This window comes from Janthinobacterium sp. GW458P (genome assembly GCF_002127585.1).
Lineage (GTDB): Bacteria > Pseudomonadota > Gammaproteobacteria > Burkholderiales > Burkholderiaceae_D > Janthinobacterium.
On sequence record NZ_NEGZ01000030.1, the window covers coordinates 1 to 57,671 of the forward strand.

The 57,671-nt window shown below is 59.9% G+C and carries 44 protein-coding genes and 1 tRNA gene (1 of these 45 running past the window's edge); 1 reads left to right on the top strand and 44 read right to left on the bottom strand.

Features of this window, described 5'->3' with window-relative positions:
- The 3 genes from CBW50_RS16980 to CBW50_RS16990 form a co-directional block, all read right to left on the bottom strand.
- A partial coding sequence (locus CBW50_RS16980; RefSeq protein WP_139842554.1) for a response regulator occupies positions 1-394 on the bottom strand: 394 nt, incomplete at its 3' end.
- 182 nt (positions 395-576) lie between these two features.
- Positions 577-1,215, bottom strand: coding sequence for an NF038129 family PEP-CTERM protein (locus tag CBW50_RS16985; protein ID WP_086146656.1), 639 nt, complete (start codon positions 1,213-1,215; stop codon positions 577-579).
- Between the two features lie 10 nt (positions 1,216-1,225).
- Positions 1,226-4,219 carry an ExeM/NucH family extracellular endonuclease gene (locus CBW50_RS16990; RefSeq protein ID WP_086146657.1) on the bottom strand — a complete coding sequence of 998 codons (2,994 nt, stop codon included), beginning with the start codon at positions 4,217-4,219 and terminating at the stop codon, positions 1,226-1,228.
- 514 nt (positions 4,220-4,733) lie between these two features.
- Here CBW50_RS16990 and CBW50_RS16995 point away from each other — a divergent pair.
- A complete protein-coding gene (locus CBW50_RS16995; RefSeq protein ID WP_226936449.1) occupies positions 4,734-5,396 on the top strand; it encodes a PEP-CTERM sorting domain-containing protein in 663 nt (220 codons plus the stop codon).
- Positions 5,397-5,459: 63 nt separating this feature from the next.
- Here CBW50_RS16995 and CBW50_RS17000 read toward each other — a convergent pair whose 3' ends face one another.
- From CBW50_RS17000 to CBW50_RS17200, 41 genes are all read right to left on the bottom strand, one after another.
- Positions 5,460-6,482, bottom strand: coding sequence for a TIGR03790 family protein (locus tag CBW50_RS17000; protein WP_226936450.1), 1,023 nt, complete (start codon positions 6,480-6,482; stop codon positions 5,460-5,462).
- 140 nt (positions 6,483-6,622) lie between these two features.
- Positions 6,623-7,201 (bottom strand): FxDxF family PEP-CTERM protein, encoded by a 579-nt coding sequence (locus tag CBW50_RS17005; protein ID WP_086146659.1) that lies wholly within the window; start codon positions 7,199-7,201, stop codon positions 6,623-6,625.
- A gap of 86 nt (positions 7,202-7,287) precedes the next feature.
- Positions 7,288-7,845 carry an FxDxF family PEP-CTERM protein gene (locus CBW50_RS17010; protein ID WP_086146660.1) on the bottom strand — a complete coding sequence of 186 codons (558 nt, stop codon included), beginning with the start codon at positions 7,843-7,845 and terminating at the stop codon, positions 7,288-7,290.
- A gap of 183 nt (positions 7,846-8,028) precedes the next feature.
- A complete protein-coding gene (locus CBW50_RS17015) occupies positions 8,029-9,483 on the bottom strand; it encodes a mannose-1-phosphate guanylyltransferase/mannose-6-phosphate isomerase (RefSeq protein WP_086146661.1) in 1,455 nt (484 codons plus the stop codon).
- Between the two features lie 20 nt (positions 9,484-9,503).
- The gene (locus CBW50_RS17020; protein ID WP_086146662.1) at positions 9,504-10,658 is read right to left on the bottom strand and encodes a sugar phosphate nucleotidyltransferase; all 1,155 of its coding nucleotides are present in this window, start codon (positions 10,656-10,658) and stop codon (positions 9,504-9,506) included.
- A 52-nt stretch (positions 10,659-10,710) separates the two neighbouring features.
- Entirely contained in the window at positions 10,711-11,988 is a 1,278-nt protein-coding gene (locus CBW50_RS17025; RefSeq protein ID WP_086146663.1) for a glycosyltransferase family 4 protein, read from the bottom strand.
- Positions 11,969-13,279 carry a nucleotide sugar dehydrogenase gene (locus CBW50_RS17030; RefSeq protein WP_086146664.1) on the bottom strand — a complete coding sequence of 437 codons (1,311 nt, stop codon included), beginning with the start codon at positions 13,277-13,279 and terminating at the stop codon, positions 11,969-11,971. Before CBW50_RS17030 ends, CBW50_RS17025 begins: the two co-directional genes overlap by 20 nt.
- Before the next feature lie 11 nt (positions 13,280-13,290).
- Positions 13,291-15,288 (bottom strand): alginate lyase family protein, encoded by a 1,998-nt coding sequence (locus CBW50_RS17035; RefSeq protein ID WP_086146665.1) that lies wholly within the window; start codon positions 15,286-15,288, stop codon positions 13,291-13,293.
- Complete coding sequence (locus tag CBW50_RS17040) at positions 15,285-16,355, bottom strand: glycosyltransferase family 4 protein (RefSeq protein WP_086146666.1); 1,071 nt, start codon at positions 16,353-16,355, stop codon at positions 15,285-15,287. The genes CBW50_RS17035 and CBW50_RS17040 overlap by 4 nt, the downstream gene beginning before the upstream one ends.
- A 72-nt stretch (positions 16,356-16,427) precedes the next feature.
- Positions 16,428-17,777 (bottom strand): phenylacetate--CoA ligase family protein, encoded by a 1,350-nt coding sequence (locus tag CBW50_RS17045; protein WP_139842555.1) that lies wholly within the window; start codon positions 17,775-17,777, stop codon positions 16,428-16,430.
- A gap of 46 nt (positions 17,778-17,823) precedes the next feature.
- Complete coding sequence (locus CBW50_RS17050; RefSeq protein ID WP_139842556.1) at positions 17,824-18,813, bottom strand: glycosyltransferase family 4 protein; 990 nt, start codon at positions 18,811-18,813, stop codon at positions 17,824-17,826.
- A 94-nt stretch (positions 18,814-18,907) separates the two neighbouring features.
- Entirely contained in the window at positions 18,908-20,191 is a 1,284-nt protein-coding gene (locus CBW50_RS17055) for a glycosyltransferase (RefSeq protein ID WP_086146669.1), read from the bottom strand.
- 193 nt (positions 20,192-20,384) lie between these two features.
- Positions 20,385-22,643 carry a DUF4962 domain-containing protein gene (locus CBW50_RS17060; protein WP_226936451.1) on the bottom strand — a complete coding sequence of 753 codons (2,259 nt, stop codon included), beginning with the start codon at positions 22,641-22,643 and terminating at the stop codon, positions 20,385-20,387.
- Positions 22,644-23,080: 437 nt separating this feature from the next.
- Complete coding sequence (locus CBW50_RS17065; RefSeq protein WP_086146670.1) at positions 23,081-24,223, bottom strand: acyltransferase; 1,143 nt, start codon at positions 24,221-24,223, stop codon at positions 23,081-23,083.
- A gap of 203 nt (positions 24,224-24,426) precedes the next feature.
- Entirely contained in the window at positions 24,427-25,620 is a 1,194-nt protein-coding gene (locus tag CBW50_RS17070) for an acyltransferase (protein WP_086146671.1), read from the bottom strand.
- Positions 25,621-25,661: 41 nt separating this feature from the next.
- Entirely contained in the window at positions 25,662-26,408 is a 747-nt protein-coding gene (locus CBW50_RS17075; RefSeq protein WP_086146672.1) for a glycosyltransferase family 32 protein, read from the bottom strand.
- Complete coding sequence (locus tag CBW50_RS17080) at positions 26,405-27,673, bottom strand: lipopolysaccharide biosynthesis protein (protein ID WP_086146673.1); 1,269 nt, start codon at positions 27,671-27,673, stop codon at positions 26,405-26,407. Before CBW50_RS17080 ends, CBW50_RS17075 begins: the two co-directional genes overlap by 4 nt.
- Before the next feature lie 2 nt (positions 27,674-27,675).
- Positions 27,676-29,271, bottom strand: coding sequence for a hypothetical protein (locus CBW50_RS17085; protein ID WP_086146674.1), 1,596 nt, complete (start codon positions 29,269-29,271; stop codon positions 27,676-27,678).
- Between the two features lie 118 nt (positions 29,272-29,389).
- Positions 29,390-30,073 carry an exosortase-associated protein EpsI, B-type gene (gene epsI / locus CBW50_RS17090; RefSeq protein WP_157792445.1) on the bottom strand — a complete coding sequence of 228 codons (684 nt, stop codon included), beginning with the start codon at positions 30,071-30,073 and terminating at the stop codon, positions 29,390-29,392.
- Positions 30,070-30,966 (bottom strand): exosortase B, encoded by an 897-nt coding sequence (xrtB, locus tag CBW50_RS17095; RefSeq protein WP_086146676.1) that lies wholly within the window; start codon positions 30,964-30,966, stop codon positions 30,070-30,072. The genes epsI and xrtB overlap by 4 nt, the downstream gene beginning before the upstream one ends.
- Positions 30,966-31,838 carry a chain length determinant protein tyrosine kinase EpsG gene (gene epsG / locus CBW50_RS17100; protein WP_086146677.1) on the bottom strand — a complete coding sequence of 291 codons (873 nt, stop codon included), beginning with the start codon at positions 31,836-31,838 and terminating at the stop codon, positions 30,966-30,968. Before epsG ends, xrtB begins: the two co-directional genes overlap by 1 nt.
- A gap of 14 nt (positions 31,839-31,852) precedes the next feature.
- Positions 31,853-33,262 (bottom strand): chain length determinant protein EpsF, encoded by a 1,410-nt coding sequence (gene epsF / locus CBW50_RS17105; RefSeq protein WP_086146678.1) that lies wholly within the window; start codon positions 33,260-33,262, stop codon positions 31,853-31,855.
- A 59-nt stretch (positions 33,263-33,321) separates the two neighbouring features.
- Positions 33,322-34,110 (bottom strand): polysaccharide export protein EpsE, encoded by a 789-nt coding sequence (gene epsE / locus CBW50_RS17110; protein ID WP_086146679.1) that lies wholly within the window; start codon positions 34,108-34,110, stop codon positions 33,322-33,324.
- A gap of 56 nt (positions 34,111-34,166) precedes the next feature.
- Entirely contained in the window at positions 34,167-35,156 is a 990-nt protein-coding gene (locus tag CBW50_RS17115; protein WP_319017230.1) for an EpsD family peptidyl-prolyl cis-trans isomerase, read from the bottom strand.
- A gap of 579 nt (positions 35,157-35,735) precedes the next feature.
- Positions 35,736-37,118, bottom strand: a complete 1,383-nt coding sequence (locus CBW50_RS17120) for an undecaprenyl-phosphate glucose phosphotransferase (protein WP_086146681.1) — start codon at positions 37,116-37,118, stop codon at positions 35,736-35,738.
- An 8-nt stretch (positions 37,119-37,126) separates the two neighbouring features.
- Positions 37,127-38,398, bottom strand: coding sequence for an XrtB/PEP-CTERM-associated polysaccharide biosynthesis outer membrane protein EpsL (gene epsL / locus CBW50_RS17125; RefSeq protein WP_139842557.1), 1,272 nt, complete (start codon positions 38,396-38,398; stop codon positions 37,127-37,129).
- A 40-nt stretch (positions 38,399-38,438) separates the two neighbouring features.
- Entirely contained in the window at positions 38,439-39,101 is a 663-nt protein-coding gene (locus tag CBW50_RS17130) for a CAAX prenyl protease-related protein (protein WP_086146682.1), read from the bottom strand.
- Positions 39,102-39,279: 178 nt separating this feature from the next.
- Positions 39,280-41,172, bottom strand: coding sequence for an ATP-binding cassette domain-containing protein (locus CBW50_RS17135; protein WP_086146683.1), 1,893 nt, complete (start codon positions 41,170-41,172; stop codon positions 39,280-39,282).
- Positions 41,173-41,332: 160 nt separating this feature from the next.
- Positions 41,333-41,407 (bottom strand) — tRNA-Arg (locus CBW50_RS17140).
- A gap of 90 nt (positions 41,408-41,497) precedes the next feature.
- On the bottom strand, positions 41,498-42,532 hold the full coding sequence (locus tag CBW50_RS17145) for a hypothetical protein (RefSeq protein ID WP_086146684.1): 1,035 nt from the start codon (positions 42,530-42,532) through the stop codon (positions 41,498-41,500).
- Positions 42,533-42,537: 5 nt separating this feature from the next.
- A complete protein-coding gene (locus CBW50_RS17150; RefSeq protein ID WP_086146685.1) occupies positions 42,538-44,010 on the bottom strand; it encodes an MBOAT family protein in 1,473 nt (490 codons plus the stop codon).
- Between the two features lie 238 nt (positions 44,011-44,248).
- Positions 44,249-44,995: a PEP_CTERM-anchored TLD domain-containing protein gene (locus CBW50_RS17155; protein WP_226936452.1), complete on the bottom strand. Its 747-nt coding sequence runs from the start codon at positions 44,993-44,995 to the stop codon at positions 44,249-44,251.
- Positions 44,996-45,119: 124 nt separating this feature from the next.
- Positions 45,120-45,512 (bottom strand): RidA family protein, encoded by a 393-nt coding sequence (locus CBW50_RS17160; RefSeq protein ID WP_086146710.1) that lies wholly within the window; start codon positions 45,510-45,512, stop codon positions 45,120-45,122.
- Positions 45,513-45,538: 26 nt separating this feature from the next.
- The gene (locus CBW50_RS17165; protein WP_086146686.1) at positions 45,539-46,690 is read right to left on the bottom strand and encodes an acyl-CoA dehydrogenase family protein; all 1,152 of its coding nucleotides are present in this window, start codon (positions 46,688-46,690) and stop codon (positions 45,539-45,541) included.
- Between the two features lies 1 nt (position 46,691).
- Positions 46,692-47,546 (bottom strand): enoyl-CoA hydratase family protein, encoded by an 855-nt coding sequence (locus CBW50_RS17170; protein WP_086146687.1) that lies wholly within the window; start codon positions 47,544-47,546, stop codon positions 46,692-46,694.
- Positions 47,547-47,548: 2 nt separating this feature from the next.
- Positions 47,549-48,061 carry a MarR family winged helix-turn-helix transcriptional regulator gene (locus CBW50_RS17175; protein ID WP_086146688.1) on the bottom strand — a complete coding sequence of 171 codons (513 nt, stop codon included), beginning with the start codon at positions 48,059-48,061 and terminating at the stop codon, positions 47,549-47,551.
- Positions 48,062-48,074: 13 nt separating this feature from the next.
- Positions 48,075-48,875, bottom strand: coding sequence for an SDR family NAD(P)-dependent oxidoreductase (locus CBW50_RS17180; RefSeq protein ID WP_086146689.1), 801 nt, complete (start codon positions 48,873-48,875; stop codon positions 48,075-48,077).
- Position 48,876: 1 nt separating this feature from the next.
- On the bottom strand, positions 48,877-51,252 hold the full coding sequence (locus tag CBW50_RS17185) for a bifunctional salicylyl-CoA 5-hydroxylase/oxidoreductase (protein ID WP_086146690.1): 2,376 nt from the start codon (positions 51,250-51,252) through the stop codon (positions 48,877-48,879).
- Positions 51,249-52,868, bottom strand: a complete 1,620-nt coding sequence (locus CBW50_RS17190) for an AMP-binding protein (protein ID WP_086146691.1) — start codon at positions 52,866-52,868, stop codon at positions 51,249-51,251. Before CBW50_RS17190 ends, CBW50_RS17185 begins: the two co-directional genes overlap by 4 nt.
- Before the next feature lie 100 nt (positions 52,869-52,968).
- On the bottom strand, positions 52,969-53,679 hold the full coding sequence (locus CBW50_RS17195; protein ID WP_086146692.1) for a response regulator: 711 nt from the start codon (positions 53,677-53,679) through the stop codon (positions 52,969-52,971).
- An 87-nt stretch (positions 53,680-53,766) separates the two neighbouring features.
- On the bottom strand, positions 53,767-57,671 hold the 3' portion of the coding sequence (locus tag CBW50_RS17200; protein ID WP_226936453.1) for a two-component regulator propeller domain-containing protein. The gene runs 283 nt beyond the window's last position; 3,905 of the gene's 4,188 nt are visible here — the last part of the coding sequence; its start codon lies off the right edge, out of view; its stop codon occupies positions 53,767-53,769.

Sequence of the window (57,671 nt, forward strand, 5' to 3'; positions counted from 1 at the left end):
CGCCGCCGCGCACGGCCAATGGCGCGCGCCGGCGCAGCAGCGCGTGCACGCGGGCCAGCATCTCGCGGGGACCGAAGGGCTTGCACAGGTAATCGTCGGCGCCGCTTTCCAGCGCCAGCACCTTGTCCTGTTCGCTGTCGCGCGCGCTGACCATGATAATGGGCAAGTCGCACAGCTGGCCATCCTGGCGCACCTGGCGCAGCAGCGCGATGCCGGAAGCGTCCGGCAACTCCCACTCGAGCAGCAGCACGTCGGGCGGGTCGGCCGCCAGCAGCGCCTGCGTCCCGCGCGCATCGACGGCGCAGCTGACGCGGTAGCCGGCGCCGGCCAGGTTATGCGCCAGCAGCGCCTGCATGGCGGGCGCAGGGTCCAGCACCAGGATATGGCCAGGCATCGATGCATCCTCCGAAAAAGTTGGCGATGGTCCGTCAAAAACTAGACGGCTCGACAAGTTTTTCACTATGCATCAAGCGCAAAACGGTGACTAATACAATTTAGTTTCCTGATTTATAGCTATTTCAAATAAATACACGAAACACAGCGGCCCGCAGGCGCGCTGTGTTCTGTTTGGCAAGACTATGCGCGCGTGACAGGCTGGCGGCGGCGCAGGGCAAAGCCGATCAGCGCCAGGCCGCCCGTCAGCATCATCCATTCCGACGCTTCCGGCACGGCTGAAATCGACGCGATGCTCGCATACGTGCTGCCGGCGATGGCAGCCGGCATGCCGCCATTGAGCGGCGTCAGTTCGAATTGCACGAGGTTGCCGTTCGCATTGCCCAGGTAAGCCATGCCCGTGTAGTCGAGCAAGCCCACGCCGAACGTCGTGCCCGCGTTGCCGGCCGTGTGCAGGAAGTCGCCGCCAAAGACAATATTGAAACCGAACTTGCCGCCCAGGGTCACGTTGTGAAACCAGTCGTTGTAGGCACCGCCATTGCCGAAGCTCAAGGTGCCGGGCAAGCTGCCGCTGACATTGCCTTCCTGCGATGCCGGTGCGCCGAACGCGCCCGAGAAATTGCTGAGGGTGGCCGTCGCGCCCGGCGCCGGGTTGTTGCCGGCGATAAAGGCGAAGTCGAGGAAACCGGCGCCCGAGAACTGGCGCGTGTCGATTTCCACGCGGTAGCCGAGCGGGTCCGCCAGCGCCACGCTGGAGCTGCCGGCAAGCACGGCGGCCAGGACGGCGCGGCGCAGGGTCAGATTGAATTGCGAAGCAAGCATGATGAGGTCCTTAGAAGTTGCCGGCAAAAATGCTGGCCGAGTAATTGATCGTCACTTTCGACGGATTGCTGAAACTGACGGCAAACGAGGCCGTCGCGCCCGGCGCCAGGCTGGCCGCGTTGACGGTGACGAAAGCCGCGCCCGCATGGCTGCCGCTGGCGTTGGCCAGGGTCACGCCGGCCGGCAGGCCGCCGAACGCCACCTGGAACGGGCCGCTGATGGCCGCCGCGCCCGTGTTGGTGAACGAGAACGTGCCCGTGTACTTTTGCGTCGCGCGGTTGTACGTCAGGCCGGAACTGGCTTGCGCCACGGCGGCCGTGATGTCGCGGTAGGCGGGCTGCAGGTCCAGGCTGATGACGACGGGGTCATGGTCCGAGGCGCGGTAAGGCAAGGCGTTGTACAGGTCTTGCGGCTTGGCCGAGTCGATGTTGTAGTCGATCACTTCCGGCTCGTCCGCATTCACATGCCATTCGGCAACGCCAGCCACTTGCGGGCTCAGCGACGCGCTGGCCAGCGCATGGTCGAGATAGCCGCTCTGGCCGCCGAACACATACGAGTACGGCATGCCGGACGGGCGCACGAAACGCTCGAGTTCATTGACGAAGCCGGCGCCCGTGATGACCTGGATCGGGTCTTCGGCGCCATACGAGTTCAGGTCGCCGATGACGAGCACGTCCGCGTCGCCGGCGGCGGCCGCCACCTGCGGCACGAAGCTGCCCACCAGGCGCTGCGCCTGCTGCACGCGGGTGGCGTTCCAGCAGCTCTGGCTGTCGTTCTGGTCCGCGTCCAGCCCGCCCGACGGGCAGCTGCCCTTCGACTTCAGGTGGTTGACGATCAGCGAGAATTTCTCGCCATTGCCGGCGCGGAAGGTCTGCGCCATCGGCGGACGGTTGTTGATGGCGTTGGCGTCCGACAAGGCACCGCCCACCAGGCCCAGTTTGGCCGGCTTGTAGATCATGGCCACGCGGATGGCATCCGTGCCCGTGGCGGCCGGCTTCGGCACCACGGCGTAGCTGACGCCGCCGATGGCCGCGTTGAGCTGCTCGACCAGGTAGGTGACGGCCGTTTCGCCATTGTTCTGGATTTCCATCAAGCCCACCACGTCCGCGTCGATGGCCTTGAGTTCAGCGACGATCTTGTCGCGCTGGCGCACGAATTCGGCCAGGTTGTCGGCGCCGCGGCAGTTGCTCTTGCTGGTCGACGAACCCACGGTGCAGCCCTGCCCCGTCTGACCAAACACATTGTTGCCATTGGTAAAGGTCGTGAAGAAATTCAGCACGTTGGCGCTGGCCACCTTGACGTTGCCGGACGGCAGTTCCGGGCTGCCCGTGCGTGGGTTGTCGCGCGAGAATTGCGGCGCTTGCGTCGGCTGCAGCTTATACGCGGCACCGCCACCGCCGATGGCGCCGAAATCCACCACGCCCGTCAGGTCGGACACCGTGTCGCCGCTGCGCACGGTGTTGTCCTGGCCGATGTAGGGTATCGTCGGCGGCGTGACGAAAATGCCATCATCGAGCACAATCAGATTGTTCGCATTGGCCGCGATCAAACTTTGTGCTTCGTTCGATCCCGCCGGATAGCGGTTGGTCGGCACTTCGCGGCGGCCCGCCGACAGGGTCAGCTCGCCGCGCGCGCCCAGATAGGCGTTTTGCGACACGGTCAACGGCTGCGTGAAGCGCACCAGCATGCCTGCGACGGCGGCCAGCTTGTCGTTCGGCAAGGTCACATTCGCCGGCACGATGCCGTGGCCGGCGCTTTGCGTGAGGATGGCCGTCACGTCCTTCAATTCCGTGTAGGAATTTTTCGCGCCCGACGGCGTGTATTCGAACACCGTGCCCGTCACGCGCACCAGTTCGCCCGGCTGCACCGTGGTGACGGCCGCGCCCGTGTACACAAAAATGCCGTCCGACGTCGACGGGTCGCCGTCGCCGGCCGCGTCCTGCATGAAGAAGCCGGTGCCCACTTTCAGGGTGACGACGCCCTCGGTCGTCTGCACGGAATTGGCGTAGGGGCTGCTTGCACCGCTGCCCTGGATCTGCGGGATCGTGTGGCTGATGGCGGCCAAGCCCTGCACGGCCACGTCGATCTTGCAGCTGGCGCTTTGCTGCTGGTCGTTGCTGAAATTGACGATGACAGGATAATTTCCCACCGGCACGCCAGCGGCCACCAGCAGGCTCACGCTGGCGCTCTCGCCTGCCACGCCGGCCGCGCTGAAATTGGCCAGGCTGATGCCGGCCACGGCCGGCGAGCTCAAGGTAGCAGCATTTACCACGCCATCGATGTCGGATGCGCGCAGTACGGCGCTGCCGCCATTGCCCAGGGCCAGGGCCAGACTGGCGGGGCAGCTGGTGATGATCTGGTGCACGACGGGGCCGCCGCAGACGTGGCGTTCGGACGCCGTGTTGCGCGGCGTCACGCTGCCGGCGGCGAAGTCCACGCTGTTGTCATCCGTGTCGCTGCAGCCGCCGTTCGCGCGCGCGATCGACAGGGTATTCGATGGCGCGGGCGCCGCGGCGCCTTCAAAGCCGTTGGCCGTGCCGAAACCCACCAGGTCGACGACGGCGGCGCCCGTGGGGCTGGTGCCCGTCTGCGCCGTCTTGCTGTTGCTCAACAGCACCTTGCCCGCCGTGCCCGACATGGCCAGGCTGCCCGTGGCGTCCGGCGTGGGCAAGTCCTGCGTGCCGCCCGTGCCCTTGGCTTGCTGGACCAGCAAATACTGGCCAGCTTGCAAATCGATAGCGGGCAAGGCGGTCACGGCCCAGTTCGAACCGGCGGCGGACGCGTATTGCACGCTCCAGTTAGCCAGGCTCACGGGACTGGCGCCGCGGTTGAACAGTTCGATGAAATCGTTGCGGTACAGCGCACCCGTGTTGCCGCCGCCGCCATACACCTGGCTGATGACGACATCGGACGCGGCCAGCGCCGGCACGGACAGGCTGGCCAGCAAAGCGGCCATGACGGTCAGGCGCAGGGGCGTGCGCAAGGGGGAGAACGAGGTGTGCATGAGGATCCCGGTCGGTAAATAATTGGCGCCGGTTCCGCATGATGGGCCGGCGCGCCACAATTAACAAAAGTATTTCAGACTTGTTATTTGCATATTAAAGGCCGGGGATGACGACTTGATGACATTTGATTAAGCCGAACGGAGTAAAGGTCCATCTTCCCATCCAGCATGCAAGTAGCAAGTAAACAACATCTGGCCCTCGGGCTTCAGCAAGTACAGCAAATTGCTCAAAGATATGATATATTTCTATTAAATAAGTTTTATTCCTTGCAAGTTTATAAAGCTTGCCCAGTCAGTAGCAACACGCCAGTAAATAGATACGCAATGGGCCCAGTCCACGCCCTGCGCCACGCATTATTCGATGCACTATTTGAATGTACTGCTAATTTTATTGCGTCGAGATCATGGAGCGCACAGCGCCCTGTCGGCATGAAAACCCTAGCGAGATCAAACCATGAAAAAATTCCCCCCCGCCATCCACTTATCCCTGCTGGCCATTGCCGCCACCCTGGCATTGAGCGCAGGCTCTGCTGCAGCGCAAACAGCGGCACCCGCCGCTGCGGACAATAAACGCTGCGAAGCAAACAATGCCGGCGCCAATGGCAATGCCAGTGAGGCAGACATGAACAGCACATATAGCGCTTGTCGTTTGGCAAATGGTGCCGTCGGCATGGGCTGGCGCACCAACGACGGCAAAGGCGCCTTGCCCGAATTCAGCGACGATGAATCCTCACAAGTATTGCGCAAGCCGCAGTTCGACAGTCGCGGCCATGATCTGAGCCAGTTCGGCACGGACGCCGGCACCCGCGCCAAGGGCCTGGGAAGAGGCGCCAGGCAAGATGGCTTTGACTACAGTGCGGGCACGCGCGATTTTGTTGCGCAAGAAAGGCTGGAACCGTTCAGCGGCGGCGAAGGCTATCGCGCCGTGGGACGGGCGCTGCCGGAGCAGTATGCGCCACTGCTGACATCCTCCGACACGCCCCCACCCGCGGCAGCCAGCGGCGGCGGCGTCGGCTCCGGCGGTGCTGGCGGCGGCATCGAAGGCCGCAGCATCGCTCCAACGGCCATATTACCGCCGGTACTGGCCGTGCCCGAACCGGAAACCTATGCCATGTTGCTGGCAGGCTTGGCCATGGTCGCTTTTGCGGGACGCCGAAAGCGGATTGCCAAGGCATAATAAAAAAGGCTCGCAAGAGCCTTTTTTATCGGGTCCGCCGGCGGCGCGGGGTGCCCGCTACCGCTAGCGCCGGAATGCCGCGTACGGCGCGGCCAGCGGATCGCCGATGAACAAGCCTTGGGCAGGCCAGGAAACGCTGCCCCAGTAGGCTTCCACCGCCGTCACGCCGGCCAGGTAGCGGCGCAACAGGACCGTCGGATTGGGAAACTTCTGCCAGTAATTGCAAGGCTCGCTGACGGTGCCGTAGCTGGCGGTTGCCCCTGCCTCCAGCCAGCGCTGGCTGCTCATCTGTGCTGTTCCCTGCAAATCCCCGCCAAATGACGTCAGATGATCCGCCAGGGCGCCCGGCAGAAAATGCAAGGTGGCGAGCTTGGGGACCTTCGCCATGCCCGTCTGGTACACCATGATGTCGCGTGCGCCTTCCAGGCTGTCCGCAGCCATGTTCTTGATGCTCAGTTTGCGCTGCCGCACCTCCCCCGCAGGCGGGAAGAACGGCGCGCGGCTATTGCGCGCCGCTTCACTGGTCCGCAGATAATAGGCGCTGGCCGTTGGCACGGCAAAACCGCTGACTGCCCCGCGGTCGACTACGGCCTTGGCCTCTTCCACAAAATCGATCGGCAACAACATCGACAGGCGCATCCCCATGTCCGTGTATGGCTGTCCCACATTGCTGTTGAAATAGCGGCTGGCTTTGCCGGGATCACACGTCTTCGCGCATTGCGCGCCATCATAGCCCAGCGTGTAAGCGGAGGTGATCGAGTTGCATTCGACGGCGTAGGGCGCACTCCACACCATCAGCACGGCCTGGATCGCGGGCTTCAATTGCGCGTCGATGCGCTCCTTCAATTGCGCGAACTGGTCTGCGCTGAGCTTGCGCGGACGGTTCGGGATATGCACGTGCACGACGTTCGCCGCAGGGATGGCATGGGCCTGGCGGTAATATTCGCCCACCTCGATACTATTTGGCTCCGCATCGTTGATGACGATGGCCAGCTGCGACGGCTGCAATCCTGGCGCGCCAGGCGGCGCCTCGGCATGCGCGATGCCAGCGGCCAGCGCCAGCGACAAACAGAGAAAGTTACGCAATGGTGGATATCGCCCGGTGAGGTGGAATCGAAGCCGCCATGTGGCGGCCGCCAGCTATGCGGATGATTATAGCGCCATGCAACCGACAGGCGAAAAAAATGGAGGCCGCAGCCCCCATTTCATGTTTGCAAAGTACGCGTTCAGGCTTGCAGCTTGCGGCGCCGCGCCGCGAAACCCGCCACGCCCAGGCCGGCCAGCAGCATGCCATAGGTTTCCGGTTCCGGCACCGGCGTCACCGCCAGGTTGCCGCTGTAGCTGCCGCCTGCGGACGAAGCCACGTAGCCGTCGATCTGCAGGAAATAATTACCGGCCGCCAACGGCGTACCGCCCGATGCCAGGCTCCACGCCTGATCTTGCGCCGTATAGTTGATCAGGTCGAGCGTTCCCTGGAACAGCACGCCGCCCGCATTGCGCAGGCTGAAACCGGTCAAGGTCAGGCCGGAATTGGCGCTGGGCTTGAGCGATGTCGCCAGCGCGCTCAGGTCATTGAAACCCGTCACGCTGAAGGTAAATTTGTCGCTGAAAAAGTTATTTTGCGCGCCAGCCAACTGGCCTGCCGCCAGTGTAAAAGAACCGAGCAGTTCAGCGCTCGAATAGTCGAGCAGGTCCTGCGTCAGATCTAGCGGCGCGTGGCTGATATCGACCGGGGCGGCATGGGCCGCCACGCCGCTGCCGGCAAACATGGCCGCCACGAACAGGGATTGAAGAAATTTTTTCATACTTTTCACCAAGAGTGCTGCAGCCAGCTGAGGCTGGCCGCGGGATAAAATGCGAATGGAAGGCAAGCAACCGTCGTTAGCCGTGCTCAGCCGGCGTTCTGGCGACGGCGCGCCATGAAGCCCAGCAGCCCCAGGCCGGCGAGCAGCATGGCATAGGTGCCAGGCTCAGGCACTGCCGACACCAGGCTGCCATTGGCGCCGAAGGCGGCACCCGTGTTCGACACCACATTGCCGCTGACTTTCAGGTAGTAGGAACCGGCGCCCAGATTGGCATAGGACAAGGCCCATTTGTCATCGATGCCGCTCAACAATTGATCGCCGCCCAGCAACAGGGTATTGCCGACACTGCTGTACAAGCCAAAACCCGTCAGGTTCAGGCCATTCGTCGCGCTGCTGCTGCGCGAGGTCAGCACGACGCTCAAATCGCTGGCTTGCGCCACGCTGAAATTGAAGACGTCATTGAAAAAATTGCTTTTCTGATTATTCTTGAATTTGTCGCCGAAAGTCAGCGAACCACCGGCCGACAATTTTACGGCGCCAGGCACGGAACTGATGTCGACAGGCGCGGCAAAGGCTGCCTGCGCGAATAAAGCTGAACCGGCAAAGGCCAGCGCAGCCAGCACCGAATACGTATTTTTCTTCATGCGATTCCACTGAACGTGAATGCGGACACGCCAGCGCGCCCACATGAGTTATCGGATCAAACCAGGCAGAATCATAGCATAAAGTAATTTTTTATGTTAACTATTGTTCAATGGAAAGTTACTTTATAGCATCATTCTTTAAGCCAATAGTTTCGCTATGCGGCGATCGCAAGGCTCGGCACATCAGACGCGCCGGTAGACATCCTCCAGCCGGACGATGTCGTCCTCCCCCAGATAGCTGCCCGATTGCACTTCGATCAGGTGCAGGGGCAGCTTGCCCGGGTTTTCCAGCCGGTGCGTCATGCCGATGGGAATGTAGGTCGATTCGTTCTCCGTCAACAAGGTCACCTTGTCGCCGCACGTGACTTGCGCCGTGCCGCTGACGACCACCCAGTGCTCGGCCCGGTGATGGTGCATCTGCAGCGACAGCTTGCCGCCCGGATTGACGGTGATGCGCTTGACCTGGAAGCGTTCACCGACATCGATGCCTTCGTAGGCGCCCCATGGGCGGTAGACCTTGCGGTGCTGCACGTGTTCGCTGCGCCCCGCCTGCTTCAGGTGGTCGACCACCTGCTTGACGCGCTGCACCTGGTCCTTGTGCGCCACCAGCACGGCATCGTTGGTTTCCACCACGACCAGGTCTTGCACGCCCAGCACGGCCACGATGCGGCTCTCGGCGCGCACCAGGCAATTGCTCACGCCATCGAGATACACGTCGCCGCGCACCACGTTGCCGCTGGCGTCGCCCGGCTGTACTTCCCACAGCGCCGCCCAGGAACCGACGTCGCTCCAGCCTATGGCAGCCGGCAATACCACGGCGTGCGCCGTATGCTCCATGACGGCATAGTCGATCGAATCGGATGGGCTGGCAGCAAAGGCTTTTTCTTCCAGGCGGCAGAAATCGAGGTCGCGGTAGCCGTCGCGCACGGCCGCCTCGCAGGCGGCCAGCATGGCCGGCTGGAATGCCGCCAGTTCGCTCAGATAGCGCCCGGCGCGGAACATGAACATGCCGCTGTTCCAGAAATAGTTGCCGCTGGCAAGGAAGGACTGCGCCGTGGCCAGGTCCGGCTTTTCCACGAAACGCTCGACCTTGCAGCCTGGCGCGCCGGCAGCTACCGGCGCGCCGCTGCGGATATAGCCGTAGCCCGTTTCCGGCGCCGTCGGCACGATGCCGAAAGTAGCCAGCGCGCCGTCCTCCGCCAGCAGGGCCGCCTCGGCGATGGCCTGGTGAAACGCGGCCACGTCGCTGATGACGTGGTCGGCCGGCAAGACCAGCATCAATGCCTGCGGATCGATGGCCAGCAGGTAGTGCGCCGCCACCGCCACGGCCGGCGCCGTATTGCGGCCCACCGGCTCAAGCAGGATGCCCAGCGGCGCCAGACCGATCTCGCGCAGCTGTTCCGCCACCATGAAGCGGTGATCATTGCCGCACACCACCAGCGGCGGCATGACTTCGAGCGCGGCCAGGCCACTGTCGCCCGCGCGGCGGTTGGGCAGGCTGTGCACGCGCAGCGCCGTCTCCTGCAACATGGTTTTATCTGTCACCAGCGGCAACAGCTGCTTGGGCAGTACGGCACGCGACAGTGGCCATAGACGGGTGCCCGAACCGCCGGACAGGATGACTGGATAAATTTTCATGATTTCACTTCACAAACAGTTTATTGGGTAGCATACCGGGCCGGTGGCGTTTCCACGCGGCGCAGGCTGCGCCGGTCGCGCGCATTGCCCCAGGCGCCAACTGCATACTCGGAGGCGTGGCGCATCTGGCCGGCCCGGTCGACACTGAATTCCTTGAAAACGATCATTTCGTCGAGCAAGACATCGGCCAGCACACGCGTGTATTCGAACAGCACGCTGCGCACCACTTCGGCGCCGGCGCACACATGGCTGCCATGGCCGATCCACGTGGGCCCGACGATGACGGCGCCCGCATCGATGCGGCAGCCCGAGCCGATATACACGGGACCTTCGATGCGCGTGCCGCCGCTCCAGTCGATACTGGTATTCAAGCCCACCCATACGCCATCGGCAATCTGCCGCCCTGGAACGTGCAATTGAGCAACTTCTCCCATCAGCACGCTTTGCAGTACTTCCCAGTAATCCTTGACGCTGCCGATGTCGATCCAGTTGTATTGGCGCTTTTGCGCATAGAATGGCAAGCCCTTTTCCACCAGCAAGGGAAACAACTCGGAACCGATATCGAACGGACGCTCGCCAGGAATCAGGTCCAGCACTTCCGGCTCGAAAATATAGATGCCGGTGCTGACGCAATTGGACAGCGCATCGGCCTGGGCCGGCTTCTCCTGGAAGGCGCGGATGCGCCCGTCGGCGTCGCTGACCACCACGCCGTAGCTGGACACCTTCTCCCACGGCACTTCCAGGGTGATGACGGAGGCCAACGCCCCCATGCGGCGGTGCTCAAGCAGGGCCGATTCCAGGTCGAGATCGATCAAGGCGTCGCCGCACAGGACAATCGTCGTCTCGTCAAAGAAACCGCCAAACTCCTGGATCTTCTTCATGCCGCCGGCTGAACCCAGCGGTTGCGGTACGACCTCGCCCGTGCCATTGGTATAGCCTTCGAACGAGTAGCCGATCTGCACGCCGAACTGGTGGCCTTCGCCGAAATACTCCTCGATCTTTTCGTGCAAATAACTGACGTTGACCATGATTTCAGTCACGCCATAACGGGCCAGGTGTTCCACCAGATAAGCCATCACGGGCTTGCCCAGGATGGGGATCATCGGCTTGGGCAAATCATAGGTCAGTGGCTGCACGCGCGTACCCTTGCCTGCAGCTAAAATCATTGCTTTCATCGTCGCACTAGCTCCGTCAGGATGGGGGAATGGATAAGCCGGCTGCGTGCCGCTACTGGCCGTCCTTGCGCAACGTCGCGGGCGCCACCGGCGCGGCGCTGGCGGGCGCGGCGCCGGGAAACAGGCGCGCGTACGCGGCCAGCAGCTTCGGCGCTTCATATTCCCACTCCAGCTCGTTGACCACGCGATGGCGGCCGAAGGCTCCCATCTGCTCGCGGCGGGCGGGATCGTCCAGCAACTCGACGATCTTGCGGGCCATGTCGACAGGATCGTTCTTCAATGCATACAAGGATGCCTGCTGTGCGGAAACCTTGCCCTCGACCAGATCAAACTGCACGATCGGTTTGCCCAAAGCCATGTATTCCATGATCTTGTTCATGGTCGACTTGTCGTTCATGTCGTTGGCCACGTCCGGGTTCACGCAGACATCGGCCGTATTGAGCATTTCCAGCAATTGCTGGTCCGGCACGCGTCCGGTAAACGTCACGTAGTCGGCGATGCCCAGGTCCTGCGCCATCTGCTTCATCTGTTCGAGCGAAGTGCCGCCGCCGACCAGGCCGAAGTGCACGTCCTCGCGCTGCAAGGTCTGCACGATGTATTGCGCCGCCTGCAGCAGCAGGTCGATGCCTTCCTGCGCGCCCATCACGCCCACGTAGCCGACCAGGTAGGCGCGGCCCTTCTTCAGCGCCGGCACGGGCGGCAGCACGCGCAGGCGGTCCAGCTTGGGCCCGCTGCGCACCACGTAGACATCCTCGGGCTTCATGCCGCCCCGCTCGATGGCGATCTTCTTGTACGACTCGTTGGTGGCGATCGACACGTCGGCGCTCTTGAACGACCAGCGCTCGAACAGCACCATCAGCTTGTAGAAGAAGTCGCGGCGGCCGAACTTGGCTTCGTACAACTCCGGATTGATGTCGTGATGGTCGAACAGGAAACGCTTGCCCATCGTCAACTTAAAGAAACCGCCGATGAGGAACAGCAAATCGGGCGGATTGCAGGCGTGAATGACGTCGAAGCCGCGCGCAAAATGCACTTTCCATGCCAGGCGGAACGTGTGGAACAGCGCCAGCGAGTACTCAACCAGGTAGCCCTTGGCCCCTTCCGCTTCCAGCGGCAGGTGGTAGCGGTAGATATGGATGCCGTCGATGGCTTCGTAGCGCGATTCGTAACCCTTGCCCGTGGGGCAGATGATCGACACTTCGTAGCCATTCGCCTGCAGGGTGGTCGCTTCCTGCCAGACGCGCCGGTCGAACGGCGACGGCAGGTTTTCCACCAGGATCAGCACGCGGCGCGGCGCACCTGCCAACTTGTTACCAGCAGATGCCGTCATATTGCTCTCCACTTTGTTCCTTGCTGATGCGTACCAGGTCAACGATATGCTGGTGCGGCTGCAGGCTGGCGGGCACGGTCTTGAATTCGGCCGCGCCATTGCCGATGACGATGGTGTCGGCAAAATCGAGCACATCCTGCATATTCGTCACCATCAGCTTGGAGATGTGCGGGATGTGGTTGAGGATGTAATCCTGGTTGGCGCCCGTCAGGGCGGCCAGGTTGACGTTCTTGTCGTACAGCTTCAGTTCGTAGCCCTTGCCCAGCAGATACTCGATGACGTCGACCAGCGGCGACTCGCGCAAGTCATCCGTGCCGGCCTTGAACGAGAAGCCCAGGATGCCCACCTTGCGCGCGCCTTTGTCGACGATCATCTTGATGCCCTTTTCCACTTGCCGCTGGTTCGACGGCAGGATAGAGTTCAGCAAGGGCAAATCGAGGTCCAGGCTGCGCGCCTTGTAGGTCAGCGCGCGCACGTCTTTCGGCAGGCACGAGCCGCCGAAGGCGAAGCCCGGCTTCATGTAGTACGGCGACAGGTTCAGCTTGGTGTCCTGGCAGAAAATCTCCATCACCTTGTGGCCATCGATGCCGACGGCCTTGCAGATATTGCCGATTTCATTGGCGAACGCCACTTTCACGGCATGCCAGGTGTTATCCGTGTACTTGACCATCTCGGCCGTCTCGACGTCCGTGCGCACCAGCGGCGCGTCCATCTTTTCATACAGCTGCACCAGCAGCGCACCGGCCTTTTCATCGGACTCGCCGATGACCGTCTTCGGCGGATGGTAGTAATCGTAGACGGCCGTGCCTTCGCGCAGGAATTCCGGGTTGTTGCAGACGCCGAAATCGACGCCGGCCACCTTGCCCGACGCCGCTTCCAGGGTCGGGATCACCAGCGCGCGCATGGAACCGGGCAGCATGGTCGAGCGCGCCACGACGACGTGAAAGCTGTCCTTTTCGGCAATCGCCGCGCCGATTTCCTGGCACACCTTGCGCACGTGGCTCAAGTCCAGGTTGCCATTGAGCTGCGATGGCGTGCCCACGCAGATGAGCGACATGTCCGAGCCGAAGACGGCGTCGCGCACGTCCGCCGTGGCGCGCAAATGGCCGCTTTTCACGGTGGCGGCGATCATCTCGCCGATGTCTTTCTCGATGATGGGCGTGGTGCCCTGGTTGATCAGGTCGACCTTGGTCTTGTTCGGATCGACGCCGATCACTTCATGCCCATCCGTTGCCAGGCAACCGGCAGAGACCGCACCCACGTAGCCGAGGCCAAAAATACTGATTTTCAAAATATGCTCCCTTAATAATTAGCCGGCGACGCCTGCGGCATCAGCTCGATGTGCGTCACGATTTCAGTTGTTCCCTGCACCCGCATGCGCCAGGCGGCGCTGGCAATCGGTGATTTCTCGTCGAAGCGGCGCGATATCCAGCCGCCAGGCGGTGTATCGCTGCCGCGCAATATTTCCGGTGTTCCATGCGAACAGCGCATGCGCAGGCCGGAATGCCGGCCCTGTGCCTGCAATTGTCCGTCATGGACGGTGACGAGGCACTGCTCTCCGAACTGCCAATGCACGGAAATATCATGTACATTTGTACATTGTAATATGTCTTTTACAACAATGCATTTATTATTAAAGTTGAATTCGATACGACGCCGGTGCAGCACGGGATCGGCCAGGCGGCTGTAGCCATCGTGTTCGCCCTCAAAAACTTGCACTTCAGAATTCGTATCATGGGCAATCATGCGCGCATTGGCTTTTTTCAGCCACATGAAATTGCCGCCGATTTCAGACTGGTCCAGGCCGTCGACGGCCACCGTGTTATGCGCGGGCGTGCTGCGGAAATAGTCGCGCCATTTTTTTTGCGTGTGATAGGCGTAGGTGCCTGGATCGGTGAGCAGCTCTTCGCCGCCGACGGAGAGGGTAAAGGCCAGCGCGTCGGCATGTCCATGCGCGGCAATGGACAGGTAGCCCAACGGTGCGCAATCGGCCACCAGGCGCACTTCGTCGGCCGTGCCAAACTGGCTGCCAAGCAAAAAGTAGCCGCCTTCCGGAAACGCCATCACGGGCGCCTCCGGCAAGCCGCCATCAAGCGCCTGCCACTGTTGCAAGCCCGCCACACCAAACAGCCAGCGGTTCTTGTCATCAAAATGGCCAGCCTTGCGCTTGAAGTCGGCGCGGTCAAACAGCACGGCGCAGCTGGCCAGCAGCGAACGGTAGCGATGCCAGCCGTCCTCGTGCGCCAGGCGTACCATCTGCGCATCGTCGGCATCGCCCGTCATCGGCACGTTGCCATCCACGTCCATCAGCGCGGCGATGAAGCCGGCCAGGCGCTCCAGGCGCTGCAAGTACGCCGCGGAAAAGCCCGTGCCATTGGCCTGCGCTATCATCTGGCACAGCAGCATCATGTCCATTACTTCATGCTGGTAATAGACGGCTTGCTCGCGGTTCACGCCATCGGGCGTATTTTGCTTGAGCGCCTCCTCTTCCAGCCCCTTGCGCGCCAGCGCCTGCCATTTTCCACTTTCCGGCCAGCAAGGCCAGACCAGGCTGGCCACGAACAAGCCCATGTATTCGCCGAACAGATGATTGTTCGCCGACGAATGACGCGAAAAATAACCGGCGATAAAGTGCGCATGCTGATAGATCGCGGCAAGCCACTGTTGCAGGAAGCGCTGCCCCGCCTCGCCCTGGAACAGCGGCGACGCCAGCCCTCCCAGCAATTCCCAGGCGCAAGCCCAGTTCAGCAGGCGCAGCGCCAGCTCAAGCGAACTGGTCCAGTGCACGCCCATGGGATACGGGCATTGCCCGAACCATGATTGCAGCAGGGTACGCGCGCCGTCGGCGTAGCGCTGCTCGCCCGTCACTTTCCATGCCTGCGCCAGCGCCACCAGTTCCAGGTGCCGGTTCGGTTCCCACAGATACTTGATATCGCCCACTACTTTTTCACTGCGATAATCGATCTGCTTGCCCAGCGTCAGCGGCGCCACGGTACCCGTCTTCGGGTCGCGGTTCCATTGCGGCGGGAAACCCAGTTCCGCGCCACGCAGGGCAAAGATGTTCCAGCGGCCCGCCAGCACGGCGTCGGCAGCCCCGCGCAGGGCGGCGATATCGGTATCATGCCCGTTGCCAGCCAGAAAGGACCGTCCCGTGCGAGACAGGTCAGGCGCGGGCACGCTGCGCAGCAAACCGATGCCCAACTTGCTGGCCTTCTTTTGCAGCAACTGTTGCACGCGCCAGGCGATCTCCGGCGCCCCCATCAATTTCAAGCGGTTGATTTTCCAGGCCAATGATGTCATACGGCACGCAGCCCCAGGTCGTTATAAATTTGTTCCAGGCGCGGCATGACCGCCGCCGTGGAGAACTGACATTCCACCTTGCGGCGCCCCGCAGCCCCCATTTTTTGCGCCAGGGCATCGTCGTCCAGGAGCCGCGCGATCCGGTCAGCAAGTCCCTTGACATCGCCGGGCGCAAGCAGGTATCCCTCCACCCCATCTTGTATGGCATCGGGAATGCCGCCGACCGATGTGGCGATCACGGGCACGCCGCTAGCCATCGCCTCCAGTATGCTCATCGGCAAGCCTTCAAAATACGAGGGCAAGATGTAGATGCGGCAACTATTGAGCAGACGCGTCTTTTGTTCGCCGTGCACCCAGCCCAGCAAGTCGACGTGCTGCGCCACTCCCAGCGCATCGGCTTGCTGCTGCACGGCGCTACGGTCGCCATCGCCACCGAGCGCCAGATGCAGCGCGGGACAACGCTGCGTCAGTTCGGCGCAGACCTGCAGCAGGTCATAGACGCCCTTGGCCCGGCCCAACTTGCCCAGAAACAATACCGTTCCCGCTTGCCGCGCCGGCCATGGCGCGACCATGGGCGGCAACGCCACGGGATTGAGCACGGTCTCGATATGTGGATTGCGGCTCATGCCCCGCACCCAGACATGCCAGCTGCTCGACAGCACCAGGACGCGCGATGCATGGTTGAAAATATAGCGGATATACGCGCGCCGCAAAGGACCGCGCAACCCGTCATAAAAAGCGGCGAAGCCGCCGCCATGCAAGTGCAGGATGCTGGGAACGCGAAACAGGAATGCAAGCAGGAAAAATCCCGACTTGCGCCAGAAGCTCGCGTTCGAGGCGACATGCACGTGAATCAGGCCGACCTGCCCGGCCAGCAGCATGAACAGGCAGCGCGCATAGGCGCAGAGCATGATGCGCAGCTTGGCCAGCGGCCCGCTGTCACAATGCGTGGCCAGGTAATGCACGCGATAGCGTTCAAACAAGCCCGTGCTCTCATACACGCGCACTACGGAAGCAATGCCGCCCATGGTGTTCAGGCTGGTGCCCAGCATCAGAATTTTTTTCATGTCGAATCCAGGTCATTTGTCATTTCCCGCCAGCAGGCGGGGCACTGCCACACATTGCCATGCCGCACGGCCCTAGCGGTTTGCCTGGGTGTTCGTCTCATTGACCACCCAGCGGAATTTTCCCGCCGCCGTATTGGGCAAGGCTGCCTTCAGCACCACCTCCACGCTGACGCCGGAATCGACCATGGTATGGATATTGTCGAGCAGCTTGAGCTTGTCGCTGTCGGAAAAGGCGGGACCAGGCAGCAGGCGCACTTCCCAGCGCGCCGCGCCCACTTGCGCCACCTGCGACTTGAGGATGTTATCGACGCCCTTGAAGGCGAACGTCAGGACCGATGGGCTGATCACCGCTCCGCCGCTGCCGGTGATGCTATCTTCAAATTTGCCGGTAACGGGCTCGATCATGGGAAAGGGCCTGCCGCACGCGCAGCTGCCAGGCTTCCAGCGGCTCCGGTCGCTGAGCCGGTAACGCAGCAGCGGCATGGCCAGGTTATGAAAGGTCGTTCCCACCACAAAACCTTCCCCGTCGGTCGCCTTGCCGTGCTCGTCCAGGATTTCAACATGGGAATAATCACTGTTCACATGCATGTGACCATGTTCGCACTCGGTCGCGAATGCCACGCGCTCGGCCATGCCATACATATCCATGATGGTGGCCCCCAGGCGCTCGGCTATCAATGCGCGCTGATGCGGATACAGCGGTTCCGACGCCGTAAACACATAAGGAATGGATAGCCGCCGCCCGCGCCGCTGCAAGAAGCCGGCCAGCGTGTAGGCCGTCGACGGATAGGCTTGCAACATGGCCGGCGCCGCCTGCTCCAGGCGGTCGATGATCGCATCGGCATGCGCCTCGGTCAGGTGCCGCGACGACAGCAGCAACTGGCGGTTATAGCGGTTCCAGAACCAGAATGGCGGTCTGGTCTGGTTGATCCCGGTCACCATGTCGCCACGCAGCGTGGCGCGCGTCAACCGGGGCGTGTAGCCGGACCAGCTCCAGTGGCGCTGGATGAAGGCGTTTTCCATCAATACCGACTGCATGCTGCGAAAAATCGTCAACGGCGTGCCTGTCGTGCCACTGGTCTGCCCGGCTGCCTGCCACGGCCGTTTGCGGCCCTGATGCGGATACAGCGCGGCACGGTGCGCAAGCAGGGTCGCCTTGTCGATCACGGGAAAATGCTCGTGCAATACCTGTGCCGCCTGGGCCGGCGTAAAACCGCCTGGCATGGCCGCGTAATGGGGCAGCGTACGCATTGCGTGCTGCATGCTCGCATGCAGGCGCAAGCGCGAATAGTGCGCCAGTTCATCCACACTCATGCGTTCATGCGCGGCGAGGCGGCCCATCGCGCGTTGCAACAAAAAATTATCGCGCAGCATGGCTCGCATGCCGAAACGCAGTTCGTTCTTGATTGAAGACATAGTCACAATGGCTCCCGCAACGGGACTTCCGATAGGAGTGGGGTGAAAGGCATCAAAGTAGCAGGAAACGATGGATTTCTTCACCTGGACTGCCGACCCGGGCCAGGCGGGACTCCGCCTGCGCGATCGCATCGCTCAATGCTTTCCGAAATGCAACATCCTCGACGGCACGCTCGAGGGTTGCGCGCATGGCTTCGACATCATCATGCGGGACGAAGCCCGGATAATCGCTGCCCAGATAGGCCTCGATCGCCTCGTGGCGCGTCGCCACCAGCGGCTTGCGGTTGCGCAACACCCGCAACAGCACGCTTTGCCCGCACGCCTCGCCCTGGCTTTTCAAGGGCATGGCAACTACGCGGCTGGCGGCCAGCAGACTCTCGAACTGCGCCTCCGGCAAATCCAGGTGCAGGGTCACGCGCGACTGCGCCGGCACAGCGACGTGGTTGCGTTCCGCTGCCACGACCACCAGCGGGGCACCGACGCCCGCCATGGCCTGCAACAGCAGGTCATAGTCGCGGTTGGAATATCCACCGGCGAACACATAGTCGCCCTCGACCGCTGCCGCGGCGCCACCAAAACCATAGAGCTCCTGCCGCCACAGGTGAAAATGCACATCTTGCGGCGCCATGCCGACGGCCTCGATCAAATTATCGCGCTCCCCTTTCGAGAAGGCGACAAAACCCATCCCGGGAAAGCGCAGCGCGCGCCAGAGCAGGTTGAGACAGCGGCGCGCCCGCAGCGAATGAACGAAACACGCCATCACCAGCAGCTTGCGCGGGCGCGTCACCAGGCCGCAACGTATCATCGCCAGAATGGGTAGCGCCTGCCAACCGATCAGCAGCACGATATCGTCGCTGCCCCACAGCTTGCGCACGCCCCACAGTTTGGGCGACACCATGGCTGACAGGATGGACAGTTTTCCGCGAAACGACGAACCACGGCCACGCTCCGGCCCCATGTTGCTGACGCGGGCACCCTGCTGCTGAAGATAGGCGACAACGTCCTGGTAGCCGCCAGCTTGGGAAAGGATTATTTGAATCATCAGAAAACATTTTCAAAAAAACATTATCACATAGCATAGCGACATCGTCCACCGTTTTGCTGCAGTGCACAGGATTGTTACAATATTATGGTTTTTAAACAATTCTCTCCCGGTAAACGGAGGCGAGCCGCCTGGCCAGAACGCGATAGCTGCGCTGTTCGTCAATAAAGGCCGGACCAGTGGCGGCAAGCAAGCGGGCGGCGGGCAGGTCGGCAAGAATGATGCCGATCTGCTCGGCCATCGCCTCGGCGGTACTGGCGGACAGCCGGCCAGCACCGCTGGCGCGCAACACATTTTCCTGGTCGGGACTATCATTGCCCACGCAAGGCATGCCCAGCGCCAGGTATTCGAGGAGCTTGGTCGGGGAACTGTAATCGAACAGCGCACCGCGCGGAACATAGGAAAGCGCCACATCGGCGCCACAAAGCAGAGCCAAGGCCTGCAGCGACGGCAGCCAGCCCGTCACATGCACCGCGTCAGCAATGCCCAGACGCGCCGCATGGGCAATCAAGGCGGGCACATCGGACGCCGTCGGCGAATCGCCGATGAACAGCAAGCGCGCCGCGGGTTGATGAGTACGCAGGAGCAACAAGGCATCCAGCAACATCGTCAGCTCACGCGAGCTATCCAGCGTGCCGAGATAAGCGAGCACGGGAACACCTTCCCATCCGGCCAGGCGGCGTGGCGCAATTGCGGCGGCATGCAGCACTTCCACGTCTACCCCCATCGGCACGGCGGTTATTTTATCTATCGCAATACCACGTTCCACCATCAATTGCTTCATCGCTTCACTTTGCACAAAAACATGATCCGCCCTTTTCAGCACGACCTTGTACAACAGAAAGCGCTCAACCAGCCCCTTCAGCAACACGAGGTAGTAGCGCTTGCCGCCACCGGCGGCAATTGCTGATCGGGCACGCGCGATACGCCCTTCACTCATCAGAAATGATACCCAATAGGTAAACCGAATACCCTTGCAGCGTGCGACAAGCATCGTCAGCAGACCGATGGAGACCATATCTCGCACCTGGATCAGGTCACACTGCTCTTTACTGGCCGCCAGTACGCGGCCCAGGCACAGCTTGAAAAATGCCCATTCCTGACGCAGGCGACAGGAATACTCGGCGGGACGCGCCTGTGTCCTGTAAGCACCGTCCACCAGTTCCCCCTTGCCTGCCCTGCCAACGATGTCACATATCACGCCATGTTGCGGCAGGTACTTGCCGAACAGCGCAGCCACGTCGACACGGAAGGTGGGCAAGGGTTCAGGTACAAGTTGCAATAATCGAAATACGTTGTGTGATTTCAAGGCAAACATCCTCGATAAGCCCGTCAATGAAAGACGCTGAAAAAAGATCGATGGCAGCGACGCGGCCATCGATCTCAAAGAACAGGCATATCATACCCGCGCCAAGGTAAATAATTAACAAAAAAATAGCTTCATTGACATAAAAATCACTCCCTCTGCCCCCTGCGTTCGCACTACCGCTCCTCATCCGCACATAAAAAAAACCTGCCGCAGCAGGTTTTTTTCAACTGATCATGGATCTCTGGGGCACAAGCTGGATCGGTCAGTTCGGAATAAAGATCGCCTGAGCTCCGACCATCAACTGTTTACCAGTGCTAGTGGTGGTTAGAGTAGTCTTCGGACGCTTGCAGCCGACATCGAGCAAAACAATGAATTCGCCAGTCTGCGCAACACTCGTTTTCACAAATGCACCATGATCCTCGGTTTTACCCGGGGCCGGCGGCGGCCCCGAGCGCGGTTGGTAGCTATTGGCCTCGCCGCCCAAGGAAGTAATGCAAAGGGTGCGATCTACTTTGGTAATCTTCACGGCGGTTGCACTCTCCGTGGCGATCGGTCCAGCCGCATGCAGATTCCATTCGAAGGACAGGGCGGTGGGCGCCGAGAGCCGGTCCACCACCACCACCGCATCCTGACCGCGCAAGTACCATACCTTGCGCACTGCCGAAGTCAACGCGCCACCGTAAGCGGGTGTCGCGTCACCGGCCGCATAATCCAAGGTCGGAGTCGTAGAAAATGCCGTGATCTTGCCATTCCGGCTCAGGTTATTGGAGTTATCGTTGATTAACTGACCTACGCCATTATTGAACGTGATGGCATTATGCGATTTAGTCTGGCGGTACCACGACATTACCAGTGGCGAATAGTAATAATCCTCATAACCGGACTCAATCAACAAACGGCGCCCGCCACTATCGATCACCAGTGCGTTCTGATCGCCATGACCATGATTATACGAACCATAGGGACTGGATTTGAAATAGACGGAGGTACGGGCACGATCCGCCAAATTACTATGCATGGCGACCCAACCGATAGTCGGATACAAGGCGGCATTGGGGGGCGGCACGGGTGTCTCGGTTACCGTTTCAACAGGCAGAGGATAAGGCGCCTGAAACAAAGTCAGATCAGCCTCGTCGCCAACGATATTCTTGACATACCAGGCTGCCTGAGGCGTCTTGAAGCGCGATGAAAAGCCTTTCAACACAAAATTATAGATATCCCCCTCATGCTGATCGCCAAATACCTGTCCTGGCGCACCTGGCGGCAGGAAGTGCATCAAATAACGCGCAAAGCCATTGCTCCACGGCTTGGTGAAGATATTCACGCCAGTCGCTTCAGCCATCGGCTGCCATAACTGCAGGGCATACTCCGTATTAAACATCGCATAGGAGGTACCGTTGGCGTAGCCGCCTTCGGGACCGCTCCAGACATACACCGCATTGACATAGGAGCGGAAAGAAAAATCAAACCAGGTAGCAGCGGCAGGGATATCACCCATCGTGAGCGTGGAAATCACCGCCAGATAGCCGAGCGCTATCACGCCGTGAGCATCAAAGGGGGTTTGATCTAACCTGTAATTGTCTTTGATGAGGTCAGCATACATGGGAGTGACCCGCGCACTAATGGCCGCCATCCAGAGTGCTTTGCGCTGCGGATCCTTGCTCAACTCGACCGACAGCAAGTCCGAGCACTTAGCCAACGTCAACATGATGCTGCGTGTCGCCATATCATGATTGACATAGCTGGTCATGCCCTCAGGATCAAGTGCTGCCAACTGGTTGCCACGTGTCAGTGCTTCCTGCAGATACCTGTTCTCACCTGTAAGCCGGTACAGTAGTGTCGCGCCCAACATTTGATTGGTTGCACTGCCTATGGCTTGAGAAATCTGGGTGATATACGCCGTGCGCGCTGCCGACGGCGTACTTGACGTCAATGGCCAAAGCGAATCCGATGGCGCGGCCAGCGGGTAGGCTCCACCCGGCATGAGACTGGTAACCTGGGCCGTAAGACGAGTCAGGGCAGCACCGCGCGCCGTGCGGATGGCCGGAGTCCAGGCACTCAAGGGCAGAAAATCCGCGCGTTGCTGGCGAGGACGAGGATGGGCCAGAATTTTGCTCTTGATTGACTCGTTGTCGGGTACTTCAAACGTTTGTGACGCACTATCAATCGTAAAGGTACGCGGCGTCGACCAATCGGTACTGGTACTGGGACGCACGCGCCAACTGTACTGGCCCGCGCTGAATGCCGTTGTCGGCAGATAAAAGGTGCGCTTACTCGTGTAAGTGGCAAACACGACACCACTCTTTTGAACCTCAACAACATAGGACGGCGGCGCCACGCTGCCCGGGTATTGTGCCCACGAAAAGGCAGGCGGGTTTTGCGCCTGCGCCTGCCGGTCGACCGGGGCCGGCCGGACAATGAATACCTCTTTCGACTCGGCCCAATCAGCCTGACTGGATCCAGCCAGCATACTCATCGCCAGCCCCAGAGCAACAGAAAAAAGTGACTTATTATTAACCATTATTGGCTCCTACAAAAAACAATCGGATGCTACAGGAAGCGACATCACCTCATCGAGCCTGCCAGGACGCCGCATAAAAATACAAACTACATAATCATCATGCATTAGCACCTAACCGCTATTTCACCTGCGTCTTAATCACCCAACTATACACCGTATATAAGATAATGGCGTTGTCCCAAGCCAACAAACAGTCTTAAGCAGGAAGATAAAATAAAAAAACACCGATACGTCAATGGCCATAAATAAAACATTATTTAACAAATCATGCCAGATGTAATATTTTAAGAAAAATTAAATACCACAAATGGAAACTGATGATTTATTGAAAATATTTATATATTTCGCCACATATTCCATGGCGACCAACCGAAACATACTTTAAAGCAATAAAAAACACACGATGAGAACAATACAACAAGAACACTTAGGCTATCTCAAGCAACGCGCGGGCTGATCAGTTTTGCAAACACAAACCGCCTCACAGCCGCCGTATGCCGCTCGGTTAGTGCCCATAAGAAAATCGATGCGCCATTAATCGCCAGCAGATACAGCATGAAGCGCAGAACCGTATCGTAGCGTACAGGCTGTGGCGCGGCCAGCTGAGGATCAAAACTCATGAGAAAAAAAGTCAATGGCAGATGCAGTGCATACAGCGAAAAACTGTATCCCGAAAAAAAATCTGACAGTCTTTTCAGATAACCAGCAGGAATATCCTTCGAAATCATCACAAGAAATACCGTAAAAAAAGCAAGCGCGAAATCATAACCGATGGCATCAGGATAAATACGCTTAAACAAAATAAAAAAACAAAACCCGGCCACAAGAAAAAAAACCGAAAAATAATGCCGCCATACATTCTCGTAAAGGCAATAAGCAGCCGCACCCATCATCCAAATCAAAAACATCATGAAATAATACAACGACCGTCCCTCATCATTCGGCTTTTCCGAATAAACAAAAAGAAAAACGATAAAAATACTCAAGATCAGACATCCAATTCTTGCATTTTTCCTGAAGAAAAATACGCCCAAGGCAGCCGGCAATAAGAGGTAATACCAGAACTCGTTGGAAATGCTCCACAGCGAAAGATTCGTCCCATATTGAAAACCAATAATCATTTGCATAAAAAATGCATTCAATACAAATGTCTTGACAGAATCTGGCTCCAGGCTGCTCCACCACTCAGGGAAAAAAGGGACGCGACTGGCAAGTAAAGCTTCCCCGCCTCCGTAGTTAAAAGCCAGTGCATCGAGCAAGGCGGTCATGAACAAGGCGGGAAGGATAACTATCCATAATCGGGTCAATCTGTCGATGAAATACTTGAACGAGTCGAAGCGCCGCGATCGCATTGCATCAATGACCGGCCCGCCGATCAAGAATCCGCTCATGACAAAAAACATGATGACCGCTTTGTGGGCCCCGGAGCTGAACGCGCTCACCAACCATGCAAGCGCACCACCGGTACCTGCCGCATGGTCAAAAAACAGGTAATTGGCATGCCCTATGACAACAGCCTGGGCTGCCAATGCACGCATCACATTGAGCCAAATTGATGTATTCGAAGGAATTCTTTGCATGAACTAACCCGACTAACGAAGGTTAAAAAATTCGCCTCTCAAGCCGCCGGCCTTCCAGCCTAGGCGAACAAGGATACCTGGCGACGATAAAGTAGGCGGCCGGGGCAGCATGCTGCCTGCCATCGGCCCGCTGCCGCCCAAGACCATCTAAGCGCGGCTCAATGAGCAGCGAACATCAGCCGCGCCTCGGCCTGTAGGCGAGTTCAGGCACTCGATTTGGCTTGGCTGGATGCCCGGCGAAAATACGCGGCTGCAGCATTGACGTGCCGCATACCCGGCTGCTCGATGAGTTTGAATGTCATGAAACATATGCATACCAGCAGCGGGGTCAACAATAGGATGACGGACCAGTGCAAAAAGGGAGAAAAGGTCATTGCGCGCTCGCGACCGATCACAAAATGAAACGTCACGAACAGCAATAAACCATGCAACAAGTAAATGCTATATGCGAATTCACCAAAAGTGCGCGATACGGCAGTATGCAGAATGCCAAATATGCTCGTCCCTCCGGCAATCATGGCAAAGGCGATGGACAGCAGCAGCAGTGACCCGATCTCATGCGCGGAAGGAAATGCCAGGCAAGCGGTGGCGATACAGGCAAGGGTAAAAATGCTGGCCAGCCGGCTTTGACAAAATCGGCAAAAGGCAGGCGACAGGACTAACACGGCTGCAATCATGCCAGCCAGGAACGCAAAAAAGTGGTGAACGGGGGCGCGTAATATGATCGCGGCGGTCAGCACGCTTACAAATACCACGGCACTGGCCAGCAGATACGGCCACGGCGGCGTGATGCGCAGGGGCAAGGCCAACAATGGCAACAGAAGGTAAAACAGCCATTCGTAAGGCAGCGACCAGGTGACGCCCGCCATAATATGGGTTGTATTTTTGATGCCGTTCAGATCTGGTGCTTCGACGGCGGTAAACATCAACCATTGTGCGGTATGAGTCAGTAACTTGGGCAATGTTTCCTGAATGCGAAAACCAGAAAGACAGGCGACGGTTATAAACAGGAGCACCATGGCGAACAGATACAGCGGTGTCAGACGAAAAATACGGGAAATATACAGTTTTCCCCAGTCTACTCCCCGGCTACGCGCAGCCAGTAATTTTGCATAAAACAGGAAACCGGTAATCATGAAAAACATGGCGACGCTGGCATGCCCAAAATTCGTATAGAGCGGCGATGGCGGTACGTTCCATGCGCCGTAGCGCAAATAAAAGTACCAGATACAACCATGGTGCAGGAACACAAAAAAAGCCAGGTAACCACGCAAGCCATCGATCGCCCCATAACGTCCGGCAAGAGGCGGTGCTCCCCATCTTCTAACGATGAGAGCACAACAAAGTAATGCCAGCAGCAAACTCGCCACGGCAGGCAAAAAACTTACAACGTCCATTATTGCTTTCAGAACAAATATAGAATTACGGCCCAGTGTCGTTACGCTGCATTAACAATACGGTTGACGTGGTCAAATGGACTAAAAGAAATATCCCAACGACGCTGCAGCGCCATGCGTTTGACTATCTTGAAGATCCGTCTCTTTACGCGACTGTCCACCCACGATGCCTTCAGACCATAGTGATGGATCCCGATAGTCTGTGCGGTAATGTCGCTGTACATCAATTGCATCGCATTCTGCGAGTTGCTGCGATCGTAAGGATTAAACGGATAAAAGGTAACCGGGTCCAGTTGCGTGCTATTCCCGCCGAGATCAAGCTCTACCGCTTTTTTTAGCACCACCGGTGAAGTGGCAAAGAGCCGTTGCTTGATCAACTCACCCAAAATCAGCTCGCGGGCAGTCAGCATCACAGGATTGCCGGCCTCGCATGCAAGAAAGCCCGTGCCATAGCCAGCGCCCACATCCTTGCTGGTTTCGCGGGCCATCAGACATCCGTGCAAGTCCAGCAAGAGATCGAGCGAGGCAATCAGCTCCAGATCCGTATCGAGGTAGATACCGCCGTATTGGGACAGCACGTCAAAACGTACCCAATCGGCAACAAAAGCCCATTTTTTTTGAATAATAGCTTCTCGACAATAATCATTGTCGATATCGGCATTATCCTCATTCCATAATTTCAGCTCGTACTCAGGACAATATTTCTTCCATGACTCAACACAGCGGCGATGCAGTACGCTCATCTCACCCCGGCCAAACCAGCAGTAATGTATAACTTTAGGAATCATTGATTTCTCAGAGCAATTTTTCGCAACAGAATAATTTTGATCGCTGCGACGAATGTGACGTGAATCAAAAAGGAAAGTACCGCACCAAGCAGGCCAAAATACATCGTCAATATCGACAACTCCAGCAAATACAGCAGGTTGGTCCCTACCGAGATGATCGTTGATTGACGCAACTTTCCCAACGCCCAATAAAACGAATGTGTTGTCACGAAAGTGCCAGCCATGACAGCCGTAAGGAGGACCACAGCGAACTCTGCCACATAATCTTGCAACACTGGAAACACCAACGGCATCCAGATGAATTTACTCGCGTAACAGATGGCACCAGCAGTGGCCGTAACGACAAACAGCATCTTCATGGTCTTGATCCACAGTGCAAATGCCCCTTTCAGATCGCCAGCATTGGCACAGGCGGCAAACTCGGGAATCGATGTCGAATAAAACGGTGCCGTGGCCATATTTACCAGTGAATAGATACGCTTCAGGATACTAAAGACACCGAGGTTGTAACCCGGCAGCGTCAATCCAATGATGATACGATCGAGCTGCGCCACTGGTAAGTCACAGATTGCCTGCAAGGTCCCCCACTTTCCCGCCTCGACCAGGCGTGCCAGGCGCAAATCAGTTGCGGGCAAGCTGCCTTCAATACCGCTGCGATTGCGAAAAATCAACACAAACAGCACCACACACCGAATGACCTCCGGCAGCGTATAGGCCAGCACCATGCTCGACAGCGTAGGCTGATAGCGAGATACCACGAACAATACAAGCAGTTTGAGCAAATTGGCCAGGAATCCCGCATACATCAACACATTGTATTGGTTGACCAAGCGGAAGTACGCGTTATGTGTACCGATCACTGGGAACACCGCAGCCAGGGACAGCAATAATAAATTTACACTGGAAAACTCTTTTAATTGAGGCAAGGAAAACATGATCAGCCCCCCCACCACCAGTATCACAGCAGCCATAGCGAGCATTTCATAGCGTAGGCTTCTTAAGACGGCAGTACGCAGGGTGGCGGCATCAATTTTGTGCCCCGGCATGGCAACCAGCATGCCCTGCCAGTACTGAAAGCCGCAGACGGTAAATACAGTCAGGGCGATCGATTGCACCAGTACCAAATGACCATATGACTCCACACCCGCAATGGCAAGCATGACTGGAATGGTAATAACGCTCACTCCGGCCCCAGCCACATTCAGCAGGAACATCATTGAGCTATTCTTGACCAGGTTATGAAATGCCTTGCTCGATACCGTCATGACTATGCCAGAACTCCGCGCGGGGTCCGACCCGGCATGGTCTGGGGAGGCGGCTTCGCCGATTCAGCGACAGGCTTGCCATACCGAGAAAACTGGACGATACAGCCTAGCGAAAAATAGCACAGCAACTGAATCGAGGGTTCATCGATCATGGTCCGATTGTAGACCAGCGTACTGACAAGCAATATCAAGGTGATGGTACTGGTATCGGCCATCGCCAGGCGCTCGGGACCGGCTTTGCTGCGCGACACATAACGTGCGCCCTGCAGTATGCCCAGCACAAAAATGGCAAGATAGGCCAAAGTGCCGAGGATTCCCACATCCCAAAGCAGGTTCGCCAAGCCCGTAGTACCGATCTGCAAATTACGATAACGTGCCGCGACATAGCCACGCCCGATGTTCTGGCTCGTTGAGCTTGCGCTGGGACCGTAGCCTATCAAGCGTTCCTGGATACTTGGAACCGGGTCGTGGTACCACAGCGCCAACGAGGCACCGCGGCTGATTTCCCCCGTGACATAGTTGATGCCATTGGGATCGACCACATAGCCACCGACACTGTTGACCTTTTCTTCCATCGTGTCAGTTTTCGTATGACTTCCCCAGTACAAGGAGTGATAAACCATGAAGATGCCGGAGCTAATACTGCACATCAAGGCCACGAACATCACGAAAACCAGGATATTTTTCAGAACTTTCCGCCGCACCACCCAGAACACGCCAAGGGGCAGCCAAATAAAGACAGCCTTCACTTCGCCCAGCAGAATAATAGCCAGGCCTATGATGAACATGCCAACCACATGCGAAACCGGCGTGATGCCTTGTACCCAACGAGCCAGCATATAGAGCATTGCGACAACGGTAAACAGCACCAGAACCGGGCTCATGTTGCCGCCGAAAGAACCGACTACACTATCCCAGCCCATGGTAGCTATATTAAAAAAATGCTGGTATAGCGCTAAGGGCAACTGCGCCACCGCGATCACCACGATCCCGCCCCACAGTACAAGCAAACGCCGATCAGACCATTGAAACCAGTACAGGGCAAAAAGAACGCCAAACATGGGCAAGCAAAAACGTAGGACGGAAATCAACTGAACGGTTGACGCATGCCCCATAAAAATACTGAACGCAAAAAACGCCAGATAAACCCACGCGGCGACAACGATACGCGTGGCGCCAGCAAAGCTGTCACCGAACTGATCCTTGAGCAAGTGATTGGCCAGCGTTTTTTCCAGGATCGTCCGTGCGAAGAAAAGCGCAGCCAAGCCGCTGGCCATCCAGGTCGCCAGACGCAGATTGAAAAAATATTGTGCCGTGCCAGAGATAAAAAACACAACGATAAACAACAGTGGCAACAGTTTTTTAGTGTCGACAAACAGCAGGATGGGGATAAAAATTAGCAAGCCAGCCAACATGATGGTGAGCTGAATCGCACCCAGAGCAATGACCATGCCAAGCAGCAGTGCCGTCGCCAGCCCAGCCAGTGCCAACAGAAAAGCAGTAAAGACAGGCATACCCTGCCTGGCCTTGCGACGCTTGGACTGCGCATCCTGCGCAGCCCCTGCCTTCAAACCCAGCTTCTGGAAAGAAAAACTCATATGTATTCCATGCACAGCGCGAACGCTGGACTCAATAATGTAAAACGCTGGAAGTGCTGTCCGCTGTAGCGGCCGCCTATGCCAGCCAATCGCCCACAACGTCTATGCCGTGCGTACCTCAGTGCGAGGTACCCGAAAAATGCCTGCGCAAGTCCGGGGGCATGGATTGCAACAACTGATCTATAAATGCTTGCTGCAGTTGATAACCTTGTTCGACATCCTCACCGATACTCGACACACGCATCAAGGTCGCATCCGGAATCATGCCCTGCAATGCATAAGCCAGTTTGACTTTCTTGACTTCCCACGAACTCGGTACTGCCTTGTCGCCAACGACAACCCAATATGTAATGGGTTCGACACGGGAATTGAGCGTCGCCACTGTCCGCGACGTCGCAATGCTCCCGCCGACCGTCGGCAAGTCCACCTGGCTGGTTTGAGCGACCGCAAAGCCCTGGCCGCCATAACAACCTTCTGGAAAATGTACGGACAAGTTATCGCGTTGGTCGGTGCCATAGGCAATTGACAACATGATGCGATTGCCTTGCCGATTAACATAAGTGCGCGACAACGTTTCAGCGTAGATTTTATTGAGTTCTGCTACGGTGGTGGGATTGACGACTGCGGCAACCTGACTTGCATCTTCCTGCCAATCGCCAAACTTCGTTGGAATCGCCGTGCTGAGGACGATTTTCGGGCGAGTATCGGACAGACGCAATGTCGGCGTGACGGCCTTGGTGCATAAGGCGGCGACCAGCATCAGCCCGCCCATGGTCAAACCAATCATCGAACTCTTCTTCATGATGCCACCTTTCGGGCGTGCCACAGCCGCGCTAACCATTGCAGTAAAGAATCAAGGCTCAATATCAGCACCAGGGCGCTCACGAACAGCACCATGCCCGCGAAACCATGCAGGAAACCCTGCCCTGCCGCATCGCCAAAATAATAAGTAATCAACGTCAATGCGACGACGCGCATCACATTGGCCGTAAAGGAAATAGGGATAATCAGGATCGCCAGGCCGATATTGCGGATAGCCGAGGTGTGACGCACCAGGTTCAGGTAGAACAGCCCCAGGGCTTCGAGCGTGAGCAAGGTTTGCAACCCTGCGCAAGCATCGGCAACCAAAAGCTGATACTGGCCGATTTGCAGGATCACACCCGTACGCGCTATCGGATAGCCGGCCCAAAACAGAATATGCTCGCACACATACGAAACGGCCATCTTCATCGGCAACGTCAGGGTACTGACGACCGAACTAGGTAGCGGGATCATGAACAACATGAAAAAGAACGGGAACCAGGCGGCGCGTAGCGCGCCCACTCCCAGCTTGAGCACCAGGATGGCGGCCGTGAGCATGACGAATGAGCCAATCTCGAAGGCAAGAATCTGCTGCGAGCGACCGGCAATATAAACCAGCAGCGCGGCGACAAAAATCAGCCAGCCAGCTACCGGCGCACGGTCATGCTCGGCAGCCGCCAATATCTGCTCGCGCTGGCGCCATATGAGCCAGACCGAGAGTACCAGGATAATGGGGCCGTGCGCCTGCTCTTCGGTCATCCAGATACCAGTAAACAAGGTATAAAATGACGGGATATACAGCACCGCGAAACCAATGACGATAGGCAGCCATTCCAGCAACTGGTCGCGCCGAGGCAGGGCAGACGCCAGGTTCAGCCGAGTGCTGGTATTCATCAGAAATCGACCAGTACCGAGCCGACCACCTGCGCACCGCTGTGCAGCATCTGCTCGGTCATGGCGTTGATGTCGCCGACAGGCGTGTGGTTCTTGCGCGCCACCAGCAGGACGCCGCCCGTGCGTGCCGCCAGGGCCAGCGCATCGGATCCCAGCGAAAATGCAGCCGAGTCGTACAGCACCACGTCATACGACGACTCAAGTTCCGTGCGCAGGGCAGAGAACGCGGGGCGGCTCAACAGCTCCTGGGGATTCGGCGGCAGGGTGCCGGCGCCCAGCACGGACAAGTCAACGAACGATTCGATGCGCGTGATCACATCGCGCTCGGCACGTCCGGCCAGGATATCCGACAGGCCCTGGCGCCCGGCAAGGCCGAAGATCTCATGCTGGCTGGGGTTGCGCAGATTCGCATCGACCAGCAAAGTCTGTTCGCCCAGCTGGGAAAACACGACGGCCAGATTGGCCGCGAACAGGCTGGTGCCGTCACCATCGTTGACGCCCACAACCACCAGCGACTTGCGGCCCAGCGCCATCCAGCGCAGCATCAGCTGGCTGCGGATGGCGCGCAGCGTTTCCACCTGCGGGCTGAACGGCTGATAAGCGGCGATCAGCTTGTCGGAATACTTGCCCTCCCCCTGCTGCAGATAGGGATAGTCAAACTGGCGCGCCAGGACTTGCTGGATATCCGCCTCCGTCACCAGACCCAGGCGCTGGGCAGCTTCGCCGAAACGGATACCCAGTTCCTTTTGCATGCGCAGGACACGTTCGGCACTTTCCGGCGTAATCTTGCCGGATGCGAGCAAAAGCCCGCCGATGCTGGAATCGGCGGTCCGCGGCGCCGCGGAAATTAGCGGTTGCAATGCTGGATTCATATTATTTCCAATACTTAATTAAGACGCAAGCTGCGGGGCAACAACGATTTGAAGCGGTTCAAGCGCGGGCGCGTTGGCGCACTCCAGTCGATCGAGCCGAGTACAGGCAACTGCAACAAATCGCTCAAATCGGTTTCTGAACGTACGCGACGGTCCAGCATCTCGGCAAGCAAGGAAAAACCCACGCCCAGCAAGCCGCCCAGAAACAGGGCCAACAGCGTGTTCAACATCACTTTCGGGCCGGCTGGCTTGATCGGCGCCACGGCAGGATTGAGCAGGGAGATATCCGATTGCTCCGATTGTCCCTCGATACGCGTTTGCGAGAAGCGTTGCGAGGCGATATCGAAGGCGCGCTGCGCGCTCTCCACATCCTTTTGCAGTACGCCCATTTCGTCGCGGGTGCGGTTCAATTCCAGAACCTTGTCCTTTTGCGCCGCCAGCGCCGCGCGCACGGCGCCTTCACGCTGTTGCAGGATACCGGCATTCTTGCTCACCGAACTCGACGTCACGCGCGTGCCGTCCGCCAATTCCCGGCGCATGCGCTCGACTTCGGCGTTCAGGCTTTCATATTGCGGATGGTTGCGCCCCAGGCGCTGCGCCATCTCGGCCAGCTTCGATTCGGCCGTTGCCAGGCTTAGCTTCAGATTCTGCACCAATGGATTCGACGCCACGTCCGGCGACTCGGAGCCGGCATTGCCTTCGGCCATACGCTGGCGCGAAGAAGCCTCCATCGCCTGACCTTGCGCCGCTACCAGCTGCGCCGACAGGTCATTCAAGCGGTTCGACTCGACGTCCAGACGGTTGTCGACGCTGACGATGCCGTGCTCTTGCTGGTACTTCGACAAACGGCTTTGCGCCACCTCAAGGTTGTCGCGCAACAATTTCGTTTGGTCATTGAAATATACGGCGACCTTTTTCAAAGGATCGACTTTCAACTGGATGCTGGTACGCTGGTACTCCTCGGCAAAAGCATTTGCAATCGCCGCGACAAACTGCGGATCATTGCCCTTGAAACTGATATCGACCACGCTGCTTTCGCGCGACGGCACGATTTCCAGTTTGGCCAGCAACAGGTCCGCCAGCCAGTCGCGCACGGTCCCCTTGCCTCCCGTGGCTTCGTTGAACTGCGCAACGACAGCCGCGCTATCCGCCAGCTTCAAATTATCAACGACCTTCAGCGCCACATTTTTGCTGCTGATGATATCGATTTGCGTTGCCATATAGCCTGGCAACAACTGCATCGGCAATGCCAGGCCCGTGACGGGATCGACGCCCTTGTAGTTGATCAGGAGGGATGCCGTGCCTTTATACGTCTTGGGCAACAGCAGGCTCACCACCATCGTCGCCCCGACCGTGATGAGCAAAGTGAATAGTAAAATCCGTTTGCGGGCAAGCAAGACGAGCAGAAACTGGTGGAAATTCATGGTCAACTCTCATATTAATAAACAAAGCCAGCCTGGTCATAGCGCCGGAACTACTCAGCTTAGAACAAACTTTCTTTGACATACACGACGTCATCCACCTGAATGATGTCGTCATGCTTGGCGTCGAGTATTTGCATGACACCTGCCGCATCGCGGCGCTTGATGCGCACGCCACGTTCGGTACCGCGCTGCGTCAAACCACCGCCAACAGACAGGGCCTGCAGCACCGTCATCGAGCGTTCCAGGCGAAATGCCCCAGGACGCTGTACTTCGCCGTAAATGTAAAACCGCGGTGCGCGTTCGACGTACAGCACATCGTTGCCGCTCAGGTCAAAGTCGCGGGCCAGATCGGCGCTGCGCATCATGTCGACGATGTCGATGGTTTCCTTGGTCGTGGTACCGTTGCGCTTGCGAATCAGGCTGACCACATCGCCCCCGTCCGCGCCTTGACCACCAGCCATGGCCAGGATGTCGAGCAAGCTGCGCTTGCCTTCAATCGGATACCGTCCAGGACGGTTCACCTGGCCCAGTACGGATACTTGCTGACTCTGCAAGGCAGTAACGATGATATTGACCTGTGCCTTGCGCAGAAAGCCACCGCTCTCCAGGGCCTGGCCCAGCTTCTTTTCTGCCGCGGCAACAGACATACCGCCCACGGCAACGCTGCCTACCAGCGGAAAGGTAATGCTGCCAGCCTCGCTGACACGCGTTTCCAAACCCAGGTCAGGACTGCCATACACGGAAATTTTCAATACATCGCCAGCGCCGAGCAACACTTCGGCGGCCCCAGCCACACCAACACTGCAAGCCATCAGTACGGCGGCTGCCCACATCGCAAGTCGTTTCATGATTTGCTCTATCCTTTTAAAAACTTCTGTTAAATCCGAAAGATCCCTGCCCGCGTTTACTTCAGGCCAGCCACGCCGCGCGCATTCACGTCGCTACTCTCGGCCACCGGCGCCGCCGGCGCCACTGGCACCGACGCGGCAACGGCGGCCGAAGCGGAGGCGGAGGCGGAGGCCGCTGCCGGCTTGTCCGTCTTGTTCAGATACTCGATCTTGGCGCTGGCGCGCAAACGCTTCAACTCGGCGTCCGCTGCCTCCTTGTTCTTCTTGTTGAAAAGAAACTGCTCGATCTGCGGCGCCGCCTGCGCCAGCGTCACCGGGGTGTCCTTGATATCGGCCAGGGAAATCAACAGGGTACGATCGCCTTCACGGATGATGAACAACTGGCCTTTTGGCATCCCCGCCAGTTTGCTGCTCAGTTCAGGCGCCAGATCAGCGCTGGTGCGCGACAATTGCGTACGGACATATTTGACATTGTTGGCATCCAGCCATGCAGCGACCTCTTCCAGCGTTTTCGCAGCATCCATGGCCTTTTTCAAGTCATCTTTCATGTCGGCCGAGGCGATAATCAGTTCTCGCATGTCAAACTGTTTGCGCTGGCTGAAGTACTGCGGATTCTTGTTGAAGTAATCTTCCACTTCCGCCGCGGCAGGTTTGGCGATGACACCGATGCGTTTTTGCATGTAAGCCTGGGCAACAATCAATGCCTTGGCCCGCTCAACGGCCTGAACAACCTTGGGGTCACGGTCTATCTTGTCCTTGACGGCCTCGTTCTGCAGCAACTGACGGTCGATCAACGACTCCAGCAACTGCTTGCTTGCCGCATCCTGCTGCACCGCTGGAACGTTGGCGCGCTGCAATTCCTCATTCAACTGGAGTACTGTAATTTCCTCGCCGTTGACGCTCGCCAATGCCTGGCCGGCCTTTTTTTCTTTTCCTCCGCAAGCCGACAATCCGGCAGCGGCCAGGAGGACCAGCGCAGCGCACAACAATCGGGTATTGACGGCTGGTTTGCGCATAGTCAAACGAGAGTTGTGAAAATGGTTCAAGATTACTCCTTCGATTTAGTATTGAAAACACAACTGCAATAGATGTGTGGTACTTCATGCGGCTTAATTGCCAAAAAACATGTTCCGTAGACAACTAGCGGGTCGGCACAATAATTATCAATATTGTAAATATGATACACAAGATGCAAGGCAATATGGAAACTATTTGCTTAAAAATCTATTAAAAAGCTTTTAATACAACTGTTTCCACTGCTGACTTACCGAAAAGTTACGATGAGTGCATACACTTTTCGTCGATGAATGTGCTCCAGACAACACCTGCGCTCACTATCAATCTTGGCCACAGGAGCCAGGCTGGCAGCCGCAAAGCATGTATGACGGCGAGGATGGGGCCGTCGAATCGGATTCAAGAAAAAAGCAGGAAGGCCGGACGATGGTGGCGCGCTGATGCGATGGACATCTGCCACCAAGCTCTGCCGCACGCGGTTCAATCGCATCATCGGGCCACCTTTCATCTGGTTCGCGCCTGAATGTGTCAAGCACAACCTAGCCAAGCATATTTTATCGCGTATTGACTGGGCGCAAACTAAATTCCATGAACGCGCACCACCGACATCGTCAATGGGCATTCTCGCGCTTCAACACCACCTTTACGGTGCGCATGATGATCCACAAATCGAGCCACAGTGACCAGTTACGCAGGTAGTCGAGGTCGAAATGGATGCGCGCCTCCATCTTGTCCAACGTTTCCGTCTCGCCACGCAGACCGTTGACCTGCGCCCATCCCGTGATGCCAGGCTTGACCTTGTGACGCAGCATATAGCCCTTGATCAATTTACGGTATTGCTCGTTGTGCGCCACGGCATGCGGACGCGGCCCGACAATACTCATACGGCCCTGTAACACATTGATAAATTGCGGCAGCTCGTCGAGTGAGCTGCGGCGCAAAAAACCGCCGATGCGCGTCACGCGCTGGTCGTCCTTGGTCGCTTGCACAACCTTATCGCCATCTTCGCTCACCGTCATCGAGCGGAATTTATAGACGATGATTTCCTCGCCATACAAGCCGTAGCGGCGCTGGCGAAAAATCACGGGCCCTTTGGAGGTCATCTTGACGGCGATGGCGATAAGCAGCATCAGCGGCAACAGCATAATCTGGATCAGCAGGCCCAGCACAATATCGCTGCCCCGTTTGACCATGCTGTTAAAACCGGTAAACGGCGACTCGCGAATGGCGATCACCGGCATGCCGCCGACATTGTCAAAACGCGCCTGCATCAAATCGAAGATATAGATATCCGGCAAGAAGTACACGGACGCCGTCGTATCCTGCAACTCATCGAGCATCTTGCGAATGCGCGGCTGGGCGGAAATGGGCTGGCTGATGAATATCATCTTGATATTGTGTTCGCGCACATACGGCGCGATATCGGCCATCTTGCCCAGCATGGGCTCGCGCATAGTCTCCGGCCAGCGGTCATCGGTACGGTCGTCAAAAAAGCCGCGCACGCTCATGAACAGGTTCGGATTACGCTCGACGGTGGCGGCAAATTTCAAGCTGGCATCATTGGCGCCGATGATGACGACGGAGCGCACTTCGCTGTCGCGCCCGGGATCGGCCACCATGCGCCGCGCGGCCAGATGGCTGAGCAGCAACACAAACGGCGTGAGCAGGAACCAGGCCAGCACCAGTTGCTGATCATAATGAAAAGCCAGGCCGGTGGCTGAGCCGAGGAACACCAGGATCAGGACCGTGATCGCCCAGCTGACGAACACATCGCGCGCGTAGGCGAGCATGCGGCCGCTGCGCCAGGTTCGATAGGGGTCGATATACTGGAAAATCGACGACGAAATAAAGAACGCAAGGATCATCAATACCAGCGAATAACCGGTAAATGGCGAGCCAGACAAGGCGGACAGCAGATACAGCGTGCCCATGATGATCAATGGGTCGAGTATGCGCTGGAAAAACGAAATCAGGGGTATATCATTAACCGTCATGATGCTCTTCAGAACTGGGCGCTGGCATTGAAAGAAATGCCGTTGGCGTGGTAGGTGCTAGTATTGACGATGGGTGCGCCTTTGCGTTCGTCACGGAAAGCGCTGACGCCCAACTGGATATTTGGCCGCGGCGCGTACGTCAAGCCTATGCTGGCCGTCTTCGTGGTGTCCTTGACGTCAATGGGCAACACCAGTCCGCTCGCTGCAGAAAAATCGCGCTTCTCGCGCCGCACTTGGGCGTCCATGCGGACCTTGGCCGAAACATCCCAGGCCGCAGCCAAGCTGGCGCCATTGTTCAGGCTGCTGCTAATCAGGGAATTTTCCACAGCAGCGAACTCATGCCACACACTGCCCGTAAATCGCACCTTGCCAAGCGGGGCCCAATATACCGTGACGCGCCCATTGGCACCACTGGCGTCGCGCCCCGAGAATATCTTGTTCTTGCGCTTCACCCAGCCACCGAGCAATTGCACTTGTGTAATACCGCTGACGCGCCAATAAACGTTGGCCTTGACCTCGTCCTGCTCGTAACCCTGGTCGACGCCCAATCCAGCCAGGTTGGCTCGATTCGGATACTCCCCTTTCAGGTGCCGCAACTGTATCCCGATGCGGCTTTCGCTGGCTGGCAAATAGTCGAAGCCCAGTTCCACGGCATCCTCCTGCCGATCGGAAATTTTTTGTGCACTGGAGTCATAAGTATATTTATCGCGAGAAATGCCGCCCCGCACTCGCCAGCTGGGATGGAAGCGCCAGCCACCATTGACATATTCACGGCGTATCGTACGCAAATTGCGGTCCGTGCTCTGCAGATCGCTGAACGGTGTCAGCGTCTGCGAATAACTACCTCCCACATGCCCCTCAAGATGATTGGCAATATGCCACTCCAAGTCGGCCAGATAGTCTTTTCCCGTGTAGTCAAGCTGATCAAAGTGATCGAAATAGACGCGCGACCACTTCAACTGACCGGTCAGTACTTGCCGGCCGATAGGGCGCTTGATCAACAGCCCTGCCTGTACCTGGCGCGAGGTGTCCGAGCGCTGACCATCGAAACCAGGTACGTTATCACCAAGCCGGAATAAATTATTATCGTAGGAGTACGATGTCGCAATAAAAGGTGAAATCGTATCGCTGATGGCGGCACCAGCCGGCAAACTGCATACCGCACCACCGCCCACCAACAGCGTTGCGGGCAATATGCGTGCCAGAACCGCGGCCAAACGGCTGCGCTGTAATCCAGATTGCCCAAAGCGGGCTTGGCAATGATACGGTGAAGTCAACATGGGCATTGTCTTTGAAAGAGCAAACAGTTAGTTGGCAATATTACCAGTAAGTCCAGTGTCCACCGGAAATAATCCAGAGGCCCAACACGCCATTCGTCACGCCGTGCGCGAGAATGGGCGACCACAGCGACTGGCTGCGCATGTACAGCAGGCTGTAGGCAGCGCCGGCAACGATACCGGCCAGCCACAAATTGTGTTCGAAGCCAAACAGTACCACGCTGACAACAAGGGCCTTCGCACTCGCCAGGCGCGGGTTGAATCGCAGAAAGTCAGGAGCATCGATCCAGCGCAGCAGGAAGGAGCGCCAGAACAGCTCTTCCATCACGGGCACCACCAGCGCCGCGCCGGCAATGCGCAATGCCACCAGCGTCCAGTCGATGCGGCCGTCATTGCGGGGATCGAAACCGTCGGCACTGCCGATCTGCATCCAGCCCGCATTCAACGTAATCCACAGCAAAAAAACAACAAGTCCGGCGGCGATCGCGACAGCTGTGGCGCGCGCACCGAGTCCTGTCCAGGCCAGTTCCGTATAGCTGCGGCGCCAGTACAGCAGCATGCCCAGCACGGCGCCGATCTTGACGGCATACAGCCAGCGCAAATCCTGCGCGGCAAAGCCGAGCCGGCCCAGCATGTCGGCGATAAAAATGAAGGAGAGGTAGACCAGGAATGGCGCTACCCGAGGCAAGGCGGCGCGGTCAAACATATTGACGCGTATCGGGAACAGGCCCGCACGCCAGACGCCCTGGTCCGGCTTGCGTGTTTTTCATGACAAACATGCATCCCCCGATGTAAAAAATATAATTATATAATTATATCAAGCAGAACCGTTGCCGTGGCAAGTAATCCTAACTTAAATTACAACAGGGAATGCGAGAAACCAATCAGGCGTTGCTGCGCGCCTCGATCTGTTCCCATTTTTCCAACGCTTCGAGCAACTCGTTCTCGATTTCCGCCACGCGCGCATTCAGACGCTTGCCTTCGGCTGGCGTCTTCTTGTAGAAGTCCGGATGCGACAGTTCCGCGGCCAGCACGGATTGCTCGTCTTCCAGCTTGGCGATCAATTTCGGCAATTCTTCCAGTTCACGCTGCTCCTTGTAGCTGAGCTTTTTCTGCTTGGCAACAGGTGCGGCAGCCTCGACCTTGACGGCCGGCTTGCTGGCGGGCGCCGTGGCGATCGGCAAGGTGCGCACGCGCTCCCAGTCCGTGTAGCCGCCGACGAATTCGCGCCACTTGCCCTCGCCTTCGGCGACGATCACCTGCGTGACGACGTTGTCGAGGAAGGTACGGTCATGGCTGACGAGGAAAACGGTGCCGGTGTATTCTTCCAGCAACTCTTCCAGCAATTCCAGGGTATCGATATCCAAGTCATTGGTCGGCTCATCGAGCACCAGCACGTTGGCCGGCTTGGCGAACAGGCGCGCCAGCAGCAAACGGTTGCGCTCGCCACCGGACAGCGACTTGACGGGCGAACGGGCACGTTCCGGCGCAAACAGGAAGTCGTTCAGGTAGGTCATCACGTGGCGGCGCTGGCCATTGATCTCGACCCAGTCGCTGCCTGGCGCGATGGTTTCCATCAGGTTCGCCTCTTCGTTCAGCTGCGTGCGCATCTGGTCGAAATACGCCACCTGCAGCTTGGTGCCCAGGCGGATGGTACCGGTGTCCGACTGCTCTTCGCCGAGGATCATCTTCAGCAGGGTGGTCTTGCCGGCGCCGTTGGCGCCGATCAGGCCAACCTTGTCGCCGCGCAAGATGGTCGCACTGAAATCCTTGACAATGACCTTGTCGCCATAGATTTTCGAGACGTTTTCCAGGTCCGCCACGATCTTGCCCGAGCGTTCGCCGGCCGACACGTCCAGCTTGACCTGTCCCTGCTGCTCGCGGCGCGCATTGCGCGTCAGGCGCAGCGCTTCCAGGCGGCGCACGCGGCCTTCGTCACGCACGCGGCGCGCCTTGACGCCCTTGCGTATCCACACTTCTTCCTGCGCCAGGAACTTGTCGAACTTGGCGTTTTCCACTTCCTCGATTTCCAGTTGCTCCGCCTTGCGGGTCTGATAGGCCGTGAAGTTGCCCGGATACGACAGCAGGCGGCCGCGGTCCAGTTCGATGATGCGCGTGGCAACATTGTCGAGGAAGGAGCGGTCATGGGTAATGAACAGTACGCTACCCTTGAAATCGCGCAGCAAGCCTTCCAGCCACAGGATGGAGCTGAAATCGAGATGGTTGGTCGGCTCATCGAGCAGCAGCACGTCAGGCGCCGAGACCAGTGCGCGCGCCAGCGCGACGCGCTTCTGCATCCCGCCCGACAGGGTTTTCATGGCCATGTCGCCCGTCAGGTTCAAACGGTCGAGCACGGTTTCCACCTTGTTCGGCAAACTCCACGCATCGGCCGCATCGAGTTTCACCTGGATGTCGTGCATGCGCTCCATCAATTCGTCGTCATTGCCCTGGCCAAACTGGCCTGTCAGCGCGTCGTACTCCTTCAGCCACGCCTGCGACTCGCCCATGCCGGAAGCGACAGCGTCAAACACGGACATTTCCGGGTCGAATTGCGGCTCCTGCTCCACATAGGCGATCTTGATGCCTTGTTGCATCACCAACAAACCATCGTCGAGCTTGAACTTGCCCGAAATAACCTTCAGCAAGGAGGATTTGCCCGTGCCGTTGCGCCCGATCAAGCCGACCCGTTCCGAGGTTTCCAGTGAGAATTCCGCGTGATCGAGCAGCGCGACGTGACCGAACGCAAGTTGCGCCGATGAAAGAGAAATGACAGCCATAATGAGTAAAGGTGTACGGGCGCCGCCTCGCGCGCACCGCGTGGTGCGCCAAACAGCTGCCGATTGGATGAATGAAGCACGCATTGTACCGACAACTCGGCACCACCAGTGCATTGCGGCCTGCATGAACTCAGGCCACCGGCGCGCGTTGCGTGGAATATGGTGTCGCCAGCAGGAATCGAACCTGCATTTAAGTCTTAGGAGGACCTTGTACTATCCATTGTACGATGGCGACACGCGCAGCGGCATTATACAGGCAAGCGCCCGCCATTAATAGCCTGGCAAGCGGGGCAGCACGACGCACTCGCCGGCCATGGCGCGCATGCTACGGCGCCAGGGCTGTCTGTTTGAGGCGGGACAGGATTTGCTGGGCCGCGAGCGCATGGGACACCTTGTTCCAGTGCGCATCCATGGGAGCGAAGTCCATCCGCTCGCGTTGCGCCTCCCAGTGCCGCGCGAACACAGGTTGCATGTCGATTGCGGCATAACCATGCTGTTTCAAACGGTCGAGGAAAAATGCCCGATCGTCGCCCTGCCAGGATGGCTTACCCTTGTGCGCGTCGTACAACAGGCCCCGCTCTCCATCGACGAGAAATAGAAACTGCACCTTGGAACTACCTTCGATGGCACGCAGCTGCGTCAGATAGTAATCAAGTACCAATGCCTGCGCCGCAGTGTCCCGTACCGGCAATGGCGCCGCCGACGCCGGATTCTTGCCGCGCAGCGTGGACGATAACCAATCGGGCAACTTGAGATTGTAATAACAATACCGCACCAATGCCGAATAAGACACCACCCGCTTGATCCTGGGTTCGATATACGGCGCATGCACGATGTGGAAGCCATCCGGGCCGGGTTCAATCTGATTGTGGCCACGCTTTGCTGGCTCAAGCAAGGTGGCGAGATTGCTGCCATCGACAAATAACACCACGCTACGCGGATGCACGCGCGGCAGATAGTAGCGCGCCATGACGAGCATGTCGGCGAGGCCATTGCCGGAATTGCCAGCCGCATACACTCCGCCGCCAAGGGCACGCTCCAGCTGCCCCTGCATGGTATCGGGATAATCGAGCATCAGGCTCTCGACAAAACTGTCACCGAGCACCAGTACGGCAGCGCCATCCTTGAAGTCGCGCGAATTCGACCACCCTTGGGCATTGATCACGCCGCTACGCGCATTATTAAACGCCCAGCCATACGAATACACATAGGGCTGATGCGCCAGATAGCGGCGAAATGGAATTTGCGGGTCGCTATTTTCCAGCCGCAAGCCGGACGAGACAGGCAGGCATTGCAAAACGGCCTCGAGTATCAGCACCGTTGCCAGCATGCCCAAGCCGATGGAAAATAAAGGACGCATATGGTTTAGAAATTAAAATAAAGAAATTCAGAAATGCCACGCGTTTCACTAATCGCCAGCAAAAGTAAACAAAGGATCAACAGCGCCCCCAAGGCGATATTGCCGCCCTGGCCGGACAGGCGCTGTTCCTGTGCACGCAAAATGCCCCGGCCCAACAGGTCGTAGGCATTTGGCGTCAAAAAGGCAATGGCCGCACAGGCCAGCAACCACAACAGGCAGGTCTGCAGCGCCATAATCCTGTCGGTTCCCAGCATCGCCATCTGCATCGCCGGCGTCAGGGTGCCGCCGCCCATGGCTTGTAGCACATCCAGCGCCACCTCCACGGAACTGGCACGGAAAAAGACCCACGCCAAAACGACCGCCAGGAAAGTGGCGATGCCGCCCGCTACACGTATCGGCAGATTGCTGCGTCCACCAAGAACATGGCGTAGCGCATGATTAACAATCAGATAAATACCGTGCAGCATGCCCCAGACGAGAAAAGTCCAATTGGCGCCATGCCACAATCCACCGAGCAGCATGGTCAGGAACAGATTACGATAACGCTGGAAGGCGCCTTCGCGATTCCCCCCTAAGGGAATGTACAGATAATCGCGCAGGAAAGTGGACAGCGTGATGTGCCAGCGTCGCCAGAAATCGATGATGGACGCCGCCTTGTACGGCGAGTTGAAATTGATGGGCAGTACGATGCCAAACATATAGGACAGGCCGTATGCCATATCGGAATAGGCGGAAAAGTCGAAATACAACTGGAAGGTGTATGCCAGAGCTCCGGCCCAGGCTTCCAGCATGCTCAAGTTCTGGTGGTGCGCATCGAAGACCGGTGCGACATAGCGAGCCACGCCGTCAGCCAAGATCACTTTCTTGAACAGGCCGATGGTGAAGAACGTCAGGCCGATGACGATGCGCCCCCGCCGCAGCACGTGCGATTCCGGCTGTGAAAATTGCGGCATCATATCTTTATGATGCAGAATGGGGCCAGCAATCAGGTGAGGGAAATACGTGACAAACAAGCCATAACTTTCCGGTTGGTACTCTTTGACTTTGCCGGCATGACAATCCACCAGATACGCAATCTGCGTAAACGTGAAGAATGATATGCCGATCGGCAACACGATGCCGATCGGCGTCAGCGGCGCCCCGGTCAGGGCCGCTATATTTTCTATAAGAAAATCAAAATATTTAAAAAAGATCAGCAGGGAAAGGTTGAAAACGAGTCCGCAGACTAGCCACGTCTTCGCACGGCGACGCAGGCCCCGCTCATAGAGCTGTGAAATCCGGCGTCCAACCGCAAAGTTGACACAGACGGACAAGGCTAGCAACGGCAGGAAACGAATATCCCAATAGCAATAAAATGCGATCGAAGCCAGCAGCAAAAAAATAATCGACAGGCGTAAAGAATGCTTTGATAGAACAAAATATCCCAACAGGGCCAATGGCAAAAAGATCAAAAAGAAAGCAAATGAATTAAATAGCACCGCGTCTTCCTACAGGTAATAGATTGGTGCGCAGGGGATTATTGATGGTCTGACATACTTCTGACTGGCTCGGAATCGCCAAGCCGGCAGGAAAAGACCGAAGGCCGGAGCGATCTCGAAATCAGTACTGCACATGTTCCCTTTACCGCCCACAACGAGTAGCGGGCTAGCGCATGGCTGCCGTTTTGCGGTCCCCGCCTGACGCGGCCCGCTACACTTCACAATACTCTCCTCAGCCTCATTTAGCATCCTGCACATTGCCAGCCGCGCACTTGCCGCGGCGGCGCGCCACTATCAGCAGCAATCCCGCCATGAGCATGCCAAACGTTCCCGGCTCGGGCACGGCGCTGATCGTAAATACCTGAATCGCGCCAAAGGTCACGTCGTTGGCATGCCAGGTGGAGCCATCGAGCAAACTGACGCCGGTCGATGGCAGCCCACGATAGTTATAGGTATACAGGAAAGAACTGCCGCCATGCGTGAGGTCTTGCGGCACATACAAATCGTGCCCGTAGCCGAATGTAGGGCCGTAATCGGGCTGGTTGTAGGTCTGGTCCTTGCCGATACCGTCCCCGTTGAAATACTGCTTCAGTTGCGGCAGCATGAAGCCGGCCGTCAGATTGAACAGGAAAGCCGTGCGCTGGCTGTCGTCCATGGTGACATGCGTGCCATCGGTGGAACTCCAGCTTTGCGGATTGTAGCCGCCCACCAGCCACGTCTTGCCCGATGAATTCGTGGCCTCCATGACGGAAAACGTGCGCCCCTTGCCATCGGAGGCCTTGTGAAAATCGAGCGCAGTGTCGCTCGCCGCCTTGCTGTAAATATTCGTCAGCGCCAGGCGGCCTTCGCCAAGCCAGGTTTCCAACTGCGCCTGATAAGCAGGAGACAGCAGCGTCGAGCCGGAGGCCGCCTGCGCTCCCATGCAAAAAAACAGGCCGGCTGACGCCAGCGCCAGACTACTTGCTACTCTGAATTTGTTTTGCATACCTTACCTCTACTGTCAGTATTTTTAGTACCGGCGTATTTTCCGGTTGCCAAATATAACACGATGGATAATGTTTTTATATTTATTATTTAGATACTAGTATGCAATATTTCACAGCAGAAATTCAGCCGGGCAGCACCGCCGTCACTTCGATCTCGACCTTCGCCCTGTCCTCGATCAGACCGGCCACCTGCACGGCCGTCATGGCCGGAAAATGTTTACCGATGATTTCCCTGTAAGCAACGCCAATATGTGGATATGCCGCCACATATTCCTTCTTGTCCAGCACATACCAGTTCATGCGCACGATATGCTCGGGCAGGGCGCCCGCCTCGGCCAGCACGGCGACGATATTCTGCAGGGCCTGGCGCACCTGCCCCGCAAAATCGTCCGTCTGGAACTGGCCCTGCGCATCCCAGCCTATCATGCCGCTGACGTACACCGTGCGTCCGCTCGCGGCGATGCCGTTCGCATAGCCGCGCGGCCTTGCCCAGCCGGGCGGTTGTAAAACTTGCATATTGCTTTCCTCGTTGTTCATGCGGTTCATGCGTCCCCCGTCTCGCGCAGCAGTTCGCGCGCGATGATCAGCTGCTGCACCTCGCTGGCGCCCTCATAGATGCGCAAGGCGCGGATTTCGCGGTACAGGCATTCGACCGGGTGCCCGCTGACCACCCCCAGGCCGCCAAAAAGTTGCACAGCAGCATCAATCACCTGCTGCGCCGTCTCGGTGGCCGTCAGCTTGGCCATGGCCGCCTCCTTCGTCACCTTGCGGCCCTGGTCGCGCTGCCAGGCGGCGCGGTAGGTGAGCAGCGCGGCCGCGTCGATGCCGGTGGCCATCTGCGCCAGCCTGGCCTGCGTCAGCTGGAAATCCGCCAGCGTCTGGCCGAACATCTGGCGCTTTGTCGCGTGGCGCAGCGCTTCATCAAACGCGCGCCGCGCAAAGCCCAGCGCGGCGGCAGCCACCGAGGTACGGAAAATATCCAAAGTCGCCATCGCCACCTTGAAGCCCTGCCCTGCCTCGCCCAGGCGCTGCGACACGGGCACGCGGCAGTTGGCGAAGCGCAGCCGGGCCAGCGGATGCGGCGCGATGACGGCGATGCGTTCGGCGATTTCCAGCCCGGGATTGTCGGCGTCGACGATGAAGGCGCTGATGCCGCGCGCGCCCGGCGCCTCGCCCGTGCGGGCGAAGACCACATAAAAGTCGGCGATGCCGCCGTTCGAGATCCACGTCTTTTCGCCGTCGAGCACATAGTCGTCGCCGTCGCGGCGCGCCGCGCACGCCATGGCCGCCACGTCGGAGCCTGCCTGCGGCTCGGACAGGGCAAAGGCGGCGATGCGCTTGCCGCTGGCCACGTCGGGCAGGTAGCGCGCCTTGTTCCCGGCGCTGCCGAACAGGCCGATGGCGCCCGAACCGAGTCCCTGCATGGCGAAAGCGAAATCGGCCAGCCCATTGTGACGCGCCAGGGTTTCGCGGATCAGACAGATGGCGCGCGTGTCGATCCTGCCATCGATGCCGGTGGCATGCGCGAGCCAGCCGCCCTGCCCTAATTGGGCCACCAGCGCGCGGCAAGCCGCGTCGACGTCGGCGCCGTGCGCGTCGTCCAGGTGCGCATCGGCCCAGGCATCGAGTTCGCGTTCAAGTTCCGCATGGCGCGCCTCGAAAAACGGCCATTCCAGATAGCTGGTGTCGCGCATCTCAATTACCCTCAAAGGTTGGTTGTTCCTTCGCCACGAAGGCGTGATAGGCGCGGTGAAAATCGTTGGTGGCCATGCAGATGGCCTGCGCCTGCGCTTCCGCCTCGATGGCTTCGTCGACGCCCATGTTCCACTCCTGCTGCAGCATTTTTTTCGTCATGCCGTGCGCGAACGTGGGGCCGCAGGCCAGGCCGGCGGCGAACAGCTGCGCCGCCTCGGCCAGTTCTTCCGGCTCGACCAGGCGGTTGAGCCAGCCCCAGCGCTCGGCCTCGGCACCGGCCAGCGAGCGCCCCGTGTACAGCAGCTCGGCGGCGCGGCCCTGGCCGATCACGCGCGGCAGCAAGGCGCAGGCGCCCATGTCGCAGCCGGCCAGGCCCACGCGGGTAAACAAAAAGGCCGTCTTGCTGCGCGCCGTGCCCAGGCGGATGTCGGAGGCCAGCGCCAGCATGGCGCCGGCGCCCGCGCAAATGCCGTCGATGGCGGCGATGATGGGCTGCGGGCAGGCGCGCATGGCTTTCACCACGTCGCCCGTCATGCGGGTAAACGCCAGCAGGCCGGGCATGTCGAGTTGCGTCAGCGGGCCGATGATGTCGTGCACGTCGCCGCCCGAGCAGAAATTGCCGCCGCTGCCAGTGATCACCACGGCCTTGATGTCGTCGGCATGGGCCAGCGCGCGAAACAGCTCGCGCAATTCCGCATACGAGTCAAAAGTGAGCGGATTCTTGCGCTCGGGCCTGTGCAAAGTCAAGGTGGCGACGCCTTCCTCGACGGAGAATAAAAAATGCCGCGCGGCGTAGTGGGCCAGGCTGGCGCGGTTGCCTGGCAGGTCTTGCGGCTGGCCGGGTAGATGGCGCATGCTCAGTCCTTTAGAGGGGTGTTATTCAACTGCTGCTTCATGTGCGACAGCAGGTCGATCAATTGGTTTTTGTCGTCCGGCGTCACGCCGTGCAGCAGTTCGGCGATCCAGCCTTCATGCACGCGCGCCATCTCGTCGAAGGCGCGCCGGCCCGCTGGCGTCAGCTTGACGCTGTACGAGCGGCGGTCTTTCGGGTCGACCACGCGCGCCACCAGCTTTTCCTGCTCCAGCTGGTCGGTGATGCCCGTGATATTGCCGCCCGTGACCATCATGCGCCTGGACAGCTCGCCCATGCGCAAACCTTCGGGGAAGCGCTCGAGCTGCGCCATCAGGTCGAAGCGGGGCAAGGTGATGCCGAAGGTGGCGCGCAAGCGCGTGCGCACCTCGTTTTCGATTTTTACCGTGCATGACAGCATGCGCAGCCACAGCTTGAGCGACTGGTGGTGGTCCTGCGTCAGCCGGCTGGCCAGGTCCAGCACGGGTTCGTCCTGCACATTGTCGGGTTCTTTGTCCATGATCTTCATTCGGTTACATGACTTCGCCGCCGGCGACGGCGATCGATTGTCCATTCATTGCCGACGACGCGGGCAGGCATAGCCAGGCCACCGCATCGGCCACTTCCTGCGGCTGCACCAGCCGCTGCTGCGGATTGGCCGCTGCCAGCTCCGCGCGCGCCGCGTCTTCGCCGCGCCGCGTCTTGCGCACGATGTTCTGCACGGCCTGCGCCACCATGTCCGTTTCCGTGTAGCCGGGGCAGACGGCGTTGACGGTGATGCCGCGCGGCGCCGCTTCCAGCGCCAGCGCGCGCGTCAGGCCGATCACGCCATGCTTGGCGGCGACATAGGCGCTGACATAGCGATAACCCTTCAGGCCCGCCGTCGACGCCACGTTGACGATGCGCCCCCAGCCCGCTTCCAGCATGGCCGGCATGGCGGCATGGCAGCAGTGGAACACGCCCGTCAGGTTCACGGCCAGCATCTGCTGCCAGATGGCGGCGTCCGTCTTGCCGAATGGCGCCGCATGCGCCTGGCCCGCGTTATTGATCAGGATATCGACGCGGCCGAAATGCGCGGCCGCCTGCGCGAAGCCCGCCTGCACGGATGCTTCCACGGCCACGTCGAGCACGCAGATGGCCACCCGACCCGCATGGCCCGCCTCTTCCAGCTGCATGCGCGCGCGCGCCAGCCGCGCGCCATCGCGCCCGGCCAGGGTGACCCTGGCGCCCGCGTCCAGCAAGGCGCCCGCGCAAGCAAGGCCGATGCCGCTGCCGGCGCCCGTCACCAGCGCGTGCTTGCCGGCCAATGCCCCGTCCAGTTGTTCCTTGCTCATGTCATCCTTCCAGCAGCCGCGCGGCCACCTGTTGCGGGGTGAGGCCCGTATTGGCGGCGGCCAGCTGGCGTTCGCGCTGCAGATTGCGTTCCAGCTGCTGCTGGCCCGGCCGGTACTGTTTCGGCCAGACTGCTGCCCCGCCGCTGTAGCCGATGCGCGCCATTTCCGTCAGGGTCCAGGCCGGGTTGGCCAAGTGCGGACGGCCCACGGCGCACAAGTCGGCGCGCCCGGCGGCGATGATGCTGTTGGCGTGGTCGGCTTCGAAGATGGAGCCGACGGCCATGCTGGCGATGCCCGCCTCGTTGCGCACGCGGTCGGCGAACGGCGCCTGGAACATGCGCCCGTACACAGGCTGTTCGAGCTTGCTGACCTGGCCCGAGGAACAGTCGATCAGGTCCGCGCCCGCAGCCTTGAACAGGCGCGCGATGCGCACCGCGTCATCGGGCGTGATGCCGCCTTCGACCCAGTCGTGGGCCGAGATGCGCACGCTCATCGGCTTGTCCTGCGGCCAGGCGGCGCGCATGGCGCGGAACACGCGCAAGGGATAGCGGCAGCGGTTTTCCAGGCTGCCGCCATAGTCGTCCGTGCGGCGGTTGGTCAGCGGCGAGATAAAGCTCGACAGCAGATAGCCGTGCGCGCAATGCAGTTCCAGCCAGTCGAAACCGGCAACGGCGGCGCCCAGCGTGGCGCGCACGAAATCCTGCTCGACGCGCGCCAGGTCGCTTTCCGTGGCCGCGCGCGCCAGCTGCGACACGCCGGCCAGGTACTGCTGTTCGGAAGCGGAGATCAGCGGCCAGTTCCCCTCCTTCAAGGGCAGGTCAATACCGTCCCACATGGGCCGCGTCGAGCCTTTCGCGCCCGCGTGGCCCAGCTGCAGGGCAATCTTCGCGTCGCTGTTGGCATGCACGAACTCGACGATGCGCCGCCACGCCTGCGTGTGCGCTTCGCTATACATGCCGGGGCAGGCGGGCGTGATGCGCGCATCGGCCGAGACGCACGTCATCTCGGCAAACACGAGGCCGGCGCCCCCCATGGCGCGCGCGCCCAGGTGCATCAGGTGGTAGTCGCCGGCCACGCCGTCGACGGCGCTGTACTGCGCCATCGGCGAGACGGCAATGCGATTTTTCAGCAGCGCGCCGCGCAGCTTGAACGGCGTGAGCATGGGTGGCAAAGCCTGGTCCGGCAGCTCCAGGCCGGCCTGCTCGCCGGCGCGCCGCGCCAGCCAGCGTTCGTAGTCGGCCACGTAGGCGGGATCGCGCAGGCGCAGGTTTTCATGCGAAATGCGCTGGCTGCGCGTGAGCATGGAATAGGCGAATTGCGGCGCCTCCATGGCGCTGTAGCGCTCGACGTTTTCAAACCATTCCATGGAATTGCGCGCCGCGCTCTGGATTTTGAGCACCTCGACGGCGCGCACCTGCTGGTAGGCGGCCAGGGCGGCGGTGCTGTCGCCGTGCTGGCCAAAGCAGCGCGCCAGCTCGATCGCGTCTTCCAGCGCCAGCTTGGTGCCCGAACCGATCGAGTAATGCGCCGTGTGGGCCGCGTCGCCCATCAGCACCACGGGCACGCCATCCTGGTGATGTACCCATTGCCGGCAAACGATGCGGGGGAAGGTGATCCACTGCGCCGAGCCGCGCAAATGCGGCGAGTTGCTCAGCAAACCGTGGCCGTCGAGTTCCCCGGCGAACAGGGCTTCGCAAAAGGCGATGCCCTCTTGCTGGCTCATGGCATCGAGCCCTGCGGCGCGCCAGACGCTTTCCGGCGTCTCGACGATGAAGGTCGAGGTCTCGCCGTCATACTGGTAGATATGCGCCTGGAACCAGCCGTATTGCGTCTGGCGGAAGGCAAACGTGAACGCCGCGAATTTCTTGCGCGTCCCCAGCCAGACGAAGCGGCAATGGCGCTGGTCGATCTCGGGCTGGTAGCTGGCCGCATAGCGCGTGCGGATGCGGCTGTTCAAGCCGTCGCTGGCAATCACCAGGTCCGCGCCGTACTGCTTCGCGATGGCCTGGTCATCCTGCACTTCCGTCTCGAACAGCAGCTGCACGCCAAGCTCCTCGCAGCGGGCCTGCAGGATATTGAGCAGGCGCTTGCGGCCGATGCCGCAAAAGCCATGGCCGCCCGAGCGCACGGTTTCGCCCTTGAAGTGGATCTCGATGTCGTCCCAGTGGTTGAACGCCTGCAGGATGGCGCGCGCCGTCGGCTCGTCGGCGCCGGCCAGGTTGCCCAGGGTCTGATCGGAAAACACCACGCCCCAGCCAAACGTGTCATACGGGCGGTTGCGCTCGATGACCGTGATGCGGTGATCCGGGTTCTGCTTTTTCATGAGCAGGCTGAAATACAGGCCGGCGGGACCGCCGCCGATGCAGACAATATTCATGGGGCGTCCGTGCGAAGTTTGAAGCGCTGCAGCTTGCCCGTTTCCGTGCGCGGCAAGGCGGCAAGAAAATGGATGGCGCGCGGGTATTTATAGGGGGCGATCTGCTGGCGCACGAATTCCTGCAATTCGGCCGCCAGCGCCTCGCCGGGCTGGAAACCGTCCTTCAGCACCACGTGCGCCTCGACAATCTGGCCCCGTTCGGCATCGGCGCGCCCGACCACGCCGCATTCGGCCACGGCCGGGTGGCGCAGCAGCGCCTCTTCCACTTCCGGCCCGGCGATGTTGTAGCCGGCCGAGACGATCATGTCGTCGCTGCGCGAGCGGTAATAGAAATAGCCGTCGCGGTCCATTTCGAAGGTGTCGCCCGTCAGGTTCCAGCCGTTCTGCACGTACTCGCGCTGGCGCGGATCGGCCAGGTAGCGGCAGCCGGTGGGGCCTTGCACGGCCAGACGACCCGTCGCGCCTGGCGGCTGCGGCACGCCGGCGTCGTCGACGATGCACGCCTGGTAGCCTGGAATGGCCTTGCCGATGGCGCCGCGGCGGATACCCTCGCCCGTGGCCGATATGAAGATGTGCAGCATCTCGGTGGCGCCAATGCCGTCCGTCATGGCCAGTCCCGTCGCCGCTTGCCAGGCGTCGCGCGTGGCCAGCGGCAGCGCCTCGCCGGCCGACACGCACAGGCGCAGGCTGCGCAAGTCGTGCTGCGCGGCCAGGGGCGCCATCTGGCGGTAAAACGTGGGCGCCGTGAAGCAGATCGTGGCTTGATAGGTGCCGATGGCGCGCAGCAGGGCCTCGGGCGTGAGTTTTTCCAGCAGTACGGTGGCCGCGCCAAAGCGCAGGGGGAACAGCAGCAGGCCGCCCAGGCCAAAGGTGAAGGCCAATGGCGGCGTGCCGATGAAGATGTCGTCGGCGCGCACCTGCAGCATGGAGCGGGGAAAGCAGTCGCAGATGGCCAGCAGGTCACGGTGCATGTGCATGGTTCCCTTGGGCACGCCCGTCGTGCCCGACGTAAAGCTGATCAGGCAGACGTCGTCGGCCGCCGTATCGCATGCCGCAAAAGGTGCGGCATGGGTCGCCATGCGCCGCTCCAGCTCGGCGCCATCGGCGCCAAAGCACAGCATGGCCGGCAGGCCAGACAAGCCGTCGAGCTCTCCGCGCAAGCCTTGCGCGCACAGCACGGCGTTGACCTCGGCCTTGGCGAGAATGGTCGACAGTTCGCGCGCGCGCAGCAGCGGCATGGTGGGCACGGCGATGCAGCCGGCCTTCAGCACGGCCAGCAGGCTGGCGGCCATCATCGGCGTATTCGCGCCGCGCAGCAGCACGCGGTTGCCGGGAATCAGGCCCAGGTCGGCGCGCAGCACGTGGGCGATGCGGTCGACCTGCCGCGCCAGCTGCGCATAGCTCCAGCGCTGGCCGTCGGCATGGATGGCAATGCGCTCGCCGCCGCCGTTGGCCACGGCCGCATCAAGCAGCGCGGCGACGCAATTGAGGCGCGCCGGGTACTGCAGCTCGGGCAGGTCAAAGCACAGCTGCGGCCAGAGTGCGCGCGGCGGCAGGTGCGCGCGCGCAAAGTCGTCATGGGGAGAGGCGGTGGAACCCGATAGATCGCTGTTCATGCTGATCCTGACTGGTGGCGGGCATGGGAACATGCTCCGGAAGCAGATACTTTAAACCTAAAGTATTTTTCCGGCAAGCAGAAAACCCCGTCATGCGTGCTCAGTCTTCGTCGTCGAGCTGGCGCAGCAGGCGCGCCTGTTGTGCCGCGCTGCGCGCCAGCGCGGCCAGCGCCGCCTGCATCTGGCCGCTGTCGAGCACCGCCGCCTGCAGCAGGGCCGCCATTTCGCCGCCCGCCCCATGCAGGCCCAGGGTACGGCAGCCCAGGTGCAGCCGTTCCAGCAACTGGCGCGCCTGGGCCGGCTCACCGCGCGCCAGCAAGGCATCGACCTGCTCGCCGGCGGCGCCGATCTGGCCCTGGAAACCCGTCAGATAGGCCAGCAGGCGCTCGTCATCGATGCCCAGGCGCTGCGCCGTCGCCAGCGGCGCCTCGGCCGGCAGGGACGCCACGTCGAAGCAGGCGTCGATATGCTGGCGCACCTGTTCCGGCTGGAAGGGCTTGACGATGTAGCCGGCAGCACCGGCCTGCACGGCGTCGCGCACGGTGTCGTGGTCATTGGCCGACGACACGAGCACCAGCGGCATGGCGTCGAGCGCGCTGTCGGAGCGGATTTTCTGCAGCAGTTCCATGCCCGACAGGCGCGGCATGCGCAGGTCGCAGAAGCACAGCGAAGGACGCAAGCCGCCTTCGAGCTGCTCCCACGCAGCGGCGCCATCCTCGGCCTCCACGATATCGTGCACGCCGCAACTGTCGATCAGGTGCATCAACACCATGCGCGAAACGACGTCATCGTCGACCACCAGTACTTTCATTCCACTCTCCATTGCCGGCTGTATCGGGGCACCTCTCGCGTATTCTACCCAGTTTCCCGTCGTGTCCGATTGATGAACTTGTATATTTTACATTTTCCTGTCCAAATCGGCGATTTGCGCCAGCAATGCCCGCAAGCGCGGCAAATGCAGGGCCACCTGCTGCCAGCGCCCGCCGTCGGCCGCCTCCTCCAGTTCCGTGCACAGCATGTGCAGTTCCGTCTCGTCGAGATAGGCGGCGCTGCCCTTCAAGCCATGCAGCAAACGTCCGGCGCCGTCCTTGTCCTGCGCGGCCAGGGCGGTATCGAGTTCATGCAACCGGCCTTCCAGGTCGGCCACGAAGGCGGCGCGGATGCGGCGCTGCAGCTCGCCGCCGCGGTTGGACGGGACCGGCGACGGCGCAGGCGCGGGCGCGACGCCGAACAGCGCATCGAGTTCGGCCTGGCCGCGCGCCACATCGCGCGACTCGCCGGACGGCATGCGCGGCAGCATGAAGCCGCGCTGCAGCTGGCGCTCGATGGCGCGCGCCAGCAAGCCATGCAGCGCCGCCTCGTCGACAGGCTTACTGAGAAAATCGTCCATGCCCACGCCCAGGTAGCGGCTGCGGTCTTCTTCGCTGGCATTCGCGGTCAGGGCCACGATCATCAGCTCCTGGTCGCGCACGGGTTGATCCGGCCAGCCGCCCAGGCGGATCAGGCGCGTGGCCGTGGCGCCGTCCATTTCCGGCATGCGTCCATCCATCAGTATCAGGTCATAGCGCGTATGCACGCACGCCGCCACCGCCAACGCGCCGTTGGCGACGACGTCGACCCGGTGTCCCAGCTCTTCGAGCATGACGCGGATGATGATCTGATTGGTGGGGAAGTCCTCCGCGCACAGCACGCGCAGCTGGTGGCTGTGCGGCGCCAGCGCCACCTGCGGCACCAGCGGCGGCGCCACGCCGTCGGCCAGCGGCAGGGTGAACGTAAACACGCTGCCCTGCCCCGGCTTGCTGGCCACTTCGATCTCGCCATCCATCAGTTCAACCAGCTGGCGGCAGATCGCCAGGCCCAGGCCCGTGCCGCCATAGCGCCGCGTGGTGCTGGCGTCGGCCTGCTCGAACTTCTGGAACAGGCGCGCCATGGCCTCCGCGTCGATGCCGATGCCGCTGTCGCTGACGGTAAAGCGGATCAGGTTGACCTGCCGCCCGGCAGCTCCCGCCGCCTGGGTCACGCCGGCCCGTTCCACGCTCACGCTGACGCCGCCGCGCTGGGTGAACTTGAAGGCATTGCCGACCAGGTTGACCAGCACCTGCCGCAAACGGGTGGGGTCGCCCACGACGAAGGGCGGCAGGTCGGGCGCGAAATCGATGGCGAAACCGATGCTGCGCGCGGCCGCCTGCTCCTCGAACAGGCTGACCACATTCTCGATTGCCGCGCCGAGCGCGAAGTCGATGTTTTCGATACTCAGCTTGCCCGCCTCGATCTTGGAAAAATCGAGCAAGTCGTTGATGATCACCAGCAGCGACTGCGCATTGGCCTGGCCGCGCAGGATCTGCTCGCGCGTGGCGTCCTGCAGCTGCCCGTCGCGCAAGGCGAAACCCAGCATGCCGATCACGCCGGCCAGCGGCGTGCGCATCTCGTGGCTCATGTTGGCCAGGAATTCGGATTTCTGGCGCGTCGCGTCTTCGGCCTTGCGCTTGGCCTGGCGCAGGCTTTCCTCGTTTTTCTTCAGGCTGCTGTTGACCTGCGCCAGCGCGTCGGACTGGGCGCGCACTTCGATCTCCTTGCTTTGCAGTTCGGCGTTCTTCTGGTACACCTCGGCCGTGCGTTCGCTGACCTGCTTTTCCAGCTCGTTCTGCTGGCGCCGCAGCGCGCGCACGCGCTGCCGGTAGGTGCCATACACGGCGCCCAGCAGCAGCGCCGCCATCAGGGTGCGGAACCACCAGGTTTTCCAGTACGGCGGCAGGATCGTGATGGCCAGCGTGGCGCCGCTCTCGTTCCACACGCCGTCCTTGTTGGCTGCCTTGACGCGAAACACATAGTTACCGGGATCGAGATTGGTGTAAGTGGCAAAGCGCCGCCCCGCGTCCGTCATGACCCAGTCCTGGTCGAAACCTTCGAGCCGGTAGGCGAACATATTGCGCTGCGGCGCGGCGAAATGCAGGGCCGCGAACTCCAGCGAAAAAACGCTCTCGCGGCTGGTCAGCACCAGCTTGCGCGTATGGTCGATCGCCGCCCTGAGCACCTGGGCGAATTCGCCGCGGCCGATGGCCACCGGCTTGTTGAAGATCTGCAGCTCCGTGATGGCCACCAGCGGCGGCACGCGGTTGTCGTGGATATCCTGCGGCACGAACGCCGTCATGCCGTTGAACCCGCCGAAGTACATGGTGCCGTCGGCCGCGCGCAACGCCGCGCCATCGAAGTACGAGCCTTCCACCGTGCCGTCGGCGCTGTCGTAATTGCGGAACAAGCCGCTGCGCATGTCGAGGCGCGTGATGCCGCTGTTCGTGCTCAGCCACAGCTGCTCGTCGTCGTCGCCCAGGATGCTGGCGATCGCGTCGTCGGCCATGCCATCCTTGCGCACGAAACGGCGGAAACGGATCTCCCCTTTCGCGTCAACGTCCATGCGGTTCAGGCCATTGGCCGTGCCCACCCACAGCACGCCGCGCTTGTCTTCATGCAGGAAGTGCACCTCGTCATGGCTGAGACTATGCGGGTTTTGCGGGTCGTGACGGAAATGGCGGAAATGGCCGCTGGCGCGGTCCAGCAAGTCCAGGCCGTGGAATGAACCTATCCACAGCCGGCCCTTGCCGTCCTCCAGCACGGGCCGCACCATGTTGTCGGACAGGCTGTTCGGATCGGCCGGGTCATGGCGGTAGGTCGTGAAGCGCCGGCTGGCGGGGTCGAAGCGGTGCACGCCGCCGCGCGTCGAGACCCACAGCATGCCGCTGCGGTCGCTCACGATATTGCGGATGGTGTCGCTGTTCGGGTCCCCCGCGGCGAAGCGCATGGTAAAAAAGCGTCCCAGCGCCGGATCGAAGCGGTGCAAGCCCGTCGAGCCGCCCACCCACAGCACGCCGTCCGGCGCCTTGTACAGGGTCGTGACCTGCTCGTCGCGCGACATGCCGGGCGCGCTGCGCAAGTCAAACAGCTGCGACGTGCCGTCACGCGTGTCGTACAGCTTCAAGCCGCCCTTGGTGGCCAGCCACAGCTTGCCGCCGCCCGCATCGGCCAGCGCGCGCACTTTCTTGTCCGCCAGCGCTCCCACGTCGCCGGGAGCGCGCACCATGCGCGAAAAACCGCCGCTGCCCAGGTCGACCCGGCTCACGCCGTTGTACCAGGAGCCGACCCAGAAAGTGCCCGCGCGGTCGCGGAACAGTGACGACAGCTGGTTGTCGGCGACGCTGAACTTGTCGCCCGTCTGGTGGCGGTACTGCAGGAAGCTGTCGCTCCCGGGCAGCCAGCGGAACAGGCCGTCGGCATTGCTGCCCAGCCAGACCGTGGCGTCGACATCCTGGTACAGGCTGGCGACGCGGATGGCGGAAAAACCCTGTTTTTCGCTCAGGCGCAGGCGCGCCTGCGGCGGCTGGCCGGCGGCGCCCAGACGCCAGCGCTCGGCGCCGGCCATGGTGCCGATCCACAGGTTCTGCTGGCGGTCGACCAGCAGCGACTGGATGACGTTGTATTTCGAGCCGGGCTCCGTATCGACGGCGAAATGTTCGAAGCGCTCGCTGCCCGGCGCCAGCATGTCCAGGCCCGTCACGGTGCCGATCCACAGCCGATTGTGCGCGTCCAGCGCCAGCGCCTTGATCTCGTTGTCGCCCAGGCTGTGCGGGTTGCCCTCTTCATGGTGCCAGGTGCGGAAGGCGCCCGTGGCGGGATCGAAATGCTGCAAACCGTCCGAGGTGGCGATCCAGAAGCCGCGCGCGCCATCGTCGAGGATGGCGTGGATATGCCGGTTGCCATTGCCGCGCTTGCTCTTTTCCGCCGGAACGTAATGCGTGAAGGTCTGGC

What these genes read in the sequence shown, in the direction of transcription:
- CBW50_RS16985 (WP_086146656.1), bottom strand. Translation starts at nt 1,215, where the DNA reads ATGCTTGCTTCGCAATTCAATCTGACCCTGCGCCGCGCCGTCCTGGCC.
- CBW50_RS16990 (WP_086146657.1), bottom strand. Translation starts at nt 4,219, where the DNA reads ATGCACACCTCGTTCTCCCCCTTGCGCACGCCCCTGCGCCTGACCGTC.
- CBW50_RS17005 (WP_086146659.1), bottom strand. Translation starts at nt 7,201, where the DNA reads ATGAAAAAATTTCTTCAATCCCTGTTCGTGGCGGCCATGTTTGCCGGC.
- CBW50_RS17010 (WP_086146660.1), bottom strand. Translation starts at nt 7,845, where the DNA reads ATGAAGAAAAATACGTATTCGGTGCTGGCTGCGCTGGCCTTTGCCGGT.
- CBW50_RS17015 (WP_086146661.1), bottom strand. Translation starts at nt 9,483, where the DNA reads ATGAAAATTTATCCAGTCATCCTGTCCGGCGGTTCGGGCACCCGTCTA.
- CBW50_RS17020 (WP_086146662.1), bottom strand. Translation starts at nt 10,658, where the DNA reads ATGAAAGCAATGATTTTAGCTGCAGGCAAGGGTACGCGCGTGCAGCCA.
- CBW50_RS17025 (WP_086146663.1), bottom strand. Translation starts at nt 11,988, where the DNA reads ATGACGGCATCTGCTGGTAACAAGTTGGCAGGTGCGCCGCGCCGCGTG.
- CBW50_RS17035 (WP_086146665.1), bottom strand. Translation starts at nt 15,288, where the DNA reads ATGACATCATTGGCCTGGAAAATCAACCGCTTGAAATTGATGGGGGCG.
- CBW50_RS17040 (WP_086146666.1), bottom strand. Translation starts at nt 16,355, where the DNA reads ATGAAAAAAATTCTGATGCTGGGCACCAGCCTGAACACCATGGGCGGC.
- CBW50_RS17050 (WP_139842556.1), bottom strand. Translation starts at nt 18,813, where the DNA reads ATGATTCAAATAATCCTTTCCCAAGCTGGCGGCTACCAGGACGTTGTC.
- CBW50_RS17055 (WP_086146669.1), bottom strand. Translation starts at nt 20,191, where the DNA reads ATGGCCGCGTCGCTGCCATCGATCTTTTTTCAGCGTCTTTCATTGACG.
- CBW50_RS17060 (WP_226936451.1), bottom strand. Translation starts at nt 22,643, where the DNA reads ATGGTTAATAATAAGTCACTTTTTTCTGTTGCTCTGGGGCTGGCGATG.
- CBW50_RS17065 (WP_086146670.1), bottom strand. Translation starts at nt 24,223, where the DNA reads ATGCAAAGAATTCCTTCGAATACATCAATTTGGCTCAATGTGATGCGT.
- CBW50_RS17070 (WP_086146671.1), bottom strand. Translation starts at nt 25,620, where the DNA reads ATGGACGTTGTAAGTTTTTTGCCTGCCGTGGCGAGTTTGCTGCTGGCA.
- CBW50_RS17075 (WP_086146672.1), bottom strand. Translation starts at nt 26,408, where the DNA reads ATGATTCCTAAAGTTATACATTACTGCTGGTTTGGCCGGGGTGAGATG.
- CBW50_RS17080 (WP_086146673.1), bottom strand. Translation starts at nt 27,673, where the DNA reads ATGACGGTATCGAGCAAGGCATTTCATAACCTGGTCAAGAATAGCTCA.
- CBW50_RS17085 (WP_086146674.1), bottom strand. Translation starts at nt 29,271, where the DNA reads ATGAGTTTTTCTTTCCAGAAGCTGGGTTTGAAGGCAGGGGCTGCGCAG.
- epsI (WP_157792445.1), bottom strand. Translation starts at nt 30,073, where the DNA reads ATGAAGAAGAGTTCGATGATTGGTTTGACCATGGGCGGGCTGATGCTG.
- xrtB (WP_086146676.1), bottom strand. Translation starts at nt 30,966, where the DNA reads ATGAATACCAGCACTCGGCTGAACCTGGCGTCTGCCCTGCCTCGGCGC.
- epsG (WP_086146677.1), bottom strand. Translation starts at nt 31,838, where the DNA reads ATGAATCCAGCATTGCAACCGCTAATTTCCGCGGCGCCGCGGACCGCC.
- epsF (WP_086146678.1), bottom strand. Translation starts at nt 33,262, where the DNA reads ATGAATTTCCACCAGTTTCTGCTCGTCTTGCTTGCCCGCAAACGGATT.
- epsE (WP_086146679.1), bottom strand. Translation starts at nt 34,110, where the DNA reads ATGAAACGACTTGCGATGTGGGCAGCCGCCGTACTGATGGCTTGCAGT.
- CBW50_RS17120 (WP_086146681.1), bottom strand. Translation starts at nt 37,118, where the DNA reads ATGACGGTTAATGATATACCCCTGATTTCGTTTTTCCAGCGCATACTC.
- epsL (WP_139842557.1), bottom strand. Translation starts at nt 38,398, where the DNA reads ATGTTGACTTCACCGTATCATTGCCAAGCCCGCTTTGGGCAATCTGGA.
- CBW50_RS17130 (WP_086146682.1), bottom strand. Translation starts at nt 39,101, where the DNA reads ATGTTTGACCGCGCCGCCTTGCCTCGGGTAGCGCCATTCCTGGTCTAC.
- CBW50_RS17135 (WP_086146683.1), bottom strand. Translation starts at nt 41,172, where the DNA reads ATGGCTGTCATTTCTCTTTCATCGGCGCAACTTGCGTTCGGTCACGTC.
- CBW50_RS17145 (WP_086146684.1), bottom strand. Translation starts at nt 42,532, where the DNA reads ATGCGTCCTTTATTTTCCATCGGCTTGGGCATGCTGGCAACGGTGCTG.
- CBW50_RS17155 (WP_226936452.1), bottom strand. Translation starts at nt 44,995, where the DNA reads ATGCAAAACAAATTCAGAGTAGCAAGTAGTCTGGCGCTGGCGTCAGCC.
- CBW50_RS17160 (WP_086146710.1), bottom strand. Translation starts at nt 45,512, where the DNA reads ATGCAAGTTTTACAACCGCCCGGCTGGGCAAGGCCGCGCGGCTATGCG.
- CBW50_RS17165 (WP_086146686.1), bottom strand. Translation starts at nt 46,690, where the DNA reads ATGCGCGACACCAGCTATCTGGAATGGCCGTTTTTCGAGGCGCGCCAT.
- CBW50_RS17170 (WP_086146687.1), bottom strand. Translation starts at nt 47,546, where the DNA reads ATGCGCCATCTACCCGGCCAGCCGCAAGACCTGCCAGGCAACCGCGCC.
- CBW50_RS17175 (WP_086146688.1), bottom strand. Translation starts at nt 48,061, where the DNA reads ATGGACAAAGAACCCGACAATGTGCAGGACGAACCCGTGCTGGACCTG.
- CBW50_RS17180 (WP_086146689.1), bottom strand. Translation starts at nt 48,875, where the DNA reads ATGAGCAAGGAACAACTGGACGGGGCATTGGCCGGCAAGCACGCGCTG.
- CBW50_RS17185 (WP_086146690.1), bottom strand. Translation starts at nt 51,252, where the DNA reads ATGAATATTGTCTGCATCGGCGGCGGTCCCGCCGGCCTGTATTTCAGC.
- CBW50_RS17190 (WP_086146691.1), bottom strand. Translation starts at nt 52,868, where the DNA reads ATGAACAGCGATCTATCGGGTTCCACCGCCTCTCCCCATGACGACTTT.
- CBW50_RS17195 (WP_086146692.1), bottom strand. Translation starts at nt 53,679, where the DNA reads ATGAAAGTACTGGTGGTCGACGATGACGTCGTTTCGCGCATGGTGTTG.